The following is a 57,671-nucleotide window of genomic DNA, read 5'->3' as shown; positions in this document are numbered from 1 at the left end:
AAACTCTGCTGGACGTTTGGATGCTTGGCGTTCTAACATCTTCTCTTCCAGTTCATTTTCACCGATAAAACCCATGTCGACTACGCCATCCATAACCAAACCTGGGATGTCGTCATCGCGCACTAACAAGAGGTCAATTGGCTGGTTAGTTGAATGAGCTATCAATAATCGATCTCTTATTTGCAATTTGATGCCGATGGCTTTCAATAAGGCAATGCTATCGTCGCTAAGGCGACCTTTCTTCTGCACTGCTATTTTCAGTCTTTTGCTATCGCTCATTACTTCTTCCTTTTACATTTTTTAAAAGTATTACTACTAAAACTCCGTTTTGGCTTGCCTAAGCAAACAAAAAACCCCCGAAAGTTTCCTTCCGAGGGCTTCAAATTTCTAAATGGCCATGGAAAGGAAACAATACCCTTCCAGCACGAACCTGAAAGGTTATGCGTTTACGTGATGATGGTGGCCGAAATTTGTAATAGTCATGATTGTCTAATTTGTTTAAGTGCGTGAATGGTATCCAAGTTATGCATGATTATCAACTGGAAAACGCGCCTTATATGAGTTTGTTTTAAATAAGTCAGACTAATTGCTTATAAGTCCACAAATTTGCGTCCTGTTAAAGGAGAGTCGTTCATTCCCATGATTGCTTTTGCGGAGCACTCGCGTTTAATTTTTTCACTGTTTTAGTATCGAGGGTGGTCTGATTACGCATTTCATGGATGCTCTTTTGCACAGAGGTTCTAAAGACTTTCACTTCGTCCCAAAGTGCATAAAATGTATCTTTATCGTAGTTGGCAGCAAGTTCGGTATCTTTATTCGCTCGCACATCATCACTCGCTTCAAGCATAGGCCCGAGTATTTTGTAAGCGTCTTGCAGACGCGCGCTCTGCTGTTTCTCGAACAACGCAAGTGCATCATTTGAAGCAGAGGTAGTATCGGTGCTTGTTCCCGCGGTCACACTTTCTTTTTTCCATTGAGAGAAATGCGAAATATACTCGTCAAATTCAACACTATAAGCACTTTGCCACGTTCTAAGGCTTTGCACATTTATGACGTCATTGGTATCTGGATTCACAATCAGTACGGTAGGCGTCGCAAAATAGTTAGGGTAGCCGACAAAGTTCGTAACATCTCGTCTGTCTTCCAAGTAGCCGACATCAATGAACGTTGTTTCATATTGTGCTGCTAAGATTGTTTGCATTTCTGGTTTAGAGAAGTTGCTTGCTAGGCCAACACTGTCATGACACCACTCTGCGCCAAGGACGAGTAAGGCTAGTTTATTCTGTTTTTTTGCTTTTTGTAGCGTATCTTTTGCTTGCTGAAGCGGATCAGCGTGCGCTGTGTAAACGTATTCTGGCAGTACCAATGAATCACTCTTTGCTAAAGCCGCTTGTCCGAGCAGCAAATACAGCCCAGCGCTGAATAAGCATAATAGCGTCATTGGTTTAGCGGCTTTCTCGCGGATCTGATTTAGCATATTGAGCTCATTTGTGATGGTCTTAAGTGTATGTTTTGTACGATACCATCTTTTTTCGCAATGAAACATTATGAAACGAAGGATATGGGTAAAATGGCAGAAGTGTATGTATAATCGTGTTTCAACGAGAGGTAAATGAGTGAACCCATTTAAGAAAGTAAACACAAAGTTCAAAGATGCGATCCGTGATAAAGCGATATCGCGTGCTGAGACACGCATCGTGTTGGCCCAAAAGAACCCAGAAGATTTCAGCGAAGAACAGCTGGAAGTGATTGTTCAGGAAGAAGAAGCCAAGATTTATTCTACCATTAAAGAAAAAGGGATACTGGCAGTGCTTGCTGTGCTAGGTATCGGTATTTTTGGGTAAGTCATGAATAAAATTATCAACATTATATTAAGTGGTTTACTGTGGCGAAAGTACAAATTCTTTATCATTAGTCTCATCTTACTCGTCGCGTTTATATTCGTAGTGGGACAAGTGCATGATGATTATCTTCGTTATAACGAGCTTCAAGAAAACCCCACAAACATAGGGCTATCTTTTGCAGTGAAGTGGGCTATTTGGGCGCTGAGTATTGGGGTTTTCCTTACCTGTAATCACTTGTTTAATAAATATAAAAAGCAACAAAAGCAGATTGAGTCGGAGCAATCTAACTCGGCTTTAAAAAAAATCATAAGATGGAAAGCGAGCTTATCGTCGGATAGTCAATCTCGTTCAGATAAAGCGACCTCGGCTGAGCGAGAGACAAAGAGTGTTAGCAAGAACAAGTCCACTGAAGATCCATTTGCGGCAATCCGAAAGAAGAAGAAACTACGCTCATACGCTGATGTGATCATTGAGCAAAAGCCAACTAAGAAATAGTCTACTTATTTAATCTAGGGCGATGACGATAGGCTGCAAACTTGCTCGTTTAGCGCTGCTGACTGAGTAGGCAGGTTCGGTGCTAAGCCAAGTTGGTCGAAGCGAGCTTGCAACTTCGTTAAGGTTTCATCTGCGGCTTCTTCTTGCTGTTTAAATTGACGTAGCCGCTGTTGATTGTCAGTAAACATGCTTTCACACTTTTGTACAATAAACTGAGTTTTGGCATCAATTCTGTTCGGGCTTGAAGCGAGGCGTTTTTGCCAAGCTTCATATTTCGTTTTTAACTGTTGCTGTCCCTCTACTACACAGCTTTTAAATTCCTCAAGTTCATTACTGACAACTTCTACGCCGAGCGTTAGTTGGGCTTCATTTGCAACCTGACTAGCGCTCAGCGCCCTCAAAACAGCATCTTGTCTTTGATAGGTATATTCACTCACAGGAAGCAGGTCGTTACGACTACCTATTTCGGGCTTGAAGTTTGAGTTTGTATTTTGCACGAAGCGTAGAAACGATTGGGTAAAAATTTGTAATTGCTGCTTGCGCTGGCTATCTAATCTCCCAATTAATGCATCGAGGTTTGTTTTGTTGAGTTTTATAATCGAAGGTAGCAGTCGTACGGAGGGTATTTCCTGTTTAGCTATCGCTTCAGCAAAGCGAACGCTATTAAATGCGCGAGCGGCACACACATTTAGGGCTGTGGGTAAATGCTGCTCTATTTCGAGAACGTCGAAAGGTTTACTTTGTTCTGTTGCCGCGACTGTGATGTTTTTGCAATCACTTGCGTCATATATGGTTATTGCTTGTGCAAGATTTTCAGATGCAAGTTGTTGGTTGAAGTCGTCAATGGATTGGTTTTGTTGATTCAAGGACGTTTCCAAATTACGTTCTGCTATTGCTAAGTTGCGTTCCGCTGTGGCGATGTCTTGAGATAATAAGCGCCTGCCAGTGCTGGTAGCGACAAGTTGTGACCATTCAGCGTACTTAAAACGAGCGGTATCGAATTTGCCTGCATTTCGAAGAGGTATCGCTTGGCGATTCATTTGTAAATAAAGACAGACGTTTGATGAGGCTGGGATAGAGCGTAATTGATGAGGTAAGGAAAATACTTTCTTGCGTATTTCTGCAAATTGGTTATTTGAGCGTGACAATACTTGCCTTACTGGCTTTGAACGCCCACTTTGGTCAAGTTCAAGGTATTCGGCGACAAGCACTATGTTTTGTCTTGCGTACTGCTGTGCAAAGGGGTGATCTGCATCCCATGTAAATTCTATCTGTGACCCTTTACCTACCACTTCCGTGCCGAGTTGACTATTAAGCTCTGTACTGACGCAGCTTGCTAACATTAAGCAACTGAAGAGCATAGCCGCCACTACTTTGCGTCCGCGATATTTAGTTCGGTATTGGTACATTAGTAAATCCATATTCTGAGAGCGTTTCAAGGCTAAGATCGCTGGTGGCTAGGATACGGCTTTCAAACATAATTTTAAGTATCCTTATCGCTTCTGGAGCACGTCTTTTAAGCATGTTCTGATCATTGAGAGCATTCAAACCAACTAACATGTTTTGCATTGCATCGCGCTCTAGGCGCATTGTAATTTCGTGCGCTGCGCTGATACCTTCTTTTTGAATGCGGGCAACATCGACAGGCATTTGCTTTTCCAGGTATAACTGGAGGGCCCTGTCTCCATACCTAGCAAGAGCTCGCTTTATACCATTTGCTTCGCTTGAATTTGAAATAGAGTAAAGCCTTGCTCGAGGTGCGGGTTGTATCATTAGCCGGTAATACACAAATAGTCGACTAGCCCAACTTACTCCTTTTTGACGCATTTGCTCTTTGGCGACAGCCTGCAAATAGGCTTGCGGGTTGGAGAGTACTCTTTGCTCAAGTTGCGCTTGTGACTCGCCTCGTCTGCGCGGAATGCCATAGAGAACACCAGAATATGCATGTACTTGATATTTAGCACCACGTTCTATAGTCCTGATCAATCCACCTAAGAAAGCCACTGTGCATGAGCTAGCGCAAGAATCGCCGCTTTTTACCTTAACCATCGTGCCAGCTTCTCTTAAGTATAAACCTATCTGAACACCTTCCATGAGCACACCGCCGCCAGATTTCAACCAGACCTCATCAACACGCCGGTTGCGAAGAAAGTATCGAACCCGTTTTGCATCGCCCGATTCTACTGCGCCATTGTATATTAAGACTTGGCGACCATTTTTGGTTTCAACACTTATGTTGGCGGCATTACCGTAGTTCGCAAAGCACAAACTTAAGCCGAGAAAAATGACAAAGCGAAGCATATTATTACACAGTGACCGGTTGGTATGGACCGTTTGGTAAGCTTCTACAATACTTAACATAAACACTTTCAGAGCTACTGCCGTCAACCAAAGTATCTTCAATATCAACGCACTCTCTGTTTAGCGCACTTTCAGCATAGGTTTTAATCGGTTTTACCGTTCCTCTCAGGTTAGGGTTGCTGGGATCTTCATAAGTAGTCACTTGTGCAGAAGAAGCAGCTTGAAGCACTTGTTCACGACGTCGCTTTTCACCTTCTTCGGACAGCTTTTTATATATCGTGTTGCCAGCATAGTCAGCAAGCTTACAAAAGGTTAGAAACAAGCCCAATTGAAAGCCTTTCGTGTAAGTATCTATTTCTTTTGCTGAATACACGCGGTCTGTTTTCTCAAAGAATTTCTCAGCAAGTTTTTTACCCACATAGGCGCCAGCGATACCACCACCAGTACAGATAATAGCTCTTGTTCCCCAGCCAAGTTTGTCATCGCCGCCAGAGGTGCTCTGACATGCGCTCAAGAAGAATACGCAAGCGCTGACGAAGCATATTATAAGTGACTTTTTGGTTTTCATTTTCTTTCCCTGTTTTGGCTTTGTGAGTAGGTGTTTTTTTAAACACTTTATTTTTCACTCTAGGTATACTGGATATCAACTCATTAAACAAAGCCTCAAGACCCTAATTGACTGCTTGTTAGTCTTAACTGCCGTTAAGTGACGACATGTCAACTGAGCGAATTTGAATCATTAGGTCTGGAATTAAGGCAATAGATTGATTGTTTAATGTGCTGGATGCGTTTAAAAAACGTGCATATAAAAGTTTGCTTGTATATGATGTAGTCATCAAAAAATGCTAAATCAAACCACACACTCAATTCATGGAAACGAGAAAGAGAAAGCGAGGCATAAAAGCATCTAGAGTCAAGCTAGAGGCAGCAATGCTAGACGCAGGTATTGAAACGCAGTTTGCTCTTGCATCAAAAATAGCTGAGAGCGAGGGATTAGAAAAGATCCCTAAAGATCTTGTTAGCAAGGTCTTTCGAGAGCGCGCCGTCTCAACCCATAACTTAGCGAGAGTAGCAAAAGCACTTCAGGTTGAAGCTCACACAATCTACCTCTCTAGTGAGAGCACACCCTTTGAGCGAGTTGCTGATTTTCAAATCGAAAGTGAATTGGCTAGTCAGAGTGCAGAAGACAACGAAACCGATAAGATTAAATCAGCGCCTTTGGCAAGGGGCAGAACACGCGCCAAAGTAGTACTTTTTAGCGTTATTTTTCTTTTTATATGCGCTTTCGCCATTTACCTGACTGGGCATTCAAAACAAGCATCTGATCCTTCTGCTTTATCACTAGTCGCTCCCTTAGAATCAACAAATAAACGACTTATTGATAATCCGCTTGGTAAAGCATTGTTGCTTATCCAAACTCAAGATGAGCTTAAACATATTGGGATTCAGTTAGTCGATGTACTGCATAGTACCGATTTTATAGGCGCGGTGATGGTTACCGAACAACAAACTGCCGAGATGTCTCTACCCGAAATACTCAAAAAGTGGCAGGTTCACGGTGTATTGCACTTGTCTATGCTGGAATCAACGCATTATGCATCTATTCAAATGGAAATGGCTCATGCATCAAATCGAGCCCTTATTTTCGATCAAGTTGTCCATCAAGGTCTACTAGGTGAGAGCAGTTCTATTTTAGTGGCTCGTCTTCATGCTCACCTAAAGCAATTTGTGAGTGGCGAAAAAGTAGCCCTAGCATCTGCTATTTCAAAAACAAGCATGCAAAAATATTTAGAAGCTAAAGATACGCTTTACTTTGCTCACTCATACCAAGACCTAGACAAAGCGCTAACACTATTGAAGCAAGCTTTTCAAGAACAGCCTGACTTTGCGCAGGCCTACGCGGAGGCTTGCAGAGCTAAGGTCCAAATGAGTTGGCTGAAAGATGAAACAGCATCTTTGGCTTTAGCGACTACGTATTGTCAGCAAGCAGAGGAATACAATTCAATGGCGCCGGCAGTAATAAGCGCAAAAGCCGAATTGCTCTCGAGAACGGGAAGGGCGTTAGCGGCAGTTGAGCATTTGGAGCCAATATTAAGAGGCGCAATAAGCGATTCTGTTCATGACGCCTTTGACCCTGATGCGTTTGCGTTATTTGCGGAGCTGCTTCTAGTCTTCACCACCAGTGACGAGTTAGATTCAAGTGAAAGAGGGCATAGCGATGATGGAAACATTGCAGTCTATGCAGAAAAGGCCCTTTCAATTGCGCCTGACCATTGGCGCGCGATGAATACGCTTGGCAATTACTACTTTGCTAAGGGAGATATTCGTGCAGCGGCAAAGCGTTTTGCAAGTGCATCACTTGTCGTCAAACAACCAGTTATATTGGCTAACTTGGGTACGATGCAAATGTGCTTTGGTGAATTGGACAAGGCAAAACAAACGTATTTGGATCTGATCGATTCAGCTAGTAATACTTACCTTGCCTACGAAAACTTAGGTTCAGTATTAATGTTCGAGCACGACTTTGTTGGCGCCTTAAACTACAAGCTCAAGTCTATTAAGCTGCAACCGGATTTGGCTATTCACCAAGTGTGGGGGAGCTTAGCAGAAGTCTATTTACGCAACGGGAATAGCGAGCTGGCCTCTCAACACTATCAAAAAGCCTTGCGTATTGCTGAACGAGACGAGTTACTAGACAATACAAGCGCTGATGGACGCCTTTCTAAACTGTACTATCAAATGAAGTTGAATGTGATTGACCCAAACGGTTTTCAGTTTGATGATCTTGCGCGTAAAGCGAATAAATTTTTACAAAACAGCAGCGGCTTGGGATTAAAATCAAGAAGCCATTTAGCTTGGATTGCGGGTCAAATAGGTAAGGAAAAGGTAAAACAAGAAATATGGGCTAGTATTAGTCAGCTCTGTCCCGTCTATAAACAGTCTCCTGAACTCAACTTTGGTTAAGTATTCTCTTATACTTCCAGAGCTACTTATTTAATATACTCAGTTTTTATCAAAAAAATGTAACGCTTTCGAGCGCGTTCACATCTTAATATTTAAGTACACACAAAAAGGTTCAAATGAACGAGTTTTCGGCTTTTCGCCAAAGGATTGATAAAAGCATAATCATTAAAGCTCAGTCGGGTGACAGAAGAGCTTTAAAGTCGATCTATGAAACCTTTTTTACCGCAAGTTTCAAGTTGGTTTATCGCATCACAACAAGCAAAAGTGCGAGTGAAGATATTGTCCAAAATGGTTTTATCAAGGTGCTGACAAATATAGCAGCATTTAAGCACAATGGCAGTTTTGCTGGCTGGCTTAGGCAAATTATGGTGAACGAAGCACTTGGCTACCTAAGAAAGCATAAGAAGTTTACAGTTGAGCTTGAACTGAATCCTCAAACCAATGAAGAAAGACAGAGCCAGTTGCAAAGTCTTGATGTAGCCAATAACACGGTCTTTGACCAACCATGGTGGGAAGCTTGCAATGATTTATTTGTACTTATGAAAGACCTGAGTGTCGGTGCAAGAACAGTGTTGATATTGCATGAAATAGAAGGTTACTCACATAAAGAAATTGGTGCTTTTCTTGACAAAACAGAGAGTTTTTCAAAACAGGTACTGGCGAGAACAATGCTTAAACTGCGTGAACAAGTAACTCGAGAGGAAGCAAGAAATGCATCCAACAGCTAGCGAATTACAAGCATATAACGATGTTTTAAATGATACCCAAGAGGAAAACCTTGGTAATGTGGCCTCACATCTTCTTTCATGTGAATTATGTCAATCTCGTCTGCAGAACTTGCGAGAGTTTAGAGGCCGGATTGAGTTAGACACCCGGCCTGATCTCAATACAGTTAAACCGGCGTGGGAAGCAATCGAAGATGTATTGGATGCAGAATCAGATAGGCACTTTTTGTCTGACCTTACTGAAAAGACCATTGAGCCTAGTGCCCAGGGCAGTAGCAAGATAGTTGCTTTAGAACGCAAAGTGAATAAGCTCACGGCGGCATTAATTGCCCTAGTCGCTTGTTTCACTCTAGTGATAGCGTATCCATTCATAAGCCCATCTTCGTGGTTTGATGACCATTCGAAAAGTATGGAAACGACACTAGCAACCACGATTGCAGAGAATAACGAATTACAGCAACGTTTTAGTGCACTCGCACCTGATCACGTTTTTCAACAAGTGGGTTACTTCCGCTCTAAAAGAAACCTACAAATGTTGGATAAGCAAATCCAACTTGCGTATCTCGAGGAGCAAAGTATTGAACATAAAATTGTGCTTTGGGAGCAACGTAAGAAAATCATTTTGAACATGCTGGAGCAACACAATAAACCCGCAGTTATTATTATTTAACACAAGGATTAAGAATGAAAAAGATTATGAAAAATATGAAGTTAGTAATATCGCTTGTACTTTTCGTGCTAATTGGTTCCAACCAAGCGATGGCTTTGCAAACATCTGAAGAGTCCAAAGCACTGATGGATGATTTACTGACGAATATTAAACAGACCTTGTTAGCAGTCGCGAAAGCTGAGCAGGAAGCTGGAAGCAATATAGAAGACTTACACATAGAAATAGCAATACCAGCAAGCTTGTCTCCCAACCTGGGGCTTGTTTTGGAGCCGAATGATAATAAAGGCTTAAAGGTCTTATCTATTAGCCCAGGAAGTTTCGCTGAGCACTTAAAAATTCAGCAAGGTGATCATATTGTTTCCATCAATGAGGTTGGCTTGAAAATGGAGGGAGGAAGGGAGGTACTCAACGAGCTACAAGATATTACGCCGGGCGACAGCATTACTCTTGGTTTGGAGAGAAAAGGGGAAAGGTTAGAACTTACCAGTGTCGTCAATGGAGAGTACCTACCAGCGTTTAGACTGGAAGTAGGTCAGGCTGAATTAAGCAAAGAATTAGATGTCTCATCATTAAGCAACAAACTGGAATTGAGCGAAGATGCTTGCGGCACAGTGTCGGTGCTTTTTAGGCCCCCCGAAACAAAACGCCTATATAGCTTAATAATCACTCACATTAATGACCGTAAAGTATTATCGAGCAAAGCTAAATATCGCCTAGCACCCGGTAAATATACTTTGCGAGTGCAAGAACAAATTGATGATCCTTTGCTTAAAAGAAGAAGGGTGGTAAGCCAAAGACCAAAGCTACTTGAAGTCGAAGTAAAAGCAAATCAAACTTATTATTTAGCTGCAAAATTTATTACCGAAAAACGTCTGCGTCCGCAAACCAATGAGTTCTGGGAACCTTTAGTGTGGAAAGTAAAAGAAGATAGCGCCTGCAAGCTTTAGCAAATTATAGGTAGAACCACGCGAGCATCGTAATCACTACACTCGAATATAGGATTGAAATAGGTACACCCATTTTTACAAAGTCCTTGAATCGGTAATTAGTTGCTGAAAATACCAATAAGTTGGTTTGGTAACCGTAGGGGGAAATAAAGCTCGCACTTGCCGCAAATGCTACCGCTAATGCAAAAGGCATCAACGGCAAACTCATTGCCTGCACTATACCGTAGGCAAAAGGGAACATAAGTGCTGCAGCTGCGTTGTTTGTAACAAACTCTGTTAGCAATAGCGTCATTACATAGACTGCAATTAAAGCGACGACAGGCGGCATATCACCTATTATTGGTGATACACCTTCAGTTGCTAACAGTATGATGCCGCTTTCCTCTAATGCAGTGGCAAGGCTTAGCGCACCCACAATGACTAATATCAGATTAAGCGGTAGATTGCGTTTCACTTCAGAAATTGAGCTTACATTTATCAAAGCTAAACAGGCAATAAAGAAAAGTAGGCCAGTAGCAAGAGGTAATAGTGAACTTGCTGCTAATACAATCGTGCTGACAAAACCAAGCAAGGTAAAGATTTCCTGCCAAGGTTGCAGTTTGCGCGTAATTTTTTGTTCTGAAACCACGAAGAAGTTTTTGTTGATATTGTCGCGACCTTGAAAGTCAGCGCCAGTGGCGAGTAATAGAAAGTCACCGGCCTGCAACTTCAGCTCTCCCAATTTACCTGATATTTGTTCACCATCACGTCGTATGGCAACAACTGCGGCATCAAACAGCGCTCTGAAACCCACTTCTTTGAGGGTTTTATTAATGATAGGCGCTCGATTAGAAATAATGACTTCGGTTAAATTGTCGCGTAAGAGGCCATCGGCTTCAGCGAACATAGTTAAGCCTTTAATATGCGCAATATTGTCCATTTTTTTCACATTACCCGAGAATATAAGCTTATCATTCTCTTCGATAAGCATATCCGGCGTGACCGGTGAGATCACCACATTGCGACGTACAATTTCGATTAAAAACAGTTCAGGCAAGTTGCGCAGGTGGTTTTGCTCTACCGTCTTGCCTATAAGTTCTGAATCAGCCTCAACGTCGGCCTCTAACAAGTAACTCTGGTAGCTATTTTCATTGCTTGCGATATTGGGTAATAAAGGGCTTAACAAAAACAATAATACAGCACACAGTAAGCCTGCACTTAAACCGAAAATTGTAAAATCGAAGAAATTAAAACCTGGGTGGCCATGCTCAATTAAGAAACTATCAACAATTAAGTTGGTTGATGTACCCACTAAAGTGACGGTGCCGCCGAGTATTGCCGCATATGAAAGGGGAATGAGTAAACGCGATGGGGCATGCAATTGGTTCTGTTTAATCGGGCCGATTAAACTGGCCACAATAGCCGTGTTGTTGAGCAGTGCTGATGAGCTAAAGGTGACGGCAAACATGCGCCAAAAACTTTGCTTGAATGACTTTCTAACAATCGCTCTGCCCAAGCGCTTTATAAAGGCAGTTTTATCGATAGAGTGGCTCACCAATAATAGTAAAACTAGCGTCACTAAGCCCGTGTTTGTGACATTCTTTAATATTGCTTCAAAGCTGATTTGTTGGGTGAGCAATAATAAAAGCATACAGGCTGCAAAAATACTAGATGGACGTTTGTTAGTGAATGCGAGAGAAAAAATAGTACCAGCAAAAATAAACAATACGAGAATTTGCTCTAAAGACATGCTTAGTTACGTCCTGTTACTGGTATCGATGCCACGGTTACAACCTTTTATGAATTGGCTAATTGCCACAGTGTATATTGTTCAAAACACTAGAATAGCGTATTTCCTGCAGATATAAAAAAGCTTGTTTAGTCGTATTGCATCTTTAATAGCAATTTAATGACTAAACAAGCTTATATCCCACTAATCTGGCTTAAGCAGACTTACTTGCTGATGTCCATCGCATTCCAATGAGGGAAGTGCTTCCTGACCAACGCATTCATTTCTAGTTCAAACTCTGAATATTCATGCGATTTCACATTCAGTTCATGCTCTTTAATGATCATTCCTGCGCCAACAGTACTGTTGCTTAATCTGTCGATGATGATGAACGCGCCTGTTTTTCTGTTCTCAGTGTAAGGGTCGCAGGCAACATCTTGCGTCAGCTTAATATCTGCTACACCTATCTCATTCAAATTCAAATGCAAAGCATCGGTTTTTTCAAGCGTATTCACGTCGATTTGGTAGTCGATGCTAGCAATGCTTCCGGGCACCATTTTTGTCGCGAATTTAAAGCTATATTGTTTGTTTGGAATTAAGGCGTCTTCAGACATCCAAACCATGTGCGTTTTATACGCGTTTGAATGCAAAGGCAAGGCGTCAGACTTAACAATCATGTCGCCACGTGAAATATCAATTTCATCATTCAGCGTTAAGGTAACCGCATTTGGTGCATTTCCTTCTTCTAAATCACCGTCAAAAGTGTAGACACTCTTCACGGTCGACGTTTTTCCAGAAGGGAGCGCTGTTACTGCGTCTCCAGGCTTTATTGAACCTGAGACAATAGTACCCGCGAAGCCTCTAAAGTTGAGGTGAGGGCGATTGACATACTGCACAGGGAAGCGGAAGTCTTTATGTTGTTGCTCTGTGATTTGCATGCTCTCTAGCAATTCCATCAACAGTTCTCCCTTAAACCATTGTGTCTTTTCGCTGCGATTTACAACGTTATCACCTTCTAGCGCAGAGATTGGCACAAAACGAATATCAGGGATTGTAAGCTGCTTCGAAAACTCCATGTAGTCTTTCTGGATCTGTTCGTAAACATCTTGACGATATTCCATTAAATCCATTTTATTAATTGCAACAATGACGTGTTTGATCCCAAGCAAAGACACCAAAAATGAATGACGACGAGTCTGTGTTTTCACACCCTCTCTTGCATCAACCAAAATAATCGCCAAATCACAAGTGGATGCGCCGGTGACCATATTACGGGTATATTGCTCATGTCCAGGAGTGTCAGCAATGATGAATTTACGTTTTTCAGTACTAAAGTAACGATAGGCAACATCAATCGTAATGCCTTGCTCACGTTCAGACTGCAAGCCATCTACGAGTAGGGCCAAATCGACTTTTTCACCGGTAGTTCCTACTTTCTTGCTGTCTTTCGTGATCGCAGCAAGTTGGTCTTCATAAATCATTTTTGAGTCATGTAGCAAGCGCCCGATTAAAGTACTTTTACCATCGTCTACACTGCCGCATGTAAGGAATCGAAGTAGGTCCTTTTTTTCATGTTGTTCTAAGTACGACAAAATGTCGGTTTGTAATAATTCGTTTTCGTTATTCATGTTAAAAGCTTACCAAGAAAAATGGGTTTAATACGGAGTCTTTTTGGTTGTAGCGCAGGGGCGATGCATCGGGGTCCATTGGATTGTCTGGATCTAACACAGTCACCTTAGCACCTGCTGCAAGCGCTACGGCATGTGCGGCGCCGGTATCCCATTCGCTGGTAGGGCCAACTCGCGGATATAAATGCGCTTCGCCACTTGCCACTAAGCACAGTTTTAAGGAACTACCCATGGCAACTAGCTCAGTTTCGCCATCTAATCCATCTAAGATTTTATTTATCTCAGGACTTTGATGTGAGCGACTACCGACTACCTTCCAAGTGTCCCCAGTTTGATGTGCTTTTGCTTTTATTTCGTTTTTCGCGCCGTTTTCTTCGCAATAGGCACCTGAATCAACCTGACCGACATAGGTTTTATTGATAGCTGGCGCATGCACAACCCCAAAAGTGGGTTCACCATATTCGATTAATGCGATGTTAACGGTAAATTCACCGTTCTTCTTAATGAACTCTTTTGTGCCATCTAATGGGTCGACTAACCAATAGCGCACCCATGTTTTTCTCTCGTCCCATGGAATATTAGCCGACTCTTCAGATAAAATTGGGATTTCGGCAAGTGCCTGTAAACCATCGACAATGTGGTGATGAGCAGCTAAGTCGGCCTCTGTAAGCGGGCTCGAATCGGACTTATCGTAAATTTCGAAATCTTGCTGATAAATCTGCATGATTTTTTCGCCGGCTTCGACTGCAATGGTTTTCACCTTTTCAATCAATTCTGGTGTCATTTGAATATGGCTCATTACACATATCCCTTTGCAACTAGTAAATCAAACAAACGCTGGGCGGTTTCTTCAGGGCTTTCGTCTACATATTGCAAATGTACTTCAGGAGCTTCAGGAGCTTCATAGGCCGAATCAATACCAGTGAAATTACTAATATCGCCACTGCGCGCCTTTTTGTATAAACCTTTAGGGTCGCGTTGTTCACAAACCTCAATAGGAGTGTCGACGAAAACCTCTACAAACTCACCGGTCTCAAGAAGTGATCGACAATAGGCTCGATCAGCTTTAAACGGAGAGATGAATGCAGTGATAATGACGGTACCCGAATCGACAAAAAGTTTAGAGACTTCGCTAATGCGGCGAATATTCTCAACACGGTCTTTATCATCAAATCCAAGGTCGCCACACAGGCCATGTCTCACGTTGTCACCGTCTAACAAATAAGTTTTGCGCTGCTCGGAGAAAAGTTTCTTTTCTAATAAATTTGCGATAGTTGATTTGCCTGAACCTGATAAGCCCGTGAGCCAAATGACGGCCGGTTTTTGCTTAAGTGCTTTGGCTCTTTCTTGTTTGTTTACGGCATGTTCATGCCATACGATATTGGTAGACATTAGAAGTATCCCTCCATTTTCTTCTTCTCCATTGACCCAGAAGAATCATGATCGATAACTCGGCCTTGGCGCTCAGATGTTTTGGTCAGTAGCATTTCTTGAATCACTTCTGGCAAGGTGTCTGCTTCAGACTCCACGGCGCCAGTCAATGGATAGCAACCTAAGGTACGGAAACGAACAGAGCGCATTTCTGGCGTCTCACCTTCTTCCAATGGCATACGATCATCATCAACCATAAAATAAGTGCCATCACGCTTCACGACTGGGCGTGGCTTCGCTAAGTATAATGATGGGATTTCAATGTTTTCCAAGTAAATGTACTGCCAAATATCTAACTCAGTCCAGTTAGACATTGGGAATACACGAATACTCTCGCCTTTATTTATTTGGCTATTGTAGATATTCCATAACTCTGGACGTTGATTCTTAGGGTCCCAGCGATGGTTTTCATCTCTAAAAGAATACACGCGTTCTTTTGCGCGAGATTTTTCTTCATCACGTCGAGCGCCACCGAATGCAGCATCAAATTTGTATTGGTTGAGCGCTTGTTTTAGCGCGACTGTTTTCATGATGTCAGTGTGTTTTGCACTACCGTGCGTGAAAGGGCCAACGCCTTGCTCAACACCTTCTTGGTTGGTATGCACTAATAGGTTGAGATTATGCTTCTTCGCCATCTCATCCCTAAATTGAATCATTTCTTTAAACTTCCAAGTGGTGTCTACATGCAATAAAGGGAAGGGGATAGTACCTGGCGCAAAAGCTTTACGAGCTAGATGCAAAAGGACAGACGAATCTTTACCAACGCTGTATAGCATGACTGGGTTGTCAAATTCAGCTGCGACTTCTCTGAAAATGTGAATGCTTTCAGCCTCTAACTGCTTCAAGTGTGTAATTGAGGGTACTGAGGTTGTCATTGAACGACCGACTCCATAATGAAAGTTAATATGCCTAAAATCTATATATATAGAACTTTAGCATATTAGATTAATTTCAATTATGATAATTTGATATTTCTAATGCCTTATTGATAACCAAAACATCAGATATGTTGCAATTTTGTTATATATTGAGTGTTTAGGGCTATCGAGGAGCATTCAGGCTGTTATTAGGCAAGTTGCAGCACTTTTTCCTCTGCCCACATGGCCGCTTCTTCATACTCTTCTAAGATTTTTTGATAAGGGATATTGAGATCGTTACAGCTTTGTTCCATTTTTTGCCAATTACCTTGCTCGAAGTGCTTACAAAGCTGAACGCAATCAGATAACCACCCCTGATTATCGATCAAGGCGTGTTTGATATCGTCACTTAAAGGTAAGTCATTAATAACCATGTTGAGTTCAGTATCCAACATAGCGTCTAACAATGACATCATACCCGTTAAGAATGCTGATGAACTGTCATTTGCTTGATTGCAATAGGGAGCAAGTAACTCGCAAAATTTCGCTCGTTGAATGGAAAGTCTAATCAATTCTTGTGGCTTTTCGCTTGAAAACTGAGCGGCAAAAATAAGACTAACAAAACGCTCCAGCTCATTTTTCCCTAAAACTAAGACTGCCTGCTTTATCGTTTTGATCGCATTTTGACGTTTGAACATCGCCGTTTGCGTATATCGCAACAGCTTGAACGATAAGGTTACGTCCAGTTCGAATAGCTTGGTTATTTCGTTGAAGTCAGGCTCGGGTGATGATAATGCACTCATTAGGCTTGCAATTGAAGCTTGCCCGGGGGTGAGTGTCACACTCTTTATCACCTCAGGTCGGCTAAAAAAATAACCTTGGAACAACACAAAACCTTCGTCTTTCGCTTTTTTGAATTCGTCGTTAGTTTCAACTTTTTCGGCAAGTAACTTAATATGTGGATGCTGACGGACTGCGGCAAGCGTATCGTGCATGTCTTGCTTTGATATTTCGCGATAGTCTATTTTGACTATATCGATGAGTTTATAGAACGGCTCCCAATGTGCTTCATGAATAAAATCATCGAGCGCTAGGATATAGCCTTTTTGACGTAACTTTTTCAAAGCTCCATATAAGGAGTTGGTCGGTTTAACGGTTTCTAATATTTCCACTACTACCTTTTGATTTGGCAGTAGTTCGGGATACCCGCTTAATAGGCTTTGTTCAGTAAAATTAATAAAGGCGAGTTTGCCGTCTGATATCTTGTCTAAGCCAAGGTCAAACTGCAAACCCTCAATCATCTTTGATGTCGCTTTTTCTTGATCAACATCGGGAAATACGTTGTCTAGGCTAGTACGAAACAATAATTCGTAGCCATACAAGGCTTTCTCGCGATCTAAGATGGGTTGGCGCGCAGCAAAGAATCCCATGTTTTATTGAACAACCCCTACATTTTATTTTGTGCTTTCACTAGCATATCTATCGGCAAAATCTTGAAATAGTGTCGTGATATTTTTATTTTTCTCAGGTTTTATCTTTGAAACGATAATAATCACAAGGCTCGACACTATGAAGCCAGGGATGATCGCATATAAATCATCATTTAAAGAGGCTCCATTTTCACCTAATGGTGCATAAATCCATACTAATACAGTTGCCGCTCCAGAGATGATAGCGCCGATTGCGGCTGTTCTGCTCATGTTTTTCCATAGCAGCGAGAAGATCACTAAGGGCCCAAATGCTGCACCGAAGCCTGCCCAAGCATTGCTTACTAAGCTGAGGATACTGCTGTTTCTATCGAAAGCTAACATGATAGCCACTATAGCTACTGCAGCAACACTTATTCGGCCGATAACTACTTGTTTCTTTTCGCTACAGTCTTTTTCAATAAATGCTGCATATACGTCGCGAGTAAGTGAACTTGAAGTGACCAATAGCTGTGAAGATATTGTACTCATAATAGCAGCCAAGATGGCGGCGAGTAAGAAACCGCCAATGAGCGGATTAAAGAGAATTTGTGAGAGGGTGATGAATACCGTCTCAGGATCATCAAGTTGTTGCCCTGTTGCGTTCATATAAGCGAGACCAAACAAACCGGTCGATGCCGCACCAAATAGTGAAACGATCATCCATGACATGCCAATTCGTCTAGCTGCTGGCATTTGCTTGATGCTAGATATTGCCATGAAACGCACGATGATATGAGGTTGGCCAAAATAGCCCAAGCCCCACGACATTAGCGACACTATACCAATGAAGCTTAAAGCAACGCCAGTATTAGCATCAACAAATAAAGACACTAGATTCGGATCGGAGTCAGAGAGCGCAGTAATAGTGCTATTAATACCACCAAGCTCGAAAATAACCACAGTGGGAACCAATATCAAGGCAATGAACATAATCACGCCCTGCACAAAATCGGTCATGCTGACGGCCATGAATCCACCAATTAAGGTGTAACAAACCACAACGCCAGCCGTGATGTAAAGCCCCATTTCGTAGTTTAAGCCGAATGATGATTCGAATAATTTACCGCCAGCGGCGATACCTGAGCTGGTGTATAGCGTAAAAAATATAATGATGACAATGGACGCGATAATTCTGAGTGAGTGAGAGTCATCATGAAAACGGTTTTCAAAGTAGTCGGGTAGGGTAATGGCGTCTTTTGCGACTTCCGTGAAAACTCTGAGTCTAGGGGCAACCAGTAAATAGTTAAGCCATGCGCCGGCCACCAAGCCAAACGCTATCCAAAGTGAGGAAGCGCCGGAAAGGTACATGGCACCCGGTACCCCTAGCAACATCCAACCGCTCATGTCAGAAGCACCAGCGGATAAAGCGACGACCGGTGCGCTGAGCTTACGTCCACCTAACAAATAGCCTGAAGACGTTTCCTCATTGCTACGGTAGGCATAAACACCGATGCCAATCATTGCGATAAAATAGAGTGCTAAGGATATTAACGTACCAGTTTCCATGGGTCTCACTTTTGTCTATAAAATTCAAAACAATAGGGTAACAGATCGAGGTGTCTTTCTAAACCATTGGACAATATATAACAAAAAACCCGCAGCAAGGTGTCGTTAACGACCCGTGCTGCGGGTTTTATTAAAAACGTTTAGAACTTAGAAGGTAAACGCTGCTTTGGCTGTCTGCTGTAACTTAGCGACTTCGCTTTTGTCATCACCAACAATAATGATTTTGGCAGACTCAAGTAAAAATGAACTGCCAACAAGGTCGTCTTTACTAAAGTCTTCTTTTAGCTCTTTGCTTTCGTTGTCCGGGACAATAAACAGCGAAATTAAGCCTTTTTCACCTTTGATGATCATGTGTAGACTTTTAATTTTGTCTAAATAGCAGTAGTTAGCTGACACAACATCGCCAATTTCTTCGCTTAACTTGCCATTAAACGTTGCCATCTTTTCATTGATTTTATCGTTGGACACGCCAGCACCCGACATCATGATTTCTTTTTCCATGTATTCATGACTTACATGTGCAAAAACATCATTGGCTAAACCATTGTCACCTGCCAGCAATGTCATATAACCAATCCCCGCAAACATGGCTACTGAGGCGGCCATAGCGACATACCAAGGTCGCTTTTGGCGACGTTGCGTAAATTCATCCATACCTTGCCTAAGTATCAGTTTTTCAGCAAAATTCTCTGGTACAGGAATATTCATCGCCTGAACCATCTGAGCATCTAATGCTTTTACTTCATCCCAAAACGCTTGTTTTGATGGGTCGTCCATTGCTGCTTTAATCACATCAGGATCTTGTGTGTTTGGGTCAGCATAAATGGTGCGACGGAACGTTAACTCATCCATTTACCTGTTCTCCTGTAGTTTGGTCACCCAAAAGGGCTTCTTTAATTTGGTTTCTTGCTCTAAATAGTCTGGTCATTACCGTGTTTTTATTTAAATTAAGCTGCTCAGCAATTTCTTCGCCACTAAAACCCATTAATATCTGCATCATTAATGGCTCTCTATACTCTTCACTGAGTCCTGACATTATCCTACGTAACTCTCGATGCTCTAATGTGACATCACCAAAATCGTTGGGATCGGCTACAGCGACATCATCAATATCAACTAGGTCGAATTGCTTGCGTTCAAAGCGTCGTGCGTTTTCTCTGCGCAGGATAGTGATTAACCATGACTTTGCCGCAGCTTCGTCTTTGAGTGAATCAAGTGATTTCCATGCACGTAAGAATGTTTCTTGCACAACGTCTTCAGCAACCGCTTTGTCTTTTATAAGCCACATTGCATAGCGAAAAATATCGGCATGTAATGCTTTCACGAGGGCTTCATATCGTTTTTGTTTTTTCATCATGTCAGTAGAGACCGATGGTTTTTGGGTTTTATTTCGCGAGAACATGAAAATTCTTAATTTATTTTATGAGATAGCGCAGAATAGGGAGTTCACACTTTATGCAACTTCTCGTAATCACTATTGATTGAATTAAGAATACGTTATTTGGCGTGAGAGTTCGAATTTGATTTAGGGCATAAAAAAATCGCAAGTCAGTAAAGAAATGCGATTTTCTTAGAAAGTGCTAAATCTGAGCTTATTTCGTTGCCGCAATCCACTTATTTATTTTATCTTCTAAGATATCCATTGGCACCGGACCATCTTTGAGGATGGTGTCATGGAAGCCACGATAGTCAAATTTATCGCCAAGTTCAGCTTGTGCTTTTTCACGTAGTTCCATGATTTTTATCTTACCAATCAGGTAAGCGGTTGCTTGACCTGGCATGGCAATATATCGCTCAATGGCTTTCACCGAGTCGGCTTCAGGGTTTGGTGTGTTATCAATTAGGTATTGGATCGCTTTGTCACGACTCCATTTCATTTCATGAATACCTGTATCTACAACTAATCTGCAAGCGCGCCATAGCTCCATTGCTAGGCGACCGAAGTCAGAGTATGGGTCAACATAAAAACCCATATCTTTGCCAAGCTCTTCGGTGTACAGGCCCCATCCTTCTGTATAGGCAGTAAATGAGACATATTTTTGGAACTCAGGGATGCCTTCTAATTCTTGGGCAATAGCTCGTTGCATGTGGTGGCCAGGAATACCCTCATGATAAGCCAATGCTTCCATTTGATAGGTTGGCATACTTCTCATATCGTAAAGGTTTGCGTAGTAAGTTCCGGGACGGCTGCCGTCTTGCGAAGGACTCTGATAGAAAGCCTTACCTGCTGATTGCTCTCTGAATGCCTCGACACGTTTAACAACCATTCTGGCTTGTGGCTTTAATCCAAAATAGTCGTCTAGTTTTGCTTCCATCGCGTCAATATAGTCTTTGGCTTCAGCCATATAACGTTGGCGACCTTCTTCGCTGTCTTCATAATAAAACTGGTCATCGTTACGCATGAAAGTGAAAAACTCTTGAAGCGTGCCCTCAAACTTGACTTGCTTCATGATGTCGCGCATTTGATTGTGGATGCGTTCAACATTTGCAAGACCGATTTGATGTACTTGTTCTGCATTCAGGTCGGTGGTAGTAAACCAATTCAATCGGTTCTGGTACCATTCACTGCCATTAGGCAAGCGCCAAACACCGTCACCTTCAGGCGTCAGTAATCGTTGGGTGCTTAATTCTTGCATAAGCTTTTCATAGGCCGGTTTGACAGAGCCTGTCAGTGCCTCATTGGCAGATGCGATCAAGCCACCTTTTTCCGCATTACTTAGCCCGATAGCATCTAGCTTTTGTTTAAAGTCAGCAAGAATCGTGGAATCATATGGACTTTCGAAGAACGGATTGCCTTTAACCACGTTTGCTGAAGCTTGGATCATTTGATCATACGCCCATCGAGGAGGGAAAACGCCCAGCTCTTGACGAATTTTTAGTTGTTCAACAACTTGGTCGAACAACGGTGCGACATTGTTGAGACGAGCAATGTAAGCTTCTGCATCTGACACATCTTCAATGCGATGGATATTGATTAGGAAACTAGGAACAACCGTGTGCCACGCTCTAAACTGATGCATGACATAGGTATGATGTCTAAATTCGTCATTCGCTAGCTTACGCTCAATATCGGCAATGTAGAGTTGCAAGCTTAACTTTTCAGTTTCGCTAAGTGTTGATTCGTCAAACGCTTTTGCTTGGCTTAACCTAGTTTCCATTAAGCTGCGGGTTTCGTCAGCGTGGGCATCTGAAATATCACCCCACTTGTCATAGTCCCACTTCAGCCCTAAATAACTTTGCGCCATTGGCGAACGTTTCAAATCAGTTTCACGGCTTTGCTCAAAAAAAGCGGCGAGTTTTTCTGATTCCGTTTCTGGTGCTTTCTCAACCGCAGCGCTTCCAGCATTATTTTGCGCTGTTTCGTTGTTGGGAGCTGGGCTGCATGCGCCAAGTGCAAAAACTAAACTAGACACCGCGAATAATCGCAGGCCTGTTTCGATAGTTTTAGATCCTTTTGGCTTTGATGAATTTAATGTTTTCACTCGCTGCTTCATAGTTTGTCGTTCGCTTATTTTTATTAGATGCCTTTAGATTACAGTATAGAACAGATTAAATCACGCGATCCACCCGTTGCGGCTGCCTCAAGTATTTGATTCACTTTGAGGGTATAAGGCTAATGACTCGGATTTTTTCTGGCTATTTTGTAAGTATTTCTGGCGCAATGCCGCCAGGTTTTCTATGAGTTTTGTCGCGCTAGCCTCAGATTCAGGAGCATCTGCACTTGCACTGTATGACGAGGCAACCCATTGATTAAAGTTGACTAAGCAATCCTGTGCTTCAAGTGCAGTCAAGGTTTGTGCAATTGAGCCTACTTGTTCGTTGCTGATGTAGGAAAGCCAGTGGCGTAATGTCTGATTTGTCTGATGTTGATTACCTTGCGCAATCGCCTTTTGAAGTAAAGCCCACGTGGCTTTTTCGTCTGCATTGTCAGATTCTATTTGTATAAAACCCTTATCTCGCTTTCTATTTTTTGCACTTTCGATAAGTTTCAACCCACCTTGGGTGAACAGCACTATAGCGAAAATGATCACGCTCAGTAGCCAAAGAATGAACAAACTAATGTGCAACCAGTCAATTCTAAACTCATCATTTTGCGCCGTCAGAGTACTTGCATTGTTATCAGGCTTTTTATTTTCAGCTTGAATCGGCTCAATGGACGAACTTGATGTTGTTGCTGCTTGCACTTGAATGCTGCGCGCCGGTAATTTCGCATACTCCGTTTGTTTGGTGACAATATTGAACCAAGGTACGACTACTTCACCCAGCACAAAAGTACCAGGGCGATTAGGAATAATTGCTTCACTGTGAATACGTTGAGCGTAAAGGATACCATTGCGGTCTACAGTTGCGGTATTCGCTTGGTCTGGATAAGTTTTAAAGTCTGGAGGGTAAATGCCCGTAATATCAGGTAACTGTTCTTCAACCAGACCCGCAGCAGTCAGTGTAATGGTTCGAGTGATCGGTTGGCCAACAACGAATTGATCTGTTGACCCTTGCCACTCTTCATTCAGGGTGACAAATTCACTGGGTAGCCAATGCTCTGTATAGCTTTGTGGTATGGGCAAAACGGTCAATTGAATGGCGTTCGATGAGCGGTTTATTGGTTTGGTTCTTGAAATGAACCCAAAAGATTGACGACTGTCAGTTAAGGCTTCTCCTTGAAAGACTGTGCCACTGACTGTAAAAGCGCCGCTTTGTTGTGGAATAATGGCATAGGTCCGTTCAATAACACGATATTGCACACCATTGACCAAGTCTTCATATTCCTTGTCTTCACCAATTTGTTTGATGATCGCATTTTCTAGCTCGGGGCCCTGTATGCTGCCGCGTTGAATATTTTTTCGCATGTACAGTTTGGTGGTGTATTTAACCTGTTGCTGCAAATAAACTTCATCCATATCGACATCAGAACGGATAAAGAAGTCTCTAGGTGTCGAGCCTTGGCTAGATCCTATTGGCATAACGATGAGTTCGATAGGTTTGCTGGTTTTTCCGTCAACGGTAATCGCTGGAATGGTAAACTTTCCTGTCGAACGCGGGAATAACTGCGTTACCCAAGTGGTTGTTTTAGTGGTGACGAAATTAACCGAGCGTGTCGATTGACTCACTGAGGTGTTAGATAAGCGAAAGTCTTTTTCGAGTATAGATAAATCTAATTCATTTGATGAAGGGCTACCTTGCGCACTGACAATGAGTTGTACTGCTTCATCGACTAAAATTGGATTTTTATCTAGTGATACCCTTAAATCAGTGATCTGAGCGTGAGTCGCTATGGGTAATAGCAGTGTTAAAAAAGCAACTAAGCGAATAGTCCAAGCTGAGTTGAATTTCATTCTTACCAATCCTTCTTATTTGGGCGATTAAGTCTTTCTCTACGACGTTGTTGTGATTCCAAAAGCATTTTTCTCTGTAATAAGTATGCAGGGTCATCGGGTACTTTGTTCATTAGCATTTGCATTCGTTGCATTTGTTCCCGCTGCTCTGGCGTCATGTCTTCTTCAGATACCTGTTGAACAGCTGCTTGTTGTTCTTCGGGTTTCTCGTTCTCGGCTTCTTCACCAGCCTGTTGTGCATTTTGCTCTTGTTCGTTTTGTTGTTCTTCTGTTGGTTCTGGTTGTTCTTGTCCCTGCTCATCTTTGGGTTCGCCGTTATTGCCGCTTTGTTGCGACTCAGACTCTTGTTCTTGATCATCGCCTTGCTCTGAGCCTTGGTCTTGTTGCTGGTTCTGCTCGCCGTTTTGGCTTTGATCACCATCTTGCTGCTGACCGTCTTGCTGTTCTTGTTGATTCTGCTCACCAGAAGAGTCTTGATCAGAGTTTTCGGAGTCCTGCTTTTCCTGTTGCTCTTGCTGCTCTAGGAGTTCTTCAATGAGTTTTTTATTCGCCATTGCGTTCGCATGACCAGGATGAAGCGCTAAGGCCTTTTCAAATTGAGCAATTGCGTCTTGTAGTTGACCGAGCTTGGCTAGAGTATTTCCTTGATTGTAGTGAGATTCAGCGCCGGGAACTTGTTGGAACGCTTCTAAGGCCGCTTCATAATTTTGTTGTTTGTATAAAGCCGCACCTTTCCACATTTGGTTTTTAAATAATTGGCTGGCGGTCTCGTAATCTTCATTTTGATATGAGTCAACGCCTTGCTGGTCTGCATTCTTAAAAACTTTGTCGTACCATTGCTGTGCAAATACTTGTTCTGAAGGCAGCATAAATGTGAATGCCAATGTAACGACTAATAGACCTTTCCTAAAAGCCAGCAATGCAAAGGGGAGAATGAGGAGTACGATGAATGCGCCCATATCTTGCCACTGGTCACCTTCACCAATAATGTCATTATTGACTTGATCTTGCTCGAGTACTAGAGGTGATAACAGCATATTTTCAATATCGCTGTCATTGATTTGAACTGGGGTGTAGCGTCCAGCAGTATTGCCAATAACCTGATTGAATAGGTCACTTTGTAGTGTTGGCAGAACAATGTTACCTCTAGTGTCTTTGAGAAAGCCACCGTCTAAAAGCTTTATTGGAGCACCAACTTTCGTACCCACGCCCAAGGCTGAATAGCGGTAAGGGGAGCGGCTAACAAATTCACGAAGCTCTTCAACATCTTCAGGGTCTATACCGTCGGATATCCAATAAATCTCGCCTTTTGTGTAGCCCGCAGATGCCAGCAGTTGCTCAGCCGTTTCAAAGGCAATAATTGGTACGCTGCCAGGAATAGGCATTATTTCAGGGCGTAAACTTGGCACTAGGGCTGTGATATTGCTTGGGTCAGCTGTCAATGGACTGACAGTAAATGCATCGCCAGCATAGACGACTAAACCTACTTCACCGTCGTCTAGCATATTGAGCAAATCAATAGTCTTAAACTTAGCAATTGATAAACGATCTGGTTTCAAGTCAGTGGCGCGCATAGACATCGACATGTCCAAAATGACCACTTTACCCGTTTCAACTTGATAAACCGGTTGAGGAAGCTTTTCCCATGTAGGGCCTGCCATTGCTACAGATGCAAGTATCCAAGCGAAGGCCAGCAAAAAGAAAGGGGGTTTACTCGCTTTTTTGTCTTTTGATATGACTAGGTGCTGATATAAGTGTGAAGAGACTAAGCCCTGCCATCCACTTTTTTTCGCATTTACTTTACTAAGTAAGAATGCAATGAATAACAAAGGAATGATCGCATAAAGCCATTCAGGACGAATGAAGTGGAATGCTTGCCAATCAATCATACTTGCTCTCCCTTTGTTTGTGTTGACGAGCGGCTTAACCACTGAGTAAAGAGATAAACTAAGGCGTATAAAATGCTAATGATTATAGCTACACCAAGTGGTAAGAAAAATAAAGATGTGAGCGGTCTGAGCTTTTGACCTTCTCCTTGAATTGGTTCAAGGGTATCTAATGTGGCATAAATACGTTCCATTTCTTCAGCATCTCTGGCTCTGAAGTATTGCCCTCCCGTGCTCTCGGCTAGTTGCGTAAGGAGCTTTTCGTCGAGATCCTGTGAAGGATTATACGATCTGCGACCAAACAAACTATTAATGACCATTTCATCAGCGCCTACCCCGATAGTATAGATCGTGATATTTTTATTCACAGCCAGCTCATTCGCTTGCTCTGGTGATAAATTACCAGCAGTATTTTGCCCGTCCGTTAATAGGATCAGCACGCGGTTAGAGGTTTCTTTATTGTCATAGCGTTTCGCCGCTAAACCAACTGCGTCGCCAATGGCTGTTTTTTCACCCACTAGGCCAATCACCGCCTCATCAAGCAGCGTGGCTACGGTTGAGCGATCAAAAGTAAGTGGCGCTTGCAAATAAGCAGTGTCAGCAAATAGTATCAGGCCAAGGCGATCACCAACTCTACGCTCAATAAAGTCTGTAAGAACATGCTTGGTCATGACTAAACGGTTTACTGTGCTACCTTCCACTTGCATATCTTCTTGTTTCATTGAGCCAGACAAGTCCACGGCTATCATAAGGTCCCGACCTTCATTTGGGATCGCAATCGGTTCACCGAGCCATTGTGGCCTTGCTGCAGCGGCAACTAAACAACACCAAATTAGGCTTGCTAGCAATAGACGTCCTCGTGCGCGCCTAGGTGCTTGAGTGCTGCTGGTCCCCAAAGTGAGATAATTTGGTACTAACAAGGCTGCAGATTCAGATTGGTTTTTTTTTGGCAGTAAAAAATAGACTAGTAGGGGCAGTGGCAAAGCTGCTAATACCCAAATCCAAGCGAACTCAAACATCCTGACTCCTTGGTGGAAGGGCTTTATTCAACCACTCATTGACTGCATTACTGGCAGACTCAGGATCAATATTGACATCAGCTTGGTACAAGCTCTCAGTCAATAAACGTAGGGTGTTTTTTTGTGTATCGTTAAGGTCATGTTGTGAGAACAAAAATTGCAACCAGGCTTGTCCGTGCATCGCGCTCAGATTTTTATTAGGGAAGTAGTGAATACATGCCGCTCTAAGTACACGATGAATTTCCTCTAGAGCGCTTGTTTCAGTCAATGGAATTGCCCGCAACGTTAGCAGTGCTTTGCGTTTTACGCGACGTTTTTGGCGATACTTTATTGTTGCGTAGCTTGCTGCAATCAAAGTCATACAGGCAACGATTATTAACACCCACCATCCCCAAGCCAAGGGCCAGTAAGACACCTCATTGCCGACACTAATATCTGCTAGGTTTTCCAATGCTTGATCTAAAGGGTTCATAGTAACTCCCCCATATCTCTATTATTCAGTTGAAGCTCAAGTGGCAGACCGGCAGACACTGTTCTCAGCGGGATAGCATAGCGAGCAAAGGCTGACTTTATCTCTGCGAAATGGGCTGCTTGGCGATCTGCATAGTCTTGGCTAGATTGTGCCTCGCCCACGTTAATCTGTTGGCGTGATATGCCATTAGTTACACTCAAACTTTGCTTGATATTGGTTTGTGGCAAGGCAACTTCCATTGGGTCATTCACTAGCATCGCTTTTATTTCACAATGTCTATTAATATTGCCGATGGTGGCCATCGCCTCGTCTGATAAGCCATTGAAGTCGCTGATTAAGTAGACTAATGCACCGGGTTTCGCCACATGTTGCAGCCTTCGGATTGCTTGAGTGAAAACCGCTTGGGCGTCTACTTTCTTGGCTTCGAAACTGGGCCGGTGGATATCTACAAGTCCTTGCATAAACGTTAAAGCACTTTTCGCCTGTGCTTTGGGTTTTAATTCAATATCTTGTTCATTATTGAATATTAGTCCACCCACTTTATCGCCTCGCTGGATAGCATTCCAAGTGATCAATGAGGACAGGTGAGCTGCTTGAACCGATTTACATAAATACGCAGTACCGAAATACATAGATTGTGAAAAGTCGGTAAACACAAATACTGGACGGTCTCTTTCTTCCCTAAATACTTTGGTGTGTGTTTTTCCTGTGCGAGCAGTTACGCGCCAGTCGATACTACGAATGTCGTCACCGGCTTGATAGTGTCGTGCTTCATCAAACTCCATCCCACGACCTTTAATTTTGGAGCGGTCGCCACCAGAAAGTGCCCCAGCGATATCTCTACTTGGACTTAAATTCAGTAAGTTTGACAAGGAGCGGTACTCTAATAATTCAGGCAGAGTTAACTCCACGCCATTGGTCTTATATTTAGCCAGCCATTCAGGCACCATTGGATTCATCGATTTACCAACCTACTTCAAATCAACATTTAGTCTAACCAACGGGAACAAGTTTCAGAATGTTGTCTAGCACTGAATTAGCGCTAACACCTTCAGCCTGCGCTTGATAACTCAAGATGATGCGGTGACGCAACACATTATGTAAAACGGCTTGTACATCGTCTGGTCCGACAAAGTCGCGCCCATTTAGCCAAGCATGCGCTCTGGCACAGCGTTCTAATGCTATCGTTGCTCTTGGGCTTGCGCCAATTTCAATCCAGTTTGCAAGCTCCGCACTGTAATTCTGTGGCTGGCGGGTCGCCATAATGAGCTGAACGATATAGCTTTCCAGCGCAGGTGAAACATGCATATCCATGATGTCTGCTCTGGCTTTTGCGATATCTTCTTGGCTTAGTTTCTCAACGATAGGTTTTGCTGTTTTAATCGCTTCGCCACGAGTCAGCCTAAGAATCTCTAGCTCAGTGTCGGCGCCTGGATAATCAATTTCAACGTGCATTAAAAAACGGTCTAACTGAGCTTCAGGCAAGGGGTAGGTTCCCTCTTGCTCTAAGGGGTTCTGAGTTGCCATGACTAAAAATAGTTCGGAAAGAGGGTAGGTCGTGTTGCCTACCGTTATTTGGCGTTCTGCCATTGCCTCTAACAGTGCCGACTGAACTTTAGCTGGTGCACGGTTGATTTCATCAGCCAACACTAAATTGTGGAAGAGAGGGCCTTTTTGAAATATAAATTCACCGGTCTCGGGACGATAAATATCCGTGCCTGTGAGATCAGCTGGCAACAGATCCGGTGTGAATTGCACGCGATGAAAGTCAGCAACAATGCCATCTGATAGCGAGTTTACAGCGCGAGTTTTGGCGAGCCCCGGAGGGCCTTCGACCAGCAGGTGACCATCTGCCAAAAGCGCAATGAGAATACTGAGAGTTAAGGAAGGTTGCCCCAAAACTTGCGTGTTTAAATGGGACTGCAATTGCTTAAATTCTTCTACTGCCATCAGTTATTAGCCTTTCATTCTTATTTTTGGGTAATTAATCTAAATCAACACAGGGTTGTGATGAATTTCTGCTACTCTTATATGCGGATATTATTTCTGAATTCAACATTCGACTCGCAAAAACCTCAATGGTTCTGGCAGTTTGCTGTTTTTTATTGTTCGTGTTGAATATCTTTGATGGTGTGGTTCAGCCAAATATTTGAATTTTTGTTCAGATTTTGTCAAAATACTGGTTTGAGGTCTGACCAGGCGCGTCTTTCATCATTAATTTTAATGGCTATAGGATAAAGTATGTCAAATAAACAAGTTTTAAAAACCCAACAGGGCGATCGTATCGCAATTGTTGCAGGTTTGCGCACGCCGTTTGCCAAAATGGCCACAAATTTTCATGGTGTGCCTGCCGTTGACTTAGCCAAAATGGTTGTTAACGAATTAATGCTCAAAAACGACATCGATCCAGCAATTATCGAACAAGTTGTCTATGGCCAAGTGGTTCAGATGCCTGAAGCCCCGAATATTGCTCGTGAAGTAGTGCTCGGTACTGGTATGGGTGTGCATACTGATGCTTACAGTGTATCAAGAGCGTGTGCGACAAGTTTTCAATCTACTGTGAATATTGCTGAGTCTATGATCGTCGGCAACATTGAAGTAGGTATTGCCGGTGGAGCAGACTCAACCTCCGTTTCGCCGATTGGTGTATCGAAGAAGCTCGGTCGCGCTTTAGTTGATTTACAAAAAACGAAAACACTCGGTCAGAAGTTAAGTGTGCTTAGGAAGCTTGGTTTAAAAGATTTATTACCAGTGCCGCCAGCAGTTGCTGAGTACTCAACAGGTTTGTCGATGGGACAGACTGCTGAGCAAATGGCCAAAACGCATAGTATTTCGCGTCATGCTCAAGACGAACTTGCGCATCGCTCGCACACTTTAGCAGCCCAAAATTGGGAAGCGGGCAATCTTGATGGAGAAGTGATGACAGCTTATCCTGAGCCATTCAAAGCTGCATTTTCTCGTGACAATAATATTCGCTTTGATTCTAAACTTGAGGGATACGCAAAGCTTCGCCCTGTATTTGATAAAAAGCATGGTTCGGTAACAGCCGCAAATGCAACGCCTTTGACAGATGGTGCTTCAGCGGTTGTGATGATGACCGAGAGCAAAGCGAAAGCCTTGGGTTACCAGCCTATCGGTTACTTGAAAAGCTATGCGTTTGCTGCAATTGACGTGTGGGAAGACATGTTAATGGGGCCGTCCTACGCTAGCCCAATAGCTCTAGAGAGAGCTGGTATGACGCTTAATGACCTCACCTTAATCGAAATGCACGAAGCCTTCGCAGCACAAACATTATCGAACGTGAAAATGTTTGCTAGCGATAAGTTTGCGAAAGAGAAGCTTGGCCGTGACAAGGCGATTGGTGAAATTGATATGGATAAATTTAACGTAATGGGTAGTTCACTAGCTTATGGACATCCGTTCGCTGCAACGGGGACGCGTATGATTACCCAAATGCTTAACGAATTGAACCGCAGAGGCGGTGGTACTGGTCTATTAACAGCATGTGCTGCGGGTGGCTTAGGTGCAGCGATGATTGTGGAGACTGAATAATGAGTGCATTTACTTTAACAAAACGTGAAGACGGCATAGCTATTTTGACAATGGATGTGCCTGGCGAGACGATGAATACTTTAAAAGCCGACTTTGGTGACGAAGTAACAGCAATCCTAGATCAAGTAGAAAGTGATGCTGACATTAAAGGGGTTGTCGTAACCAGTGGTAAAAAAGATTCTTTCGTTGCGGGTGCTGATGTTTCAATGCTAGCTGCCTGCAATTCGGCCGATGAAGCAGAAGAGTTATCTACGGCAGGCCAAAGGTTGTTTGATCGCATTGAAGGCATGAAAAAGACCTTCGTCGCTGCAGTGCACGGTCCAGCGTTGGGTGGTGGACTAGAGCTTGCGCTAGCTTGTCATTATCGAGTTTGTTCTGACAGCCCTAAAACACAACTTGGTTTACCTGAAGTCCAACTTGGCCTTCTACCTGGTAGCGGTGGCACGCAGCGTTTACCTGCGCTCATTGGCGTGCAACAAGCGATGAAGATGATGCTCACTGGCGCGCCAGTAAGGGCAAAGCAGGCAAAGAAATACGGTATCGTTGACGATATGGTACCAGAATCAGTATTGGTCGATGTTGCTGTTGAATTTGCAATGAAGAAGATCAAAAAGCGTGAAAGCAAAAAATCGCTTACCAATAAAGTATTGGAAGATACGGGCTTCGGTCGCAATATTCTATTCAAAAAAGCACGCGAGCAAACGCTATCAAAGACCTTGGGGAATTACCCTGCACCAATGTATATCATTGATTGTATTGAGACAGGTCTGAATGACCGTCGCAAGGGCTACGCGACAGAAGCGCGTTTGTTTGGCCAATTAGTGATGACGCCTGAGTCGAAACAGCTCCGTGGTATCTTCTTCGCAACAACGGACATGAAAAAAGAGTCTGGTGTTGAGGGGGTTGAGCCTAAGAAAGTGAAGAAAGTAGGTGTTTTAGGTGGTGGTCTCATGGGTGGGGGTATTGCCTTTGTCACAGCGACTAAAGCCAAAGTGCCTGCGCGTATCAAAGACATTAATCCAGACGGCATTGCTGGTGCGCTTCGTTATACTTACGACATTTTGAACAAAAAAGTGAAAAGACGCTTCATGCGTAAAACTGAAATGCAGAATGAAATGTCTAGACTCAGTGGATGCTTAGATTATAGCGGTTACAAACAAAATGACATGGTCATCGAGGCTGTGTTTGAAGACCTAGGCTTGAAGCAAAAAATGGTTGCTGATATCGAAGAGCATTGTAACGACAACACTATCTTCGCGTCGAATACCTCTTCTATTCCAATTGGCGAGATTGCGGCTAAAGCAGCGCGTCCAGAAAATGTAGTAGGGCTACACTACTTTTCGCCAGTAGATAAGATGCCATTAGCGGAAGTTATCCCTCACGAGGGTACGTCAGAGCAAACTATTTCTACTACCGTAGAGTTTGCGAAACGTCAGGGTAAAACACCGATTGTGGTTAAAGACGGCGCGGGTTTCTACGTTAACCGTATTCTTGCCCCCTATATGAGTGAAGCCGGTTTTATTGCCTTAGAAGGGCAACCTCTAGACGCTATTGATAAAGCTATTACTAAGTTCGGTTTTCCGGTGGGTGCGTTCAAATTGTTGGATGAAGTGGGCATTGATGTTGGAACGAAGATTATTCCAATATTAAAAGGACAATTTGGTGAGCGATTCAACGCGCCAGAGGCCTTTGACAAACTACTTGAAAACGACCGCAAGGGTAAAAAGAATAAGTCAGGCTTTTATGATTACAGCGGTAAAAAGCCAGGTAAAGATATTGATGAGTCAGTATATCAACTACTTGGCGTTACGCCTGAGAAGAAGATGTCGGATGATACTGTCGTTGAGCGTTGTGTGCTGATGATGCTTAATGAGGCGGCGATGTGCTTAGAGGAAGGTGTTGTTAGAAACCCAAGAGACGGCGATATCGGTGCTATTTTCGGTATAGGTTTCCCTCCATTCCTAGGTGGCCCATTTAATTATATGGATAAACTAGGTATCGCTCACGTTGTTAAACGTTTAGAACACTACGCTGAAAGCTACTCCGACAAGTACACACCAGCGAAGTTGTTAGTCAGTATGAGCGAAGAAGGCAAGACCTTTTACTAGAAGGTCCCCAATCTATCGTCATCCCTGAATCTACACGTCATCCCAAAATCTGCACGTCATCCCTAAATCTACACGTCATCCCCGCGCATGCGGGGATCTATTTAAACTATGGTTCGTATTGGGCCCCCGCCTCCGCGGGGGTGACGGTGTTGTGGGGGGACGGGGATGCGGGGATCTATTTAAAACTATGGTTTGCATTGGGCCCCCGCCTCCGCGGGGGTGACGGTGTTGCGTGGTGACGGTATTGCGGGGGGTGACGGTATTGCGGGGGTGACGAGCTTGTGAGAGTGCAGTGTTTCGAAAGCGTGACACTTAACTCTCAAAAAATACAGTTGGTATAGTCATTATTCAGCCTATTTATTAATCAAAATGTTATACTTCGGTATCGTTCGGTAGGTTTTATCTCAACAACGGTTCAGATAACATTAATGGCGAGTCGAATACAATTTTCAAATGAGGAAGCATACATCATGATGGTGGGTTTATTGATAGTGATAAGCTTCCTAGCGAGTAGTTTGTACTACTATGTAGAAGCTGTTAAAAATGCGATGGGAAAGAAGCGTTGGGTCGTTGGCGGTATTATAATGGGACCGATGTTATTTCCGATGTTTAACATTTCTAAGACTGTACATTTACGAAAAAGTAGCGGTTTTCACAACTGCTATCTCCGTTCTTAAAACAATCCTTCTGCGCTTTTAGCGTTTACCAATTTTGAGACCTGGCCTAATTGGGCTGGGTTTCGTTGGGTTCAGTAAATGCGACATGTTACGCCCTTCACTTAGCAATGCCTCGAATTTCGTGGCGCTTACAGGTTTGCTAAATAAGTAACCTTGTAACATTTCGCACTCGTAACGCTTCAAAATATCAAGTTGCTTCTCATGCTCTACACCTTCAGCGACAACTTTTAAACCAAGGTTGTGAGCGATATTGATGATTGACTCAGCCATATGCTTATCGACTGAACTTGTTGCAATATCATCGATAAAGGCTTTGTCAATTTTCAATGTATGGATAGGGAATTTCTTCAAATAGGCAAGGGAAGAGTAGCCCGTACCAAAATCATCCAGTGCCAAGTGGATCCCTCTTTCTCTCAAGCGCTGCATCATCTTCAAGGCTTGCTCCGGGTTTTCCATTAGCGTGCCTTCGGTAATTTCACACTCGAGATGCAGGGGAGATAAGCCAACCTGCTTCAAGATCCGCTCAATTCTGTCATCAAGGTCAGGCAATTCAAACTGCTTGGCGGAGATATTGACCGCCACACGGCCAGTAAACAGACCTGAATCAACCCAGCGTTTGGTATCAATACAAGCCTTGCGCAACACTTGTTCACCTATTTCAAGGATTTGACCTGTCTGCTCCGCCAGAGGAATGAACTGCCCTGGGCTAACGATGCCTTTTTGAGGGTGCTCAAAGCGCACAAGCGCCTCCATGCTGACCAGTCTGCCAGATGTGATATCAATTTTGGGCTGGTAGAAAACACTAAACAAGTCTTCTTTAATACCGAATCTTATTAGGTTCTCTATTTGCAACTGTCTAACCGCATTCTGATTCATCTCGCCGCTAAAGAACTGATAATTACTTCCGCCATTGTTCTTAGCAAAATACATAGCAGTGTCGGCATTCTTGAGTAACTCTTGATGCGTTGAGCCATCTTCAGGATAAGTCGCAATACCGATACTTACCCCAAGTACAAACTCTTGCTTGTTGATGTAGAAAGGGCGAGAAAGAGCATCTAATACGTCTTGAGCGATGTGTGAAATACGATGCACCGTTGTGGTTGCTTCAATCAACATACTAAACTCATCGCCGCCTAATCGATAGGTGGTTGAGGTCGAACTCGTTATTTTGCTTAGCCTTCGAGCAATCTGCTTGATTAGTAAATCACCTGTTTGGTGACCGAGTGAATCGTTAATTCGCTTGAAGTTATCCATGTCGAGACAAATCAATGCATGTGGGGTTTCACGCCTTACTAAATTTTCATGACTAGCCTGGAAGAACGAACGGTTCGGTAAATTCGTTAATGGGTCAGTGTTTGCTAATTTGAGTAATTCTTTTTCAGTTTTTTTGCGAGAGCTTATATCAGAAAATACACCTACGTAGTGACTTATCTGCTGGTCTTCATTGCGAATAGCATCAATGGTCATTTCTAACTGATATTTTTCACCGTTAGCTCTCATAGCATCCACTTCACTAGACCATGTGCCTTTGTGGCGCAGCGTCTTCTTCACTTCTTCAGTGAAGGCATCAGGGTATTGACTAAATGACAGTTTACTCGCAAGAGACTGCTCAACTGTGTCACCGGTGTAGTTACAGTAGGCACTATTGACTGACATGAACCTAAACTCATGATCAGCAATGAAAACACCTTCTGTTATATTCTCAAAACTGCTTTTAAATAAATTGAGTTGTTCTTCTGCTTGCTTCAGATGGTTTATGTTTTTCAAGGTGCCCGTCATGCGCAGCGCTTTATGGTGGGAGTCTCGTTTGACAATTTTGCCACGATCAAGCACCCAAACCCAATCACCCGCGAATGTTTTGACTCTATAGGCAAGTTCGAAAAACTGTGTTTTACCTTCGATATGATCTTGTAAGGCCTGGGTTAACCGTTCAACATCATTCTCGTGAACGTTGTTCTCGTATGTCGTATGACTGCGGAAACTGTCTTGTGGGAAGTCGATCGTATTCCACGTGTTTTGGCGATATATTTGTCCACTGATAATATCCCAGTCCCATAATTCGTCTCCACTGGAAGAAAGAGTCAGTGTTAAGCGTTCAACATCTTCCGTTAGGGTTTGATCACGCGTTTTACGCGATTTCATCTTGTTGATCTGATAGACCACCAAGAACACGATAAAGAAGGCATAGAAAATTAAGGCGCGAGTATGTAACCAAAAAGGCTTATCTACTGCGATAGTTAATTCGTTGCTGGCTGACCACGCTCCACCGTTGATGCGTGCTTGCACTTTGAATATGTAGTCACCAAAAGATAAGTAACTATAAGAGGCCAATCTATTCGCCGACGTGTAAGTCCAGTCCTTGTCGAGCCCATCCAATATATAACGATATTCAGTTGCACTAGCATTGATGCTGTTTACTACACCAAACTCAATATTTATACGGCTTTCTGAGTGTGCCATACTGAAGTCATTTAACATGAAAGCAGGTGAGATAGGCTTCTCTGATTGATCAACATCCGGAGCGCTAAAGGCCAAGAATTGGGGTTTTATGGGGGCATCATATTTATTGGTGTTTGTTTGCGTCGTTTGCAAATAATGAATGCCAATAGATCCGCCTATGAGCAGGTTTTGGTCTTCAGTTGTGACGATTGCTTTGCGATTTAGTTCGTTAAAACTTAGAGCGCTTTTTGAGCGACGCTTTACAATAATACTTTTGCTTAGATCAACGTTGTATATACCTTGTCGACTGCCATACCAAATCGTATTATCGATGCCAATTGCCGAACGAATGTCGCCTGTAGCGTTGTCATCTTCTCCCGATATTTCGCGAAGTAAGGTCAGGCTGACCTTATCCAGTTTAAAGATGCCTTTGTTTTGACTGACTAACCAGTAGGCATCTTGATGACTATATACATGCACGACCTTTAAGTTACCTAAATCTTCTAAACCACTAGGACGCGTGAATTGCGCCGATTCAGGATTACTGATCATTACACCAACGTTTGTTTGTAACCATATTTGACCACGATCATCAGCAAAAACAGGACTCGCAGATGATACGTCTGCAGGCAAACTAACAAAATTCTCTTCGTAATTGGTCGTGTCGATATTCGACAAACCTTTGTCTTGATGCCAAACCCATAACTTGTTTTGGAAAAGACTTACTTGGCTAAATGACTTATTTGCGTGAATTTGGTTTTCAAAAACTAGAGCGTCATTCTCAATGCGGTAACTATGAATCCCATCATTCGACGCAAGCCAAACCTTATTGTTAGCATCAATCTCAATGTCATTGATCATCGCTTTGGTTTGAATGGGAAACTGGGTGAAAAAACCTTGCTTCTGATTGAATTTGTTGAGGCCATCTAAGCGAGTAGCTGCCCAAATATCTTGATTATTTGATTTCGCGAACCCGATAACCTGACGACCCGATAAACTTTTACTATCTCCCTCAACAGGCTTATACAGCTTGAGAGGACTGGCAGCAGGATGGAAACTATGCAAACCTGCACTTGCAGTACCTAACCAAGCCGTTCCCATACGAGAAAGAAAAATACTGGTGATGTTACTGTCTTGCAAGCCACTAGAAAAAGCATTGTTGTGGTTGATAATGGTATGGATGTCTGAGTTGCGATCGGTAATTACCAAGCCACGATTGCTGGCAATCCAAAGGCTTTCACCGTCAAAAACAATATCGTTCACTGCATCAGATGGCATATCTGGGTTGCTTTGAGTATTCAGCAACTCTTGTGTATTGGTGCTTGAATCTAAGCTCAATAAACCGCGATTCGTTGCAATCCAATACTTATTGCCAACAACTTCTATTTTGTTGATGTTGACTTTAGGGAGTGTAAAATTCCATGGGTTTTGTTTGGTTAAGTCGAACAATTGGCTAGATATTTTATCAAAAATATATATACCGCCATAAACCGAGTTGATCCAAATACGAGAGTTTTCATCTTTGATGTAAGTGATATTTGTTGGAAATGGACTTTGACTAATAACTTGTGTAACTTTTCGACTCTGGGCGCTAATGCGGTACATTGAGTTTTGCACCGTGAAATAAATCTCCTTACCAAAAGCGCTGGCGAGACTGGTAATTTCATTCCCTTTGATGATGCTATTTTCGCTATTGATGACTGAAAAGCTATCTGTGTTGTAGTCGTATACCCCTAAGCCTTGATCAGTTGCTACCCATAAATTGTCTTGGTTATCTATCAGAATACGAGTGATATTGTTACTTGGAATAGAACGAGGATTAGCTGCGTCAGCACTGTAGACTTTGTTGCTATATCCATCGTATTTACTGAGCCCGTCATTCGACACAATCCATATGAAACCATATTTATCTTCAAGTGTTTGTTTGACTTGGCTTTGAGAAAAGCCGTTTTGTGCTGAAAGGTGTTCAAAATTTAGGTTGGTGAGGACCCGTGCCGTCGCTGGAAACAGAAACTGCATGCTGATAAGCATCATTAAAATGAGCCATTTCTGGGAAAGGGCGCGAGTCAAAATTTTTACCGCCTAGTTGTTTTTATTATTTTTATTTTTTAAACGCTTGCAAAGAATGCCTAAATTTTGGCTGTAGCTCAAGTGTTTATTGGTGTTGGAGGCTTGTTTGCTTAAAACTTAACCAATGCGTGCGCCATGTGGGTGAAAAGTAGGCATAGGTCGAGTTTTGCACAGCTGCGCTGAGTGAAAATTGATCAGTCTTAAATGGCTAATAGAAAGCCTTCTTTAACGCAAAGATTAGACGTATTTACATGACTTTTTGAGTTCTATAACACTATTTGCAAAAGTGCAGTTAGACAATCTGGTAGGCGCACCTTTAGTTGCTGTCGTTAAAAATACCGAACGTTTCATGTTTGTCGAGGAAAGCAAAGCAAGAATACCCGCTTTAAATTCATCAAAAGACAATTCCTTGATTTGTTTGTAGAAGTTTGCATTTTCACTTTGCTCTTCTATTATTTCGAATTCCAACCAAAGGCGCTGAGCATATTGGGTTGTATTGGTGTCTTCTGAGGAAAACTGCTTTGACAAAGAGTTGATAAAATTGTCGAAAATAGGCTCAATGTCGTCGATCTCCTTACAAAAATCTTCCAAAACGTTCTCTATAGCTTCTAATAGAACATCACTTTGATAATTGGGCGATTGTACATAACTGGCAATACCGGGTCGTTTATTGATAGGCATGTAACCGCAACCAACTAAATATCCAAGATTTTGCTTGTTTCTTAATTCGTCAAAGATAATGGGTGATAACAATTTTTCCATTGCGACAAACAAGCATTTGCTCTCTACGCTACTGTCCTTAGCTTGTAAGTAGTGCACTACGGCGTGTTCACCATGATGGTTTTCTTTCATCAGACAAATATTTTGTTTATGCAAATCAGCTACTCTACGACCTGATTTGTGGGCTTTGTTAAAGTGAATCGCATTATTTTTAAGACGCTTGAATAATTTTTCTGCTTGTTCGAGGGACCAGTTGCCAACGACCAGGCCCTCAACATGAGTTTCGACAAAGTATTTTTCTACATGAGCTTGAACTTCAGGTAAGAATACTGAGTTCAACTCTTCTAAAATTGATTTTTGACCGATTGTGTTTTCCTGGTAAAGGCAGTTTAACTCGGAAAATAGCTGGTTGACTGGCTTGTTTAACAAGGTGTTCTGCAGCGATTTTTGTAGCTTTTCCTTCATCGTGAGGAAGGTCGATGGGGTTACTTTCACCCGAGTAAGTGCGCGCAATATCTCTTCACATAACACCAATTGTCGGTGAGAAAATCCGCTAGTATGCAGGCTAACACCACCTTGGTGTCCGTACAGACGAAAGTGAATGCCAGCGAGTTCAGCACTATTATACTGGTTATTCAATTGTTCACTGATACATTCGACCCAGAGGCGTTTGATTGCAATATTTCTCGCTGAGCCAATCATGTTTGGACTTTCTAAACTAAAATAACAATCTCCTTTGGGCGTATTAAAGGCTGTGTTTTGAGTGAACTTAATCAATAAATCATCAGATTCAAAATTGATAATCTGGTTCGCCGTAAGTTCTGCTTTTACTATGTTAAAATCATCACTCATATATGGGTTGCGTTGCGGAAGTGACCAATCATATTGGGCATTACTTTCTGCAAAAGCTTCGAGATTTCTCACGCTATAAGGTGCTTCATATTGAGCACTTACTTTGTCTGTCTTAGCATTTTCATGGATGAAGAATACTCGCAAATTAGCGGGTTTGAAGTGCGCTAAGAATGCATCGAAAGTATCGCTATCATAACGGTCCATTACGGTATCGACACTTAGCGCTTGGTCTAGTGTGTACTCGTGTAGTCGGGTTGCAAGCAGAACAGCCTCATCGATACCAGAGGGGCTAGGTGCGTGCTTTACTTGAAGGGCTAGTTGCTGGGCCTTTTCATCAAAACGCCAGTGTTCAATTCCTTGTTGTTGCAAAAATTCGAACCAACTACACACCAAGGTAAGTATATTTTCTACATTATCTGCCCCTTTATCCGTCAGGCGCAGATTAATATTAATATCTTGATGGCGCTTATCATTGATTCCACCACTGGCAATGACTTCGACTATATACCCGAGCCTTTTCAAGCGCCATTGAAGGCCATTTTCGTTACTATCTTCTATAAGGTGACTAAGCAAAAGTATCGGTTTGCTGCGATTCAATGTTGATAAGTTAGGTAAGCAATAAGTAAGCATCAAATTTTGCGTGAATTTGTGTGGCTTTACTTCAATCTGAATTTGCTTATGTTCGTCTAAATATAAGTCTGGAAGTTGCGGTATACTCTGCGCTTCAAGCTTGTCATCAAAGATACTGAGTTTGTCTGTGATAGCTTGCATATTTTCACTATTTAACCAACTTTGCTCAGCGACAATGGCAACTTTAATATTGCTGGAAATAAAATACTGTTCATGATGTTGTTTCAACATCGTTTGGAGCTCGTTTTCGCTGTAACGAGAAAATATGCCTTTGTTTCCCACGCTAAATTTAGTAAACGGATGTTCGCTATTAGCTGTTTCTTTATGAATGTCGTATAAACGTCGAACATCGTCCTGTTGACGAAGTTGGAATTCGGCATCGACAGCCAGAACTTCCTGCTGAATGCCGTTCAAGGACATATTCGGGTACTTCAGCATATCTAGCAGCACATCTAATGCCTCGTGGAATATTGTGTGAGGGCAGTCAAAATGAAAATTACACGTTTCAGCAGAGGTCCAGGCATTAATGAACCCTCCATTCTTATGCAACAAATCATGCAGGTAGTTACCATCAGTGTAAGCATGGCTGCCAGTGAAGAGCATATGTTCTAGTAAATGGGAGAGGCCGGGGCAATTATCAGGATCATTAAAGTGTCCCATTCCAATGGAGATTGAAAAGGAGGCTTTGGGCGCCTTCGGGCACTTAATGAGAGCGAATTCAAGTTTGTTTTGCAGGGTGTTTGCAAAATACTCTCTTTCGGCTAGTCTTGATAATAACAATGCAGTTCCTTGATCCTTAACCGAATATAAAACATTCAAACGTATATGTTGTAAAGAATTATCGACCTACGTCATGAAAAATATACCAAAAACGTATTGTTAATCGACCTGAATAGATGTTAGCGTCAGTCCGCGAAAAAACTTCACACGAAAAGAAGAAAAATTGATGATTATATTTGTGATGCGCCACGGAGAGGCCGAGCCCTATAAGCAAGACGATACTTCTCGTCAGTTAACAGGTTTCGGAGTAACTCAAGTGGAGCACGCCGCTAAGTGGATGAAGGCAGCGTTAAATGACATGTCGCTAACGCCTGACTTAGATTTAGTCTTAGTGAGCCCGTATGTGCGCACTCAGGAGACAATTGCGTCAGTGTTGGAATATTTGCCCGCTTCAAAGGTCGTCAAAACAGCAGCAATAACACCTATGCAAAATCCAGCATCAGTACAAGATCTTATCGATGGTTATCTTCTTTCTGAGCCTGAGTTACAAACGATGCTTGTTGTTAGTCACATGCCATTAGTTAGCTTACTAAGTGACTTGTTGAGCCATGGATTCAATGCAAGAATTTTTGATACTGCTGACGTCTTGATGATTAATTACGATGCTCAAAACAGTCGTGGTAAGCAAGTGAAGTTCTATCAAAGTTTGACGTAATAACAGTCTAGATTTCTCGCCGCCTACCGATACAAGCTATACTTAGTATTGAATTCGCGAGCGCTATCACCACCATGTCAAAAAAGTCTCTTCCTTTAACCCTATACCAGACGCTGGAGCACCATGCTCGGGACTCTGATATTGAGGATAATGAAGAACTAAAAGATATCATGGAGAAGCTAGAAGCGCTGAATCAAAAAGTAGAAGCTTTTAAACAGCGAGCCAGGGAAAAACGTATCGAAAAGTCGAGTAACGTTATTCCCTTAAAACCCAAAAAGTAGTGCGCCGTCTCTCTAAGTTTTGCTAATGACCTCTATTTCCATAGGCTGCGCGTAGAAGTGTGGCAATATTCTCACTGTTTTAATCATGTTTCCGCTGATGTCGACGATTTCAATCGGATAGCCCGCCAAGCGTAAACTAATATTGTTTTCTGGTATTTCTTCCAAGTACTCTAGGATCAAGCCGTTTAAGGTTTTCGGGCCTTCGGTCGGGAAGGTCCAATCCATTTCTTTATTGAGTTCTCGGACGTTCGCACTGCCGTCGACTAAAAAGCTACCGTCTTGCTGAGGAATAGCTTCTTTACTGTAGTCTGGCACCATTGAAGTCGTGAAATCACCAATAATCTCTTCCAAAATATCTTCAAGGGTGACCAAGCCTTGTATGTCACCATACTCGTCTACGACAAGGCCAATTCGTTCGCGCTCGGCCTGAAACTTATACATTAAAGTATGTAAAGGCGTTGAATCAGGCGTAAAGTAAATCTCCTTTACTGCTCGTAACATCGTCGCTTTTGTAAACTGGTCTTTCGATAGAAGTCGCAGTGCATCTCTAACATGCACAAAGCCAACAGCATCATCGATGCTATCTCTAAACAACAGTACACGTGTATGTTGCGAGTGCGTGAGTTGTTTTTGAATATCCTTCCAATCGTCGTTAATATCGATGGCATAAATATCACTGCGCGGCACCATGATGTCTTCCGCTGTGACTTTCTCTAGGTCAAGTATGCTCACTAACATGTCTTGGTGTTTCTTTGGGATCATGGTTCCGGCTTCATACACCACAGTTCTTAGCTCTTCTCGCGACAATGAGTCACCGTCGGCTCCTGCAGGATTAATTCTTAGGACAGCTAAGAAACCATTGGTAAACCCGTTTACTAACATAACAAAAGGAGTTAACAATAATAGCAACGGCAATAAGAGAAAGGAGCTTGGAAAAGCTATCTTTTCAGGGTAAAGGGCGGCAATTGTTTTTGGCGTGACTTCTGCGAACACCAGCATGATGAATGTTAGGCCCAAGGATGTGGCAATAAATGCACCAAACTCACCAAAATAACGAGACGCAATTTCTCCTGCAACTAAAGCTGCAGCGATGTTGACTAGATTATTTCCGATAAGAATTAAACCGATGAGACGATCTGGCCTAGCGAGTAGTTTTTGGACTCGTAGCGCTCTTGCATCTCCTTCGTTTGCTAAATGCTTTAGTTTGTAACGGTTGATCGTCATCATGCCGGTTTCCGAACTCGAAAAGTAGGCAGATAGCAAAATTAATACGACTAGTGCAATAAACAGTGTACTTGTGGAAACGTCCAACTAATGGATCCCTCTGTAATAAAAAAGTATTTTGAAATGTGAGTTTTGCGTCATTATAGGACGAATTCTCTCACGAATCGGCTGCCAAAATAGGCGAGTGTTAATAGAATGACGCCGATGAAATTATACGTCACCAATGTTCGTGCTTTTAATCCGTAAAAATGTTGCAAGGTCAGTGCCACAATATAGATGACAAAAGCGCTGCTGGACAGGATTGTCTTATGCGCATAGCCGTCGGCAAACATATTCGGAATAAAAACGAAACCAGAGAAAAGAGCAATGCCCAAGACTACGGTGCCAAACGCCATCAGTTTACTCAAAATATGTTCAACGGACATTAAGGGCGGCAGCGAGTTATTCGATAATGAAATTTGCTTGTGCTTAAGTTGGTAATTGATATACGCCAGTTGCAGCGCATATAAAAAACTGATGCTTAACAAACCAAATGCAAAAAGACTTAATATAATGTGGCTAATCAATCCTGCACTCATGTCTATGTGGATCCCGGTTGAGTGGGGAGCAAACATTTGCAAAGTAATAAACAAAGCTGAAAAAAAGCTGACAACCGGTAAAAAAACCAAGTTTTTGATATAGGCATTCGCGAAAAGCATAGTAATGGTGACAAGCCAAGCAAGTAAAGCCGCAACCTGAGTAATACTTAACTGTTCGGATTGATTGTCCAAGTTGCTTGCCACTATGAGTGCTAAGTGGCCAATGCTAGCCGCAATTAGACAATATACAGGCCATTGACTTGATTGCTTTTCGGTCGCAAAAAAAGCCTTGGATAATGCTACTCCTGCCCATAAATAAAGGCATAAGGTCGGAATATACAAAGCGAAAGACAAATCCATTGGTTTACCTAAGTTAAACTTGAGCACAGTTTATATCAAATCAGTGTCGATATGCGCAACATAAGTATTGTATACTCTAGAGTAATTATAGCGAAATCAAATTATTAATATGTTTCAGAATTTATCAGACAGATTAGGCCAAACGCTAAAAAACATTAGTGGTAAAGGCCGTATTACAGAAGAAAACGTTAAAGAAACACTGCGTGAAGTACGTATGGCCTTGCTTGAGGCTGATGTTGCTTTACCTGTAGTTAAAGACTTCGTTAACCGTGTTAAAGAGCGTGCCGTCGGTATTGAAGTATCGAAAAGTCTTAATCCAGGGCAGATGCTCATTAAGATAGTGCAGGGCGAACTTGAAGCGGTCATGGGTTCTGAGAACGAAGGTTTGAACTTAGCGGCAACTCCTCCGGCAGTGATTATGATGGCCGGTTTGCAGGGTGCTGGTAAAACAACCAGTGTCGGTAAGCTATCTAAATTCTTAAAAGAGCGTGACAAGAAAAAAGTCATGGTAGTGAGTGCTGATGTTTATCGACCTGCTGCTATCAAGCAGCTACAAACCTTAGCTGAGGAAGTCGATGTTGAATTCTTCCCTTCATCAACATTGCAAAAGCCTATTGATATAGTAGAAGGAGCGATTGCTCAAGCTAAATTGCAGTTTATCGACGTTCTTATCGTCGATACGGCGGGTCGACTCGCCGTTGACACTGAAATGATGAATGAAATTAAAGAGCTACACAGTGCTGTGAAGCCAGTTGAGACTTTGTTCGTCGTTGATGCTATGACTGGCCAAGATGCCGCAAATACTGCAAAAGCCTTCAACGAAGCGCTACCTTTGACAGGTGTCATCTTAACAAAAGCAGACGGTGATGCCCGTGGTGGTGCAGCTCTATCTGTTAAACATATTACTGGCAAACCGATTAAGTTTCTGGGTATGGGCGAAAAGCTAGACGCCTTAGAACCTTTCCATCCACAACGTATTGCTAGCCGTATATTAGGTATGGGTGATGTGCTCAGCCTTATTGAAGAAGTTGAGCGTAAAGTAGATAAAAATAAAGCTCAGCAACTTGCTCAAAAAGTGAAGAAAGGGAAAGGTTTCGATCTTCAAGATTTTAAAGAGCAGCTTGAGCAAATGCGTAACATGGGCGGCATGATGTCGTTGATGGATAAAATGCCGGGCATGAGTAACATGACTGCGAAAATAAAAGATCAAGCCAACGACAAGCACTTTACCCAAATGGAAGCCATTATTAATTCGATGACGCCAGGTGAAAGACAACGTCCCGATGTAATAAAAGGGTCGCGCAAACGTCGTATAGCGGCTGGTTCAGGTACACAAATCCAAGACGTGAATAAGCTTCTGAAGCAATTCACGCAAATGCAAAAAATGATGAAGAAAATGTCTGGCGGCGGCATGAAGAAAATGATGCGCGGCATGGGTGGCATGATGCCTCCAGGCGGACCAGGCGGACCAGGCGGCATGGGCGGTGGTTTCGGCCCACGCTAAACAAAAATGGGGTCAGAGTTAATTTCTCACTTCCCCATCTTTTTAGCCTGACCACCACCTTAGCAATGTAAACACGCTTTACGGCGTCCTGCCCGCTCTCAAACGGCATCCATGCCGTTTGAAGGTTTACATTGCTAAGGTGGTGATCAAACTAAGATGGGGAAAAATTAACTCTGCCCCCATTTTTCTCCTCCCTTTCTTTCCTTTTTAGTTACCGAAAGCCCTTGCAAATTAAGCTGTGAGGCGTATAATTCGCGCACCTTTTTTCCAGCGTAGCGGGAATCTAGGTATGTTAACGGTAACGCTACAACGAGTTTGAGGCATATATGGTTACTATTCGTTTACAGCGTGGTGGCGCGAAAAAGCGTCCATTTTATCAAGTAGTTGTTGCAGACAGTCGTCGTGCACGCAACGGTAAGTTCATTGAAAACTTGGGTTTCTTCAATCCAACTGCACAAGGTCAAGCTGAACGTTTACGTTTAGACCTAGAGCGTGTTGAGTATTGGGTAAGCGTAGGTGCAAGTGTATCTGACCGTGTTACTCGCTTGGTAAAAGATGCAAAAGTTGCTGCTTAGTAGCGCTTTTGTATCAGTGATTTGAGGTAAAAATGAGTTCAGCGTCTGACACTATTATTGTTGGCAAAATCGGTGCTCCTTACGGAGTGAAAGGTTGGGTCAAAATAAACAGTTTTACTCAAGTCACAGCAGATATATTCGGTTATGCACCTTGGCAGTTAAATGGCAACGGTTGCAGCAACCAAGAGATAAAAATTGACCAGTGGCGACAGCAAGGTAAAAACTTGGTAGCTAAGTTGGTTGGAATTGAAACGCGGGACGATGCTGAGCAAATAAAAAATGCTGAGATATCTGTGCCGACTTCGGTTCTTCCTGAATTAGACGACGATTTTTACTGGAAGGATTTAATCGGTATGCAAGTGGTAACTGATAAAGGTTACGATTTGGGAACGGTTAAAGACATGTTCGAAACCGGTGCAAACGATGTGATGCTTGTAAAAGCAAAGAACAACGATGCATTTGGTCAAAAAGAACGCTTATTACCATTTTTACATGACCAAGTTGTGTTGAATGTCGATAAGCAGGCTAAGTCTATCACGGTGGACTGGGACCCAGGTTTTTAATGAAACCTAAGCAACGTTTCGGAGTAGTGACGCTATTTCCTGAAATGTTCGAACCTTTCTTGAATCAAGGAGTGTTCGGCAGAGCAGTGAAAAACGGCATAATTGATGTGGCAATGTTTAATCCTCGCGATTACACCACAGATAAACATCGAACTGTTGACGACCGACCTTATGGCGGTGGACCTGGAATGCTGATGATGGTGCAGCCATTAACAGACGCAATAGCCGATGCTAAAGCAGCATTAGGTGAAAATAGCGTGGTTGTATATTTATCGCCACAAGGAAAGGCCTTGAACCAAACTGAGGTTCAATCTTTAACCCAAATACCGAATTTAATTTTGGTTGCTGGGAGATACGAAGGCATTGATGAGCGAGTTATTAATTCTTTAGTTGATCAAGAATGGTCAATTGGGGATTACGTCTTAAGTGGCGGCGAGCTACCAGCAATGGTATTGATGGATTCTGTATCGAGGTTGTTGCCAGATGTGTTGGGGCATAATCAATCAGCAGTGGAAGATTCTTTTACTAATGGTTTATTAGACTGCCCACATTACACACGGCCCGAAGTGCTAGATGGTGAGGTGGTTCCAAGTGTTTTGTTAAGTGGCAATCACGAGAAAATTAGGCAGTGGCGATTGACCGAGTCTTTACGAAGAACTTTGAGTCGACGCCCTGATTTATTAAATAACCTAGCTCTGACTGAGGAGCAACACAAAATTCTGACACAGCTAGAAGCTGAACAGAAGTTGCAGCAAGATGACAGTTAACTAGGATGAGAGGATCTGATGAGTAAAGTAAGTCAAGATATCATCAAAAAAATTGAGCAAGCACAGCTCAAGACTGATGTTCCGGCATTTGGCCCGGGTGACACTGTAGTTGTTAAAGTAAGAGTAAAAGAAGGCGAGAAAGAGCGTCTTCAGGCATACGAAGGCGTAGTAATCGCTAAGCGTAACCGTGGTCTACACTCTGCTTTCACTGTACGTAAGATTTCAAGTGGTGAAGGTGTAGAGCGTGTGTTCCAAACTCACAGCCCAGCAATCTCTTCTATTGAAGTGAAACGTCGCGGTGCTGTTCGTCGCGCTAAGTTGTACTACTTACGTGAGCGTTCAGGTAAATCTGCACGTATTAAAGAAAAACTTAACTAATTTTAATTTGTCGTTATCGTTAACATTCAAAAGCCCGCTTAATTGCGGGCTTTTTGTTTTTAGAATAATCCGTTTTTGAAAACAACCGTCACCCTCGCAAACAACCGTCACCCTCGCAAACAACCGTCACCCTCGCAAACAACCGTCACCCTCGCGAAGGCGGGGGGCTTCTGGGTTACCGCCTTCACGGTAATGACAACAAGGCCGGTAATGACAACAAGGGCGGTAATGACAACAAGGCCGGTAATGACAACAAGGCCGGTAATGACAACAAGGCCGGTAATGACAACAAGGCCGGTAATGACAACAAGGCCGGTAATGACGACAAGGCCGTTAATGACGACAAGGGTGGTAATCACAATAAGGGAGCAATGGCACTTAATGTGTTAGCATGCAAAAAAACAATGTTTAGGTTCTTATGAAAGCGTGTAATCAGTGCGGCAAATGCTGTATCAAGTATGGTGGCGCTGACTTGTCGGTAAGCAAAGAGGAAATTACGCTTTGGGAGTTATTTGAACCTGAAATTTTTGCGTATGTAAAAGAGGGTAAAGTTTGGTTTGATCCTAATACGGGGGAGCCAATGGAGCAATGCCCGTTTCTTGAGGTGGAAAAACCAGCTTCTGCCAATTCAGCTATAAAGTATACTTGTGGTATTTACCTAAATCGTCCTGAAGATTGCCGTCATTATCCAAGCTTAGTGAGCGAAATGATCCGTGATGAGTGTGAGATGATAGAGATAAGTGATCTTAATAACCCCAAGCGCGCTCAAACGAAGCTAGATATATTGATGCAAGACGACCGCTAAGCTGCTATTTCCTCTTGCATGTTTGCTGCCATATTAATTTCGGCTCGAATGACTTTGAACGCAGCCAAGTACTTCGCATTACGTTGGTAACAAACACTTTCAATCACTTCCCCCTCAGCATTTAATAAGTATGTGGCGAATCGAATACCGTTTTTGTAAGGCAAATAGAAGCGGTGTATCGTAAATTTTTCGTCAGTCGATGCTGCTGCAATAATCATATACATGCAGGGCGGCAGTTTCATATAGTCCAAACGTTGGTCTTGGCCATACAGTACCAATGATTTCTGGAACGGGTTTTCCGCCAATAGACCTTCCTGCGTTGCTAAGCTGATCGTATGGCGTGAAATTAGCTGGTCAATGCTTTTCAGGCCAGTGCTTTTATGGGTTGTACTAATAAAATATGGCGTCATGTTAGCAGTAGTAATAGTGTCAATAAATGATGATGTATTCATTTGTATCACCTCAATATGATTATACGTGTTTATATGTACAGTATATTGTTGTGTGATATTTAGTCAAACACTTTTTGCAATAAATTTTAAGATCAATACCTAGGATCAGCTATAGGAGTGGTATAGCGGAAAAAACTCGCGATATTCTTTGTACAGTTATTATTCACACTCTCTATCAACTGAGCGTGTGTTAACAAGGTAATAAGAGTGAATGTTCTTTGAGTTTGAACAATGTCGCGGCCATCTAGTAGCTGCGAGAACTGCAAGTAACTTACTCTATTTTTATACCTGTGCAGAATGCACATGATATACACTAGGATTGAAATGATCTGAGTGCTTAAATTGGCCTATCTTGGAGTGTTCACATTGCTTTGCGGAATATGATTAAATGTGACCATGATTTGCCCACTTTAATATGGTTTTTTTGATCAAACAGCACTAAACTAATATCGCAATAAATTACAACAGGTTAGTAGGGCGGTTAAACGCTTCCTGCAAAAAATAAAAACTAAAATAATAAAAACGGAGATACCTATGCAAGAGGCATCGTCAACCTGGGTAACCAGAGCGCTTGATAAAGTTGAGCGCGTTGGTAACAAATTACCTGATCCCGCCATCATCTTTTTCATCTGTTTAATCATTATTTGGGTATGTTCTGCCATATTTTCCCAAATGACCTTTGAGGCTTTGGATCCTCGAACCGGTGAAGCGATTGAAGTGAAAAATTTGCTCACTGGTGCAGCAATGGCCGATTTCCTCAGCAGAATGGTGGGTATCTTTACTGGATTCGCACCTTTGGGTGTTGTGCTCGTTGCTATGTTAGGTGTGGGAGTTGCTGAACATTCGGGCTTTATAAGTGCAGGCCTCAAACGGATGCTAGATTGGACACCACGTTCTCTGCTGACCCCGATGGTGGTGTTGGTGGCAATTATAAGTCATACGGCAACTGATGCCGGTTACGTCCTAGTTATTCCTTTAGCTGGAGTTATCTTCTATGCAATGGGAAGGCATCCTTTGGCAGGTATTGCAGCGGCTTTCGCAGGCGTAAGTGGTGGTTTTTGCGCCAACTTCATCCCATCGGCAATAGACCCATTGTTGCAGTCTTTTACACAAAGCGCAGCACAGCTCATAGACCCCGATATACAGGTAAATCCATTAAACAACTGGTTCTTTAACTCGGCATCAACATTGTTAATTGTGGGTATCGCTTGGTACTTAACAGACAAAGTGATTGAGCCAAGGCTTAAAGATGTTGAAGTGGATGGTGATCCAAAAGACATTCCAAAGTTTGAAGACTTAAGCAAGAAACAAGTAAAAGCATTGCGTGTCGCTTCTTTAGCGATGTTAGCCGGGATTGGCATTTTAATAGCGGTGTTAATTCCTGAAACATCACCCATGCGTGATGCAAACGGAGAGCTAACGCAGTATGGCGCACCTATCATGCAGTCTATCGTACCGTTGATTTTCTTACTGTTTTTACTGCCAGGTGTCATCTATGGGTACATGTCAGGTACGTACAGTAGCACCAAAGATATGATCGATAGCATGACCAAGGCAATGCAGGGTATGAGCTACTATATTGTAATGGCTTTTTTCTGTGCTTTATTCATTGATGCCTTCGGCAAGTCCAATCTTGGCGCATTAATGGCGATAAATGGGGCAGAGTTCCTAAAGAACCTATCGCTGCCAGCCATGGTAACTATCGTGGGTATAATCATGTTGACCGCGTTTGTTAACCTATTCGTGGGGTCATCATCTGCTAAATGGGCCTTATTAGGGCCAATATTTGTACCGATGTTAATGCAATTAGGTATTTCACCTGATTTGACTCAGGCGGCATATCGCTTAGGTGATAGTTCTTCGAATATCATCACACCCTTGATGCCTTATTTCCCCCTGGTCGTGGTCTACTGTCAGCGTTATGTGAAGTCTACTGGGATAGGAACGTTGCTGTCACTCATGCTGCCGTTTAGTGTTACCATTCTGATAGCATGGACTCTGTTCTTACTTGCTTATTGGGCCATTGGTATTCCTCTCGGTATACAAGCGAGTTATGTATATCCAGCAGGATAAGCCGACAAATAGGCACGTTAAATGAAAAAAGCGGTCATGATGGCCGCTTTTTTCGTTATAGCCCAAGTTTTTCGGGATTTTCGGTAGGTTTAACTTGAATCAAATTTAATAGTTTGTTAAAAAGTCAATCAACCATTTACTTTAGATATTTTTGAGTGTAAACATAAATTTACGTTTTGATTCGGTAGCAATAAACCCTTTGTTTTCGTGCCCTCACACGTTCTTTTCGTCTCACCAGAAAATGTATGATTTTTTCAATTCAAAGCTTTAAGTAGTTTTCTTTATAAAAGAGCAAATAATGCAAAAAGATACTGTTAACAATATTCATATTTCTTCAGAAGAAGTGCTCGTTACTCCCGATGAACTATCGGCTGAATTGCCTGTTAGCCAAGAGGCATTAGAGGGTGTAATTGCCTCTCGAAAAGTAATTTCCGATATCATTCATGGTAGCGACCATCGCCTGTTAGTGGTGTGTGGTCCATGTTCTATTCATGATGTTGAAGCTGCGAAAGAATATGCGCTCAAACTAAAAGAGTTGCACGAATCAAGTAAAGATACCTTGTATATCGTGATGCGAGTGTATTTCGAAAAGCCGAGAACGACTACAGGTTGGAAAGGCCTGATCAATGACCCACACTTGGATGATACTTTTGATATTGAAGCCGGCCTGCGAAAAGCGCGTGAATTACTTATTTGGTTGGCAGATTTAGGCCTTCCAGTAGCCACAGAGGCGCTTGACCCAATTAGCCCACAGTATTTGGCTGAACTGTTCAGCTGGGCAGCGATTGGTGCCAGAACGTCGGAGTCTCAAACTCACCGTGAAATGGCCAGCGGCTTGTCTATGCCGGTTGGCTTCAAGAACGGCACAGATGGTTCCTTGGGTATTGCTATCAATGCCTTACAATCAGCTGCATCAGGTCATCGTTTTATGGGTATCAACAAAGAAGGGCAAGTCAGCATCATCAAGACCCAAGGAAACCCTGACGGCCACATCATTCTGCGTGGCGGTAAACAGCCCAATTATGACTCTGTGTGTGTGGCGGATTGTGAAACTGAACTCAACAGCGCTGGCATCAACTCAAGTCTAGTGGTCGACTGTAGTCATGCGAACAGCGCTAAAGACTTTCGACGCCAACCTTTAGTGGCTCAAAACGTGGTGAATCAAATCCTTGAAGGTAACCAATCGATTATTGGGATCATGCTCGAAAGTCATCTAAAAGCTGGAAACCAAAGTTCAACAAACAAGCAACTTGCTGATTTGGAGTACGGTGTTTCGATTACAGACGGATGCATCGATTGGGAGCAAACTCATGATCTGATTCTTCAAACTCGTGATAGACTCATCACTGTTTTACCAATGCGTCAATCAAAGCGCTTAACAGCATAACGAAGTAGGCATGTCAGAATCAGATAAAAAGCTAGGTCAACTGCGAAACAGTATCGACGAAATTGATAGTGAGCTGATCGAGCTATTGAAGCGTCGAAATGCACTCACAAGTCAAGTGGGCGAGCTGAAAAGTCAGACTGGTATGCCCATTTATGTGCCTAGTCGAGAGGCAGAAATGATTGCGGCTCGACGTCAAGAGGCTGAGCAGAAATCTGTATCAGCCGACCTTGTTGAAGATGTTTTACGTCGCGTTATCCGTGAGTCTTATCGCTCGCAGCATGCTAATTACTTGTGCATTAACCCTGATATCCAAAAAGTGGTTGTTATTGGTGGTGCAGGCGCGTTGGGTAAAGTGTTTGTCGATTTATTCAGGCAGAGTGATTACGTTGTAGAGGTAATGGAAAAGGATGATTGGCAGCGTGCTGACGCCATTTTCAAAAATGCCGATTTGGTTCTTGTGGCTGTGCCTATCAAATTGACTATTGGTGTTATTGAAAAGCTCAATGCACTGCCAAAACAGTGTATTTTAGCCGATATTACCAGTGTTAAAGATGAGCCATTGCAAGCTATGCTCAATGCGCATGCGGGTCCTGTGGTTGGCTTACACCCGATGTTTGGCCCTGATACACCTGGTATGATTAAACAAGTTGTAGTGGTGTGTGACGGTCGCATGTCTGATAATTACGAGTGGTTGTTAGAGCAAATGCGAACTTGGGGAGCGGTGCTTCATCGTTCATCTAGCCAATCGCATGATAGCGCAATGGCATTCATACAAGTCATGCGTCATTTCAGTACCTTTGTGTACGGGCAACATTTAAAAGAAGAAGATCCAAACTTACAAGAACTCCTGATGTTCAGTTCTCCAATATACCGCTTAGAACTTGCTATGGTGGGAAGGCTTTTTGCTCAAGAACCTGTTTTATATGCCGATATTATATTCAACAAAGAAGAAGGCTTGGCTTTATTAAAGCGTTTCCATACGAGATTTGGTGAAGCACTTAAACTCGTTGAAACACATGATAAACAAGCATTTATTCAACAGTTTAACGAAACAAAAGAGTGGTTTGGTGACTATGCCAAACAGTGTCTTATGGATAGCAAGCAACTACTTTTATCAGCAGATGATAGCCAATTATTAAGGAAAACCTGATTAACGAAAGCTAGTGCTAAGTAAATCTAGTTGATATTAGCGTTTTTAGAATCTACAAATCAGGAAAAACCATGTCATTAAAATTTCGTTTTTTGGCTACCATATTAAGTTTGGTGGTTGGTTCATTGCTAGTCTTATCTATTTTAACTATTGTTGTCACTTCCAGCGTGACTGAAAGCGCTTTGACTAAAGCAGCCAAACAGAAACTTACTGCAGAAGCTGTCAGCACTGCACAAGCTATCAATACCTATTTTAGTCAAATGCACTCGCAGCTTAAGGTTGTATCGCAGGATCAACAAACCATAGATGCTGCAAAGACCTTTCTTGCTTCATTTCCCGGCTATTTGAGTGAGCGTGGCAGCATCTCAAGCGCTGAAAAACGTGCTCTTGTTGACTACTATGAAAACGATTTTTCTAGCGTATATCAAAATCGCAATGGCAAACCTTATCAGAACACAAGTAAGCTCATTAATAGCTTAGACGATACTGCTGTGGCATTTCAGCATGATTTTATTGCTGCATCTAGTTTTGACCTAGGCAATAAAGATGGGTTGAGCAGACCTAATAATAACTCTGCATATGCAAGAGCACATGAGAGTTTCCATACAGGATTTCGGCGCTTTCTTCAAGAGTTCGGATATTACGATATTTTTATTGTAAGTGCGGAAAGCGGTGATGTCGTGTATAGCGTATACAAAGAATTAGATTTTGCTACTAATTTGAAAACAGGGGCTTACGCTAAAACAGGGCTTGGCGTGGCCTATGAAAAAGCACTGTCAGCAACCAGTGAAGGGCAAGTGTTCTATTCTGAAATTTCACCCTATTCGCCATCCTATGACGCAATGGCGGGTTTTATCTCTGCACCAGTTTACAACAACAATAAAATAATTGCGGTGATGATTTATCAACTTCCTCTAGACCGTATCAATAATGTTTTAACACGAGAAAAACAATGGGTTGAGCAAGGCTATGGTTTATCGGGGGAAACGTACCTATCTACTTCAAATAATTTATTGTTAACCGAGAGTCGTTTTTTCCTCGAAGATGAAAAAACTTATCTTACAGCGATTCAAGGTAACTTTCCCAATGCGGCAGCTGCTATAAAACTATCTGGCACATCTGTTGGAAATCAGCCGGTAGATACTAAGTCATCGCGAGCTGCTCTTAACGGAAACAGTGGTTTTAATACGATAAAAGATTATCGTGGAGTTGATGTTTTTTCATCGTATCTGCCAATCAAATTTGGCGATCAAACCATCGCTCTAATGGCTGAAATTGACGTTGATGAAGCCCTACAATCCGCATCTGAGATCCGCAGCACTTTGCTTCAGTTCATAATCATCATTATGTTTATTGTTATTATAATCTCGAGTTTAGTTGGCTATATTTTGACGAAAAAAACCACTCAACCACTCGAAAATGTAGGGCTTATTTGTGAAGATCTAACATCTGGTGATGGTGATCTAACAATACGATTAGAAAAATGTGGTATTTCAGAAATTGATAATTTGTTGATGGCGTTTAATGTTTTTATTGGTCAGGTGCACGATATTATTTCGTCGATTAAGACAGATAGTATGGCGCTTGCATCAGCTGCAGAAGAATTGTCTGCTACAACAAACCAAAGCGAATATGTTACTAGCGAGCAAAGAGGGGAAACTCATGCTGTTGCCTCAGCAGTAGAAGAGTTGGGCGCATCTATTGTTGAGATATCGAAAACAGTCGTTAAGAATCGCGAAAATAGTGAGCTAGCGAAAAAAGGCTTGCGAGAAAACCTGAGTAAAACAGACTATGCAGTACAGAACATTAGAGATTTGGTTTCCTTGATCAAAGAGTCAAGTGAGATTATTCAATCATTAAAAGTCGAGGTTAGCCAAGTAACAAATCTGCTGGATGTAATTACCAGTATTGCCGATCAAACTAACTTACTTGCATTAAATGCCGCGATTGAAGCAGCTCGGGCTGGAGAAGCAGGACGGGGTTTTTCAGTTGTTGCTGATGAAGTTCGCACTTTAGCTACTCGTTCACAAGAAAATACTGTGCAAATAACTAAAATTGTTGAGCGTATGACTTCTTCATCAGACCGCAGCGTTGAGTCAATGGCAGTTGCTGTTACTGCCGCGGATAAAGGGATTGATCTGGTCGATACTGTGACCAGTGCGCTTACTGAATTGTCATCTGCTCTAGAAGAGTTTCAAGATCTTGCAGAAGTTGTAGCAAATGCGACTGAAGAACAAACCGCAGCGTCAAATTCTGTCAGTGAAAGTATCACTAAGATCAGTGATATGGCATTAGATGTTGAAAGTGGCGCAAAGGAAACTAGTAATGCGGCTAACGAGTTGGCAGAAATTGCAGAGAGAACAAACAGCATGGTTGGTAGGTTCAAAGTATAACTTTATCCCTACCAATTAGCTGTCGATCAACTTACTTTAAGTTCATTCCATTAAGGCGTTTACAGCAGCCACTTTAGTCGGGCTGACTTCTTCCACAGGATAACAACCAAGCACTTTAAAGTATCGTGTCATTCCTCGAAGCGCTTCCATAGCTTGCTGCATGGGGCCGTCTTCAATATTGCCTTCAACATCTAAATAGAACATTTCTTCCCACGGGTTACCCGTGATCGGTCGCGATTCTAACTTAGTCATATTGATTTGATTTTCTTTCAATACCAACAACGCTTCGACTAACGCCCCAGGCTTTTGAACGGTAGACATGATTAAGGTTGTTTTTGCTGGTACTTGCAACGGTACCTTAACCGAATCACTCGCGACGACAATAAAACGACTGTGATTTTCTTTCTGATTAGCCAAGTTTGATTTTATTGCTTTCAAACCATACAAAGCGCCGCCAGCTTCACTGCCAATAGCAGCCACTTCGCTTGAGTTCATTTCATTAACAATCATCATGGCAGCTGAGGTGCTATCACAGGGTTTTACTTCAACATTGCCAAGTTCAGCAAGGAAGTGACTGCATTGAGCAAATACTTGAGGATGAGCGTAAAGCGTTTTAATTTTGCCACTCTCATTACTGTCAACGCCTTCAGAAACCAAAAGTGCATGCTTAATAGGGTGGGTTAATTCACCTACGATGCTCAAACGTGTATGTTGGAGTTGGTCGTAAACTTCATTGATACTGCCAGATGAAGTGTTTTCGATAGGGAGTACGGCGTAGTCAGCTTCACCTGACTCTACCTTATTAATAATTTCAGCGAAACTTTGGCAGCCTATCTCTAAGAGTTCACCTGGGCGACGTGAGAAATATTTTTGTGTCGCGAGATAACTGTATGAACCTTTGTCACCCAGGAAGGCGACTCTGTTCAGTGGTTTTTCACTACTAGGGTTTGCCCAACGCGCTAGCATCGCCTGTTGATTTAATACAGAATCTTCAATGATAACGTGAAAGAGTTGAGTCACATAATGAGGATCTAAGCCAAATGTTTGGCCTTGTTTAATTAAACGAACCAGAAGTTGTTCTTCCCGCGCTTGGTCACGCACCGGAATATGGTTTTTAATCTTTGTTTCAGCTACTTGATTGGTCAAACCTTGACGTTCAGAAAGTAGACTGAGTAATTGAGAATCCAGATCGGTAATTTTTACGCGAATCTCTTCTAATTCTTGCTTAGGCACTGTAGCTCCTTGGAGAAAACGGATATTGCCAAATGTTTGCTCACGAAAGCTATTTGGTAAAGACACTTTGATATATATGCGTCATCAAAAAAATGCTGTGACGACGCTACATGAAATGTATGAAAGTGATGGGATGGTGTCAACGGCTTAAAGAAGAAATTTCCTAAAATAAGCAAAATTTATTAAAAATTATCCTAAAAATTTGATGAA

The 57,671-nt window shown here is 42.5% G+C and carries 48 protein-coding genes (1 of these 48 cut by a window edge); 20 read left to right on the top strand and 28 right to left on the bottom strand.

The genetic code is table 11. The annotated features are described in order from the left end of the window. Window positions 1-279: the beginning of an ATP phosphoribosyltransferase gene (gene hisG, locus RM556_RS14805; RefSeq protein ID WP_311359767.1), read on the bottom strand. The gene continues 621 nt to the left of window position 1, outside the view; only the first 279 of its 900 coding nucleotides appear in the window; the start codon lies at window positions 277-279; the stop codon falls past the left edge of the window. A gap of 352 nt (window positions 280-631) precedes the next feature. Beyond that, the gene (locus RM556_RS14800; protein ID WP_311359768.1) at window positions 632-1,477 is read right to left on the bottom strand and encodes a thioredoxin family protein; all 846 of its coding nucleotides are present in this window, start codon (window positions 1,475-1,477) and stop codon (window positions 632-634) included. Between the two features lie 139 nt (window positions 1,478-1,616). Here RM556_RS14800 and RM556_RS14795 point away from each other — a divergent pair, with 139 nt between their 5' ends. Both RM556_RS14795 and RM556_RS14790 read left to right on the top strand, forming a co-directional pair. Continuing rightward, a complete protein-coding gene (locus RM556_RS14795) occupies window positions 1,617-1,844 on the top strand; it encodes a hypothetical protein (RefSeq protein ID WP_311359769.1) in 228 nt (75 codons plus the stop codon). A 3-nt stretch (window positions 1,845-1,847) separates the two neighbouring features. Continuing rightward, complete coding sequence (locus tag RM556_RS14790; protein ID WP_311359770.1) at window positions 1,848-2,339, top strand: hypothetical protein; 492 nt, start codon at window positions 1,848-1,850, stop codon at window positions 2,337-2,339. Between the two features lie 14 nt (window positions 2,340-2,353). On the opposite strand, the gene RM556_RS14785 is transcribed toward RM556_RS14790, so the two are convergent. Genes RM556_RS14785 through RM556_RS14775 form a run of 3 tightly spaced genes read right to left on the bottom strand, consistent with a single transcriptional unit; the run spans window position 2,354 to window position 5,208 of the window. Then, window positions 2,354-3,748 carry a hypothetical protein gene (locus tag RM556_RS14785; protein ID WP_311374970.1) on the bottom strand — a complete coding sequence of 465 codons (1,395 nt, stop codon included), beginning with the start codon at window positions 3,746-3,748 and terminating at the stop codon, window positions 2,354-2,356. After that, a complete protein-coding gene (locus RM556_RS14780) occupies window positions 3,729-4,700 on the bottom strand; it encodes a hypothetical protein (protein WP_311359772.1) in 972 nt (323 codons plus the stop codon). The genes RM556_RS14785 and RM556_RS14780 overlap by 20 nt, the downstream gene beginning before the upstream one ends. Next, window positions 4,645-5,208, bottom strand: a complete 564-nt coding sequence (locus RM556_RS14775) for a hypothetical protein (RefSeq protein ID WP_311374969.1) — start codon at window positions 5,206-5,208, stop codon at window positions 4,645-4,647. Before RM556_RS14775 ends, RM556_RS14780 begins: the two co-directional genes overlap by 56 nt. A gap of 302 nt (window positions 5,209-5,510) precedes the next feature. Here RM556_RS14775 and RM556_RS14770 point away from each other — a divergent pair, with 302 nt between their 5' ends. From RM556_RS14770 to RM556_RS14755, 4 genes are all read left to right on the top strand, one after another. Beyond that, on the top strand, window positions 5,511-7,604 hold the full coding sequence (locus RM556_RS14770) for a hypothetical protein (protein WP_311374968.1): 2,094 nt from the start codon (window positions 5,511-5,513) through the stop codon (window positions 7,602-7,604). Between the two features lie 116 nt (window positions 7,605-7,720). Then, on the top strand, window positions 7,721-8,332 hold the full coding sequence (locus RM556_RS14765; protein WP_311359775.1) for an RNA polymerase sigma factor: 612 nt from the start codon (window positions 7,721-7,723) through the stop codon (window positions 8,330-8,332). Continuing rightward, the gene (locus RM556_RS14760) at window positions 8,316-8,999 is read left to right on the top strand and encodes a hypothetical protein (RefSeq protein ID WP_311374967.1); all 684 of its coding nucleotides are present in this window, start codon (window positions 8,316-8,318) and stop codon (window positions 8,997-8,999) included. The genes RM556_RS14765 and RM556_RS14760 overlap by 17 nt, the downstream gene beginning before the upstream one ends. A gap of 14 nt (window positions 9,000-9,013) precedes the next feature. Beyond that, the gene (locus tag RM556_RS14755; RefSeq protein ID WP_311374966.1) at window positions 9,014-9,946 is read left to right on the top strand and encodes a PDZ domain-containing protein; all 933 of its coding nucleotides are present in this window, start codon (window positions 9,014-9,016) and stop codon (window positions 9,944-9,946) included. A 4-nt stretch (window positions 9,947-9,950) separates the two neighbouring features. Here RM556_RS14755 and RM556_RS14750 read toward each other — a convergent pair whose 3' ends face one another. The 16 genes from RM556_RS14750 to RM556_RS14675 form a co-directional block, all read right to left on the bottom strand. After that, window positions 9,951-11,675, bottom strand: a complete 1,725-nt coding sequence (locus RM556_RS14750; RefSeq protein WP_311374965.1) for an SLC13 family permease — start codon at window positions 11,673-11,675, stop codon at window positions 9,951-9,953. Between the two features lie 203 nt (window positions 11,676-11,878). Then, a complete protein-coding gene (gene cysN, locus RM556_RS14745) occupies window positions 11,879-13,282 on the bottom strand; it encodes a sulfate adenylyltransferase subunit CysN (protein WP_311374964.1) in 1,404 nt (467 codons plus the stop codon). 1 nt (window position 13,283) lies between these two features. Beyond that, entirely contained in the window at window positions 13,284-14,081 is a 798-nt protein-coding gene (cysQ, locus tag RM556_RS14740; RefSeq protein ID WP_311374963.1) for a 3'(2'),5'-bisphosphate nucleotidase CysQ, read from the bottom strand. Beyond that, complete coding sequence (gene cysC / locus RM556_RS14735; protein ID WP_311359781.1) at window positions 14,081-14,674, bottom strand: adenylyl-sulfate kinase; 594 nt, start codon at window positions 14,672-14,674, stop codon at window positions 14,081-14,083. Before cysC ends, cysQ begins: the two co-directional genes overlap by 1 nt. Beyond that, window positions 14,674-15,588, bottom strand: coding sequence for a sulfate adenylyltransferase subunit CysD (gene cysD / locus RM556_RS14730; RefSeq protein ID WP_311359782.1), 915 nt, complete (start codon window positions 15,586-15,588; stop codon window positions 14,674-14,676). The genes cysC and cysD overlap by 1 nt, the downstream gene beginning before the upstream one ends. A gap of 191 nt (window positions 15,589-15,779) precedes the next feature. Then, entirely contained in the window at window positions 15,780-17,000 is a 1,221-nt protein-coding gene (locus RM556_RS14725; RefSeq protein WP_311374962.1) for an HDOD domain-containing protein, read from the bottom strand. Window positions 17,001-17,024: 24 nt separating this feature from the next. Continuing rightward, window positions 17,025-18,545, bottom strand: a complete 1,521-nt coding sequence (gene putP / locus RM556_RS14720; RefSeq protein WP_311374961.1) for a sodium/proline symporter PutP — start codon at window positions 18,543-18,545, stop codon at window positions 17,025-17,027. 147 nt (window positions 18,546-18,692) lie between these two features. Further along, window positions 18,693-19,397, bottom strand: coding sequence for a DUF3379 family protein (locus tag RM556_RS14715; protein WP_311359786.1), 705 nt, complete (start codon window positions 19,395-19,397; stop codon window positions 18,693-18,695). Continuing rightward, a complete protein-coding gene (locus tag RM556_RS14710) occupies window positions 19,390-19,947 on the bottom strand; it encodes a sigma-70 family RNA polymerase sigma factor (RefSeq protein ID WP_311374960.1) in 558 nt (185 codons plus the stop codon). The genes RM556_RS14715 and RM556_RS14710 overlap by 8 nt, the downstream gene beginning before the upstream one ends. 190 nt (window positions 19,948-20,137) lie before the next feature. Further along, entirely contained in the window at window positions 20,138-22,027 is a 1,890-nt protein-coding gene (locus RM556_RS14705; RefSeq protein WP_311374959.1) for a DUF885 domain-containing protein, read from the bottom strand. A 99-nt stretch (window positions 22,028-22,126) separates the two neighbouring features. Then, window positions 22,127-23,878 carry a BatD family protein gene (locus tag RM556_RS14700; protein ID WP_311374958.1) on the bottom strand — a complete coding sequence of 584 codons (1,752 nt, stop codon included), beginning with the start codon at window positions 23,876-23,878 and terminating at the stop codon, window positions 22,127-22,129. A gap of 2 nt (window positions 23,879-23,880) precedes the next feature. Next, the gene (locus RM556_RS14695) at window positions 23,881-25,767 is read right to left on the bottom strand and encodes a tetratricopeptide repeat protein (RefSeq protein ID WP_311374957.1); all 1,887 of its coding nucleotides are present in this window, start codon (window positions 25,765-25,767) and stop codon (window positions 23,881-23,883) included. After that, window positions 25,764-26,783, bottom strand: a complete 1,020-nt coding sequence (locus RM556_RS14690) for a VWA domain-containing protein (protein WP_311359791.1) — start codon at window positions 26,781-26,783, stop codon at window positions 25,764-25,766. Before RM556_RS14690 ends, RM556_RS14695 begins: the two co-directional genes overlap by 4 nt. After that, window positions 26,776-27,255, bottom strand: a complete 480-nt coding sequence (locus RM556_RS14685; protein WP_311374956.1) for a DUF4381 domain-containing protein — start codon at window positions 27,253-27,255, stop codon at window positions 26,776-26,778. The genes RM556_RS14690 and RM556_RS14685 overlap by 8 nt, the downstream gene beginning before the upstream one ends. Next, a complete protein-coding gene (locus tag RM556_RS14680) occupies window positions 27,252-28,214 on the bottom strand; it encodes a DUF58 domain-containing protein (protein WP_311359793.1) in 963 nt (320 codons plus the stop codon). Before RM556_RS14680 ends, RM556_RS14685 begins: the two co-directional genes overlap by 4 nt. Window positions 28,215-28,248: 34 nt before the next feature. Further along, window positions 28,249-29,205: a MoxR family ATPase gene (locus tag RM556_RS14675; protein WP_311359794.1), complete on the bottom strand. Its 957-nt coding sequence runs from the start codon at window positions 29,203-29,205 to the stop codon at window positions 28,249-28,251. A gap of 291 nt (window positions 29,206-29,496) precedes the next feature. Between RM556_RS14675 and fadI the strand changes: the two genes are divergently transcribed. Continuing rightward, window positions 29,497-30,807 carry an acetyl-CoA C-acyltransferase FadI gene (fadI, locus tag RM556_RS14670; protein ID WP_311359795.1) on the top strand — a complete coding sequence of 437 codons (1,311 nt, stop codon included), beginning with the start codon at window positions 29,497-29,499 and terminating at the stop codon, window positions 30,805-30,807. Continuing rightward, a complete protein-coding gene (gene fadJ / locus RM556_RS14665) occupies window positions 30,807-32,915 on the top strand; it encodes a fatty acid oxidation complex subunit alpha FadJ (RefSeq protein WP_311359796.1) in 2,109 nt (702 codons plus the stop codon). The genes fadI and fadJ overlap by 1 nt, the downstream gene beginning before the upstream one ends. Before the next feature lie 695 nt (window positions 32,916-33,610). Here the strand turns inward: fadJ and RM556_RS14660 are convergent. Together RM556_RS14660 and RM556_RS14655 are read right to left on the bottom strand one after the other, a co-directional pair. Next, a complete protein-coding gene (locus RM556_RS14660; RefSeq protein ID WP_311374955.1) occupies window positions 33,611-38,065 on the bottom strand; it encodes an EAL domain-containing protein in 4,455 nt (1,484 codons plus the stop codon). 273 nt (window positions 38,066-38,338) lie between these two features. Continuing rightward, on the bottom strand, window positions 38,339-41,083 hold the full coding sequence (locus RM556_RS14655) for an insulinase family protein (protein WP_311374954.1): 2,745 nt from the start codon (window positions 41,081-41,083) through the stop codon (window positions 38,339-38,341). Window positions 41,084-41,249: 166 nt separating this feature from the next. Between RM556_RS14655 and sixA the strand changes: the two genes are divergently transcribed. Further along, on the top strand, window positions 41,250-41,738 hold the full coding sequence (sixA, locus tag RM556_RS14650) for a phosphohistidine phosphatase SixA (RefSeq protein ID WP_311360703.1): 489 nt from the start codon (window positions 41,250-41,252) through the stop codon (window positions 41,736-41,738). A 74-nt stretch (window positions 41,739-41,812) separates the two neighbouring features. Then, window positions 41,813-42,019, top strand: coding sequence for a hypothetical protein (locus RM556_RS14645; protein WP_311359799.1), 207 nt, complete (start codon window positions 41,813-41,815; stop codon window positions 42,017-42,019). Window positions 42,020-42,031: 12 nt separating this feature from the next. Here RM556_RS14645 and RM556_RS14640 read toward each other — a convergent pair whose 3' ends face one another. Continuing rightward, on the bottom strand, window positions 42,032-43,330 hold the full coding sequence (locus tag RM556_RS14640) for an HlyC/CorC family transporter (RefSeq protein WP_311359800.1): 1,299 nt from the start codon (window positions 43,328-43,330) through the stop codon (window positions 42,032-42,034). 53 nt (window positions 43,331-43,383) lie between these two features. After that, window positions 43,384-44,181, bottom strand: coding sequence for a cytochrome c biogenesis protein CcsA (locus tag RM556_RS14635; RefSeq protein ID WP_311359801.1), 798 nt, complete (start codon window positions 44,179-44,181; stop codon window positions 43,384-43,386). Between the two features lie 109 nt (window positions 44,182-44,290). On the opposite strand from RM556_RS14635, the gene ffh reads away from it, so the two are divergent. The 5 genes from ffh (at window position 44,291) to rplS (ending at window position 47,968) form a co-directional block, all read left to right on the top strand. Beyond that, the gene (gene ffh / locus RM556_RS14630) at window positions 44,291-45,685 is read left to right on the top strand and encodes a signal recognition particle protein (RefSeq protein WP_311374953.1); all 1,395 of its coding nucleotides are present in this window, start codon (window positions 44,291-44,293) and stop codon (window positions 45,683-45,685) included. A gap of 326 nt (window positions 45,686-46,011) precedes the next feature. After that, window positions 46,012-46,260 (top strand): 30S ribosomal protein S16, encoded by a 249-nt coding sequence (gene rpsP / locus RM556_RS14625; RefSeq protein WP_311359803.1) that lies wholly within the window; start codon window positions 46,012-46,014, stop codon window positions 46,258-46,260. A 32-nt stretch (window positions 46,261-46,292) separates the two neighbouring features. Continuing rightward, window positions 46,293-46,823: a ribosome maturation factor RimM gene (rimM, locus tag RM556_RS14620; protein WP_311359804.1), complete on the top strand. Its 531-nt coding sequence runs from the start codon at window positions 46,293-46,295 to the stop codon at window positions 46,821-46,823. Beyond that, the gene (trmD, locus tag RM556_RS14615; RefSeq protein ID WP_311359805.1) at window positions 46,823-47,590 is read left to right on the top strand and encodes a tRNA (guanosine(37)-N1)-methyltransferase TrmD; all 768 of its coding nucleotides are present in this window, start codon (window positions 46,823-46,825) and stop codon (window positions 47,588-47,590) included. The genes rimM and trmD overlap by 1 nt, the downstream gene beginning before the upstream one ends. A gap of 18 nt (window positions 47,591-47,608) precedes the next feature. Beyond that, window positions 47,609-47,968 carry a 50S ribosomal protein L19 gene (gene rplS, locus RM556_RS14610; protein WP_311359806.1) on the top strand — a complete coding sequence of 120 codons (360 nt, stop codon included), beginning with the start codon at window positions 47,609-47,611 and terminating at the stop codon, window positions 47,966-47,968. 107 nt (window positions 47,969-48,075) lie between these two features. Here the strand turns inward: rplS and RM556_RS14605 are convergent, their stop codons facing one another. Next, window positions 48,076-48,327 (bottom strand): hypothetical protein, encoded by a 252-nt coding sequence (locus RM556_RS14605; protein WP_311374952.1) that lies wholly within the window; start codon window positions 48,325-48,327, stop codon window positions 48,076-48,078. Window positions 48,328-48,386: 59 nt separating this feature from the next. Here RM556_RS14605 and RM556_RS14600 point away from each other — a divergent pair, with 59 nt between their 5' ends. Further along, window positions 48,387-48,773: a YkgJ family cysteine cluster protein gene (locus RM556_RS14600; RefSeq protein ID WP_311359808.1), complete on the top strand. Its 387-nt coding sequence runs from the start codon at window positions 48,387-48,389 to the stop codon at window positions 48,771-48,773. Here RM556_RS14600 and RM556_RS14595 read toward each other — a convergent pair. Next, entirely contained in the window at window positions 48,770-49,225 is a 456-nt protein-coding gene (locus tag RM556_RS14595) for a hypothetical protein (protein WP_311359809.1), read from the bottom strand. The two genes, RM556_RS14600 and RM556_RS14595, sit on opposite strands and share 4 nt — an antisense overlap. A gap of 534 nt (window positions 49,226-49,759) precedes the next feature. On the opposite strand from RM556_RS14595, the gene RM556_RS14590 reads away from it, so the two are divergent. The 4 genes from RM556_RS14590 to RM556_RS14575 all read left to right on the top strand — a co-directional run bounded on the left by RM556_RS14590 (window position 49,760) and on the right by RM556_RS14575 (window position 56,228). Next, window positions 49,760-51,298, top strand: a complete 1,539-nt coding sequence (locus RM556_RS14590) for an AbgT family transporter (RefSeq protein WP_311359810.1) — start codon at window positions 49,760-49,762, stop codon at window positions 51,296-51,298. 298 nt (window positions 51,299-51,596) lie between these two features. Next, a complete protein-coding gene (locus tag RM556_RS14585) occupies window positions 51,597-52,685 on the top strand; it encodes a 3-deoxy-7-phosphoheptulonate synthase (RefSeq protein ID WP_311359811.1) in 1,089 nt (362 codons plus the stop codon). Window positions 52,686-52,695: 10 nt separating this feature from the next. Further along, a complete protein-coding gene (gene tyrA / locus RM556_RS14580; RefSeq protein ID WP_311359812.1) occupies window positions 52,696-53,835 on the top strand; it encodes a bifunctional chorismate mutase/prephenate dehydrogenase in 1,140 nt (379 codons plus the stop codon). A gap of 71 nt (window positions 53,836-53,906) precedes the next feature. Continuing rightward, window positions 53,907-56,228, top strand: a complete 2,322-nt coding sequence (locus RM556_RS14575) for a methyl-accepting chemotaxis protein (RefSeq protein ID WP_311359813.1) — start codon at window positions 53,907-53,909, stop codon at window positions 56,226-56,228. Between the two features lie 42 nt (window positions 56,229-56,270). Here the strand turns inward: RM556_RS14575 and pheA are convergent, their stop codons facing one another. Then, window positions 56,271-57,461, bottom strand: coding sequence for a prephenate dehydratase (pheA, locus tag RM556_RS14570; RefSeq protein WP_311359814.1), 1,191 nt, complete (start codon window positions 57,459-57,461; stop codon window positions 56,271-56,273). Between the last annotated feature and the right edge of the window lie 210 nt (window positions 57,462-57,671).

Origin of the sequence: Alteromonas sp. W364, assembly GCF_031846205.1 — a bacterium.
Classification (GTDB): Bacteria; Pseudomonadota; Gammaproteobacteria; order Enterobacterales; family Alteromonadaceae; genus Glaciecola; species Glaciecola blandensis.
The sequence above is the reverse complement of the archived record's forward strand: the minus strand, read 5'-3'. Positions and strand labels throughout refer to the sequence as shown.

Coding starts and splice junctions, on each gene's coding strand:
- RM556_RS14800 (WP_311359768.1), bottom strand. CDS start 1,477: ATGCTAAATCAGATCCGCGAGAAAGCCGCTAAACCAATGACGCTATTA.
- RM556_RS14790 (WP_311359770.1), top strand. CDS start 1,848: ATGAATAAAATTATCAACATTATATTAAGTGGTTTACTGTGGCGAAAG.
- RM556_RS14785 (WP_311374970.1), bottom strand. CDS start 3,748: ATGTACCAATACCGAACTAAATATCGCGGACGCAAAGTAGTGGCGGCT.
- RM556_RS14780 (WP_311359772.1), bottom strand. CDS start 4,700: ATGTTAAGTATTGTAGAAGCTTACCAAACGGTCCATACCAACCGGTCA.
- RM556_RS14775 (WP_311374969.1), bottom strand. CDS start 5,208: ATGAAAACCAAAAAGTCACTTATAATATGCTTCGTCAGCGCTTGCGTA.
- RM556_RS14770 (WP_311374968.1), top strand. CDS start 5,511: ATGGAAACGAGAAAGAGAAAGCGAGGCATAAAAGCATCTAGAGTCAAG.
- RM556_RS14765 (WP_311359775.1), top strand. CDS start 7,721: ATGAACGAGTTTTCGGCTTTTCGCCAAAGGATTGATAAAAGCATAATC.
- RM556_RS14760 (WP_311374967.1), top strand. CDS start 8,316: ATGCATCCAACAGCTAGCGAATTACAAGCATATAACGATGTTTTAAAT.
- RM556_RS14755 (WP_311374966.1), top strand. CDS start 9,014: ATGAAAAAGATTATGAAAAATATGAAGTTAGTAATATCGCTTGTACTT.
- RM556_RS14750 (WP_311374965.1), bottom strand. CDS start 11,675: ATGTCTTTAGAGCAAATTCTCGTATTGTTTATTTTTGCTGGTACTATT.
- cysN (WP_311374964.1), bottom strand. CDS start 13,282: ATGAATAACGAAAACGAATTATTACAAACCGACATTTTGTCGTACTTA.
- cysQ (WP_311374963.1), bottom strand. CDS start 14,081: ATGAGCCATATTCAAATGACACCAGAATTGATTGAAAAGGTGAAAACC.
- cysC (WP_311359781.1), bottom strand. CDS start 14,674: ATGTCTACCAATATCGTATGGCATGAACATGCCGTAAACAAACAAGAA.
- cysD (WP_311359782.1), bottom strand. CDS start 15,588: ATGACAACCTCAGTACCCTCAATTACACACTTGAAGCAGTTAGAGGCT.
- RM556_RS14725 (WP_311374962.1), bottom strand. CDS start 17,000: ATGGGATTCTTTGCTGCGCGCCAACCCATCTTAGATCGCGAGAAAGCC.
- putP (WP_311374961.1), bottom strand. CDS start 18,545: ATGGAAACTGGTACGTTAATATCCTTAGCACTCTATTTTATCGCAATG.
- RM556_RS14715 (WP_311359786.1), bottom strand. CDS start 19,397: ATGGATGAGTTAACGTTCCGTCGCACCATTTATGCTGACCCAAACACA.
- RM556_RS14710 (WP_311374960.1), bottom strand. CDS start 19,947: ATGTTCTCGCGAAATAAAACCCAAAAACCATCGGTCTCTACTGACATG.
- RM556_RS14700 (WP_311374958.1), bottom strand. CDS start 23,878: ATGAAATTCAACTCAGCTTGGACTATTCGCTTAGTTGCTTTTTTAACA.
- RM556_RS14695 (WP_311374957.1), bottom strand. CDS start 25,767: ATGATTGATTGGCAAGCATTCCACTTCATTCGTCCTGAATGGCTTTAT.
- RM556_RS14690 (WP_311359791.1), bottom strand. CDS start 26,783: ATGTTTGAGTTCGCTTGGATTTGGGTATTAGCAGCTTTGCCACTGCCC.
- RM556_RS14685 (WP_311374956.1), bottom strand. CDS start 27,255: ATGAACCCTTTAGATCAAGCATTGGAAAACCTAGCAGATATTAGTGTC.
- RM556_RS14680 (WP_311359793.1), bottom strand. CDS start 28,214: ATGAATCCAATGGTGCCTGAATGGCTGGCTAAATATAAGACCAATGGC.
- RM556_RS14675 (WP_311359794.1), bottom strand. CDS start 29,205: ATGGCAGTAGAAGAATTTAAGCAATTGCAGTCCCATTTAAACACGCAA.
- fadI (WP_311359795.1), top strand. CDS start 29,497: ATGTCAAATAAACAAGTTTTAAAAACCCAACAGGGCGATCGTATCGCA.
- fadJ (WP_311359796.1), top strand. CDS start 30,807: ATGAGTGCATTTACTTTAACAAAACGTGAAGACGGCATAGCTATTTTG.
- RM556_RS14660 (WP_311374955.1), bottom strand. CDS start 38,065: ATGATGCTTATCAGCATGCAGTTTCTGTTTCCAGCGACGGCACGGGTC.
- sixA (WP_311360703.1), top strand. CDS start 41,250: ATGATTATATTTGTGATGCGCCACGGAGAGGCCGAGCCCTATAAGCAA.
- RM556_RS14645 (WP_311359799.1), top strand. CDS start 41,813: ATGTCAAAAAAGTCTCTTCCTTTAACCCTATACCAGACGCTGGAGCAC.
- RM556_RS14635 (WP_311359801.1), bottom strand. CDS start 44,181: ATGGATTTGTCTTTCGCTTTGTATATTCCGACCTTATGCCTTTATTTA.
- ffh (WP_311374953.1), top strand. CDS start 44,291: ATGTTTCAGAATTTATCAGACAGATTAGGCCAAACGCTAAAAAACATT.
- rpsP (WP_311359803.1), top strand. CDS start 46,012: ATGGTTACTATTCGTTTACAGCGTGGTGGCGCGAAAAAGCGTCCATTT.
- rimM (WP_311359804.1), top strand. CDS start 46,293: ATGAGTTCAGCGTCTGACACTATTATTGTTGGCAAAATCGGTGCTCCT.
- trmD (WP_311359805.1), top strand. CDS start 46,823: ATGAAACCTAAGCAACGTTTCGGAGTAGTGACGCTATTTCCTGAAATG.
- rplS (WP_311359806.1), top strand. CDS start 47,609: ATGAGTAAAGTAAGTCAAGATATCATCAAAAAAATTGAGCAAGCACAG.
- RM556_RS14600 (WP_311359808.1), top strand. CDS start 48,387: ATGAAAGCGTGTAATCAGTGCGGCAAATGCTGTATCAAGTATGGTGGC.
- RM556_RS14595 (WP_311359809.1), bottom strand. CDS start 49,225: ATGAATACATCATCATTTATTGACACTATTACTACTGCTAACATGACG.
- RM556_RS14590 (WP_311359810.1), top strand. CDS start 49,760: ATGCAAGAGGCATCGTCAACCTGGGTAACCAGAGCGCTTGATAAAGTT.
- RM556_RS14585 (WP_311359811.1), top strand. CDS start 51,597: ATGCAAAAAGATACTGTTAACAATATTCATATTTCTTCAGAAGAAGTG.
- tyrA (WP_311359812.1), top strand. CDS start 52,696: ATGTCAGAATCAGATAAAAAGCTAGGTCAACTGCGAAACAGTATCGAC.
- RM556_RS14575 (WP_311359813.1), top strand. CDS start 53,907: ATGTCATTAAAATTTCGTTTTTTGGCTACCATATTAAGTTTGGTGGTT.